Raw genomic sequence first — 46,540 nt, forward strand, 5'->3', positions numbered from 1 at the left:
TGTAGCATAGTGAGCATTGTTCTGATTATGGTCACCTCTCCGGCGCGGGCCGCGCAACGCTATGAAGAAACCCCTGTCGAGTCTCGATCTTAACCTGCTGCTGTGCCTGCAGCTCTTAACCCAGGAGCTCAGCGTCACCCGCACGGCGAAGCGGATGAACGTTTCGCCGTCGGCGGTGAGTAAATCGCTGGCTAAACTGCGCGTCTGGTTTGACGATCCGCTGTTTGTCAAAACGCCTCTGGGACTGTCACCCACGCCGCTGATGAGCAGTATGGAGCAGGATCTGGCGGACTGGATGCAGATGGGTAATCAGATCCTCGATAAGCCTCATCATACCATGCCGAGCGGGTTAAAGTTTGAGCTGGCGGCAGAGTCGCCGCTGCTGATGATCCTGCTGAATACGCTTTCGCAGCGGATCTACCAGCGCTATCCGCAGGCGCTGATCCGCCTGCGTAACTGGGATTATGATTCGCTGGATGCGATTATTCGCGGTGAAGTCGACATCGGTTTTTGCGGCCGGGAAACCCATCCTCGCTCCCGTGAACAGCTCAGCCTGCTGCCCTGGTATATCGATTTTGAAATCCTGTTTACCGATCTCCCGCAGGTATGGCTGCGCGCCGATCATCCCGCGCTGAACGAAGAGTGGGATCTGGACACTTTCCTGCGTTATCCGCATATCAATATCTGTTGGGAACAAAGCGATACCTGGGCGCTGGATGATGTTCTGCACGATCTGGGGCATAAACGCACCGTGGCGTTGACCGTTCCGGGTTTTGAGCAGTCGCTGTTTATGGCGGCCCAGCCTCATCATACGATGTTGGCCACCGCCCCGCGCTATTGCCAGCGTTACAATCAACAGCACCATCTGCCGCTGGTTTCACTCCCGTTGCCGCTGGAGCCGTCCCAGCTGGAGAAAATACGCGTCCCCTTCACCCTCCTGTGGCATAAGCGCAACAGCTACAATCCGAAGATCGTCTGGCTGCGAGAAACGCTCAGGCAGCTCTATGTGGAACCGCTCTAGCGTTGGATTAGCCCGTCTTGCGCAATAAATTGTAAAATTTATGCAATTTATTGCGCAAGGAGTGATTTCCGCATTAAAACCTGGCAATTCTGAGCGATAATATAATTCGCAATTTTTATCATTGACCATTAATCACGGAGCGACGAATGGCAACGCATTTTGCAAGAGGGATACTCAACACCCGGGAACCGCTATCTACACGCCTGTCAGCGGCCTGTCATCAATCCGCCAGCCGCCTGCCTGAGTACCGACAAAGCCGCTATCGCGCATCACGGTCACTCCTCGCAGAACTCCTCTTTATGCTGTATGGCATCAGCGAACTTCCTGAAATTATTGACGAAGAGAATGGAAAACCCGCTTTCCGCGACGAAAATCTCCCGCGTTTTTCCATCTCCTATGCCGGGAATATTGTCGGCGTCGCGTTATCCACCGAAGGTGATTGCGGCCTGGATATGGAATTACCGCACGCCTCCCGTAGTTTACATGCCTCGCCCGACGCCGACCGCTACGTCTTTAACAGTAATGAGCGGGTATGGATTAGCAACCAGCACGATCCCGATGAAGCGCGCGCTCAGCTTGACGCACTCCGCAAAAGCGTCATGAAACTGACCGGTGAAAACGCCGTTAACCTCCAGCTTCTTCCGGGCTCCGGACGATTACGGACAAGCGGGACGCAGTCAATCGAAGCGGTGTGCGATGCCGAAACGGTGCTGGTCTGGTCCATCGCCGCCAGTCCGGATATCGGCCAGCTGAAAGTCTGGGAATATAATGGTAAAGAGGGCTGGCGTAGCCTGCCCGACGCGCAGGCTCGCGCCAAAGAGCCGTCCGCCCGGCTGATGCGTTTCACTCATTTACCGGTAGAAAAAGCCTTCTCCCTCAACTGACCGGATAACCCGGCCATCATGATGCAAAGGAGCAATCATGTCTGATACGTTGAAAGTTGTTACGTTACTCGGAAGTCTGCGCAAAGGCTCTTTTAATGCCATGGTCGCGCGTACCCTCCCCGGCATCGCGCCCGCAGGAATGGCGGTTTCCGCGTTACCGTCCATTGGCGATATTCCTCTCTATGATGCCGACGTCCAGCAGGAAGAGGGATTTCCACAAAGCGTTCAGGATATCGCTCAGCAAATTCGCGAGGCTGATGGTGTGGTTATCGTTACGCCGGAATATAACTACTCGGTGCCCGGCGGCCTGAAAAACGCCATCGACTGGCTGTCTCGCCTGCCGGAACAGCCGCTATCCGGTAAGCCGGTACTGATTCAAACCAGTTCAATGGGCGCGATTGGCGGCGCGCGCTGTCAGTATCATTTGCGTCAGATTCTGGTATTCCTCGACGCCATGGTGATGAATAAGCCCGAATTTATGGGCGGCGTGATTCAGAACAAAGTGGATCCGCAGGAGGGGAAAGTCGTCGATCAGGGCACGCTCGATCATCTGAGCGGACAGCTTAGCGCTTTTGCCGAATATATTCAGCGGGTTAAAGCCTGACAGACGCCGTCACACTTGCCAGAACGGCTGAGTGTGACGGCGCGGGTATTAATGCACGTCAATAAATACAATTTTCAGCACAAACAGCAGCGAAACCACAATCACGCATGGGCTGAGGTCGCGCAGTCGACCGGTACCGATCTTCATTACGCAGTAAGAGATAAAGCCTAAGGCAATACCTTCCGTAATGGAGAAGCTAAACGGCATCATCACGGCGGTAATAAATGCCGGTACTGATTCGGTTAAATCATCCCACTTCACGCGCGCCAGGCTGGAGGTCATCAGGACGCCAACGTAAATCAGAGCGCCGGCTGCGGCATAGGCCGGGACCATACCCGCCAGCGGCGACAGGAAGATCACCAGCAGGAACAAGAGACCAACGACCACGGCGGTTAAGCCGGTACGTCCGCCTACGGAAACGCCCGAGGAAGATTCAATATAGGCGGTTACGGAAGAGGTGCCGATAAAGGAGCCCGCAACGGACGAGACGCTATCGACAAACAGCGCCTGCTTCATCCGCGGGAACTTGCCCTGCGCATCGGCCAGACCGGCTTTATCGGTCACGCCGATCAGGGTGCCGGAGGAGTCGAACAGGTTCACCAGCATAAACGAGAAGATCACGCCCGCCAGGCCGAGATTCAGCGAGCCTGCCAGGTCAACATGCCCAATGACCGTCGTGACGCTCGGCGGCATGGATACGATGCCGGTGTAGTGAACGTCGCCCAGCAGCCAGCCCAGCAGCGTGGTAACCACGATAGAAACCAGCACCGCGGCGTGGATGTTGCGGGAAGCCAGAATCGCAATAATAAAGAAGCCAAGAATGCCCAGCAGTACGCTGTGGGACGTCAGGTTGCCGATGCTCACCAGGGTTTCCGGGTTGGCGACGATCACGCCGGCGTTCTTCAGGCCCATCATACCGATGAACAGGCCAATACCGCTGGTGATACCGATACGCAGGCTAACCGGGATATTGGCGATCATCCAGTAGCGTACGCGGAAAATCGTCAACAGTAGCAGGCCAACCGCCCCCCAGAAAATCGCGCCCATCCCGACCTGCCACGGCAGGCCCATTGCCTGTACCACGACAAACGCAAAGAAGGCGTTCAGTCCCATCGCCGGCGCCAGGGCCACCGGAAGGTTAGCGAACAGGCCCATCATGATGCTGCCGAACGCGGCGATCAGACAGGTTGTGACGAACACGGCGCTGGTATCCATACCCGCCACGCCGAGGATCTGTGGGTTAACAAAAACGATGTACACCATTGTCAGAAAAGTGGTGAAACCTGCAATCGCTTCGGTGCGTGCCGTCGTGCCGTGTTCACGTAGTTTGAACACGCGCTCCAGCAGACCCGGGCCAGATGACTGGCTGGTTTGTTGTTGACTCATTATCGGTTTCCGAACAAAGGAGGGAAAATTCGTCGCTATCCTATACCAAAATGCGACAATAAGGGCGGTTGTGAGATACTTTTTTTCATCGATTTTGCTTATACGGCAACGATTGCGTCTCACTAATCAGCAAGACGAAAACGTTAACTTATTAAAATGGAAACGACATGACCCAACCAGAAGCAGTATTTTTCGACTGTGACGGCACGCTGGTCGACAGCGAGGTGATCTGCTCCCGCGCCTACGTTCACATGTTCAGGGAATTCGGCATTACGCTGGATTTAGACGAGATTTTTAAGCGCTTCAAAGGCGTCAAGCTGTACGAGATTATCGACACCATTAACGCGGAGTACGGCGTTAATCTGGACAAGGCGACCCTTGAGCCGGTGTACCGCGATGAAGTCGCGCGCCTGTTTGATACTGAACTGGAAGTCATTTCTGGCGCACAGGCGCTGCTGGACGCGGTCAACGTGCCGATGTGCGTGGTCTCCAACGGCCCGGTGAGCAAAATGCAGCACTCTCTCGGTAAAACCGCAATGCTGCACCATTTCCCGGAGCGTCTGTACAGTGGCTACGATATCCAGCGCTGGAAGCCCGATCCGGCCCTGATGCTGCATGCCGCAAAAGCGATGAACGTTAACGTCGAGAACTGCATTCTTGTCGACGACTCCAGCGCAGGCGCGCAGTCGGGGATCGCCGCCGGCATGGAAGTGTTCTACTTCTGCGCCGATCCGCATAATAAGCCGATCGAACATCCGAAGGTGACGACGTTTACCCGCCTGGAAGAGCTACCTGAGCTATGGCAGGCGCGCGGCTGGAATATAACGCGATAAACCTGGAGCGTAGCGCTATCAGGGCGCGTCCCGCCTGCGCTACGCTGAAAGTGGATTACGGTTGACTCAATTCCGCAGCTGCCGCTTTATCAGCCACAATCACCAGGGAAGGATGTAATTTCAACACCGAAGCCGGAACCCGCTCGCTGACTTCGCCTTCAATCACCTGCCTTAGCGCCTGCGCTTTTGCCGCGCCGCTGACGATAAGCAGCAGGTTTTTCGCCGCCATGACGCTTTTTGGCCCCATCGTGACGTAGCTATCCGGCACCGCAGAGAAGTCGCCGCCCATCTCGCCGTGAGCGACAAGATCCACCATATCGCCGACGATAGGGACTTCCACCGTCGCATCGTGGAAGCGCGTGGTATTCGGCAAATTACCGCAAAAATGGCCGTCAGCGCCGAGGCCCATCACTATCAGATCGAGGCCCCCTTCGTCCTGTAACCGCTGGTCGTGATGCCTGAAGTTTTCATGGCTGAGCGGGTGGATATTCTCTTCAGGGATTTGCGCGGGGGTGAAAAACAGGCTGCGCAGATTAGAAATGGTCACGCCTTCACGATCCTGTCCGCGGAACGGAATCTCGTCAAAGTTGTAATAATGGACCTGAGAATAGAACGATTTACCTTTAACCGCGTCCGTCAGATGTTCATACATTTTCTTCGGCGTACTTCCTGCCGTTACCGCCAGGTTCACCCTGCGCGGCGCGGTGATGTAGCCCAGAACGTGATGGCTGGCGACCAGGCTCATCTCGGCATAATCTTCCGTCACGATTAATTTCATATTGTCTCCCTCAAGGTATTGAAGATAAGGAGCCAGCGAACTGGCTCCTTCATGTTATTTGAACAACTTCTGTACAAATTCGGCGTAGGCGGGACGCCAGACGTCCATTTCATGGTTCAGGCCCGGATACTCATGGTAATCAAAGTTGATTTTCTGCTTCTCCAGATCCGCTTTCAGCCCGGCGATATCCTTGCCGGTAACCACGTCTTTCTCGCCCACGACGACGGTAAAGTTACGCAGCTGCTTGTTGATCGTCTGTGGGTTGTGTAGCTGCGCCTCGACGCCGGCATCCGGTACCGTGGTTGTCGTTACGCCGCTGAACGTCGCCAGCCAGCCGAAGCTCTCCAGATGGTTCATTCCGGAGACCAGCGCCTGATAACCGCCCTGCGACAGCCCGGCAAGCGCCCGGCCGTCCGCGTCTTTACGCACGTTAAAGCGCGCATCAATCAGCGGAATAATATCGTTCATCAGCTCTTTATCAGCCGCTTTCGCATTCAGCGGATAGAAGGTTTTACGCCGCTCCTGCGGCGGGAAGTTTTCCGCAACCGCGTCAGGAATATCGGTTTCGGTATCCGGCACCACCACCAGCATGGGCTTGATTTTGCCTTCCGCCAGCAGGTTATCCATGATTTGCGGAATACGGCCCTGGTCGATGGCCGACAGTCCGCTGTCGCCAAAACCGTGATAGAAATAGAGCACCGGCAGCGGTTCGCCGGTACCGGTATAGCCTGGCGGCGTCCACACGTAGACGCGACGCTCAGCGTTCAGCGCCTTTGAATGATAGGTCAGGGTTCGTAGCTCGCCGTGAGCGACCGCGCGATCGTCAAGAATGCTGCCGGGGACCAGGATCAGGCTGGTATTCACCTGACGCTGTGGCTTCTGATAGCGGCTACCGGTATCGACGGAACGGAATCCGTCGACATCAAAATAGTATTCGTAGAGATTGGGAGCCAGCGCATCGCTTTTCCATGTCCAGACCCCCTGCTCATCTTTACTCATATCATGCGAGACAAAGGTATCCGGCGTTGCCCCCGTTACCACGGACACCCGTTTTGCATCCGGGGCAAACAGGCGGAAGGTGATACTCTTATCGGCGTTAACCTGGGTAATATACTGGCTGACCGGGATCGCCGCGCTCGGCGTGGCCGGAAACGGCGCGGCATGAGCGGTAAACGCCGCGCCCGCCAGCGCCAGAGCGAAGTAAATAGCATGTCGTTTCATCGTTAATCCTCTTTAGAATTTTGTCCTGACCGTTGCCAGCCTTACCACCAGATTTCAGCCTGAGCGCCAACGGCAAACTGATCGTTCTTACCATCTTCAAAAATGCTGCTGGTATTGCTGTTAGCCGCCTTATCCAGGTCGATATCCTTCGCTTTAATATAAGTCGCATAGAAACGAATTTCCGGGCGGGAGGTCAGCATACTGGTATTCACTTTAAAGGTATGGAACAGGGTAGTTTTGTAGCCGGATTCGTTATATTTCTTGCCGGTACTATCTTTGTTCTGCTGCTTGAAATAGCCCAATTCAACGCCGGTCTGATTATATTTATCCCAGATCCAGGCCGGGCGCACGACGGCGCGAAGAGACTCAAAATCGGAGTGCGCGCCGGTCTCGTAGCTGTAGACATCATTACCAAAGGAGTAAACGATGGCGTTCGCCATAATGATGTCATCACTCAAATAGGTTTCCCCCTGCGAGGTCAAGCGAACGGCGGTGCCGTTGGTATGATCGCCATAGTATCTGCCGTTGAATGTGGTATACGGGCTGGATCCCGCGTAGCGCGAGAAGCTGCTGGCGATGGAGTTATTTGCCAGCAGGAAGGAAAATTCGTTAAATCCGCCGTTATCAAATTTCTGCGTTAACGACGTCCCCGCCATCCAGGTATCTTTCCATTCATAATATCCATTATTACATTCATTATATTTCTCGGATGAGCTCTGATTTGCCGCGACATACCGGCCGCTGACCATCAATGACGCCTTATCCCAAAGCGGGATCTCTTTATAACGAATATCAATAGTATTGGTGTTAATTTGCTGGCTTTTGGTCAACGTACGGTTGTAGTCATCAACATCCTCGCGCACCAGCGCGATATCAAATTTACCCGCGCCCACTTTCCAGTTTTCAAGGCCAACGCCGGCTGCGGCATCGGTTCTTTGCGTTTTCCAGTCCAGCATCTGGATTTCAATTTTCGGCGCACCGTGCTTACCCACCCAGAAATCCGCTTCCGGCGCGAATGGCAGGAAACCTTTGGTGTTGACGTACATATCAGAGAACTGCATATAGTTCTCGCCGCCAGCGTTATCGCCAAACCAGCCGGAGGAATACTGCTGCCCGACGTTGCCGTCAAGCATCACGATCGCATCAACCCGCTTATTGCCTTCCTGATAGACCCGCTGCTTAAGTTGTAAATCAAACCAGCCCGAATATTCATTACCAAAGCGACCCAGCGAGCCAATCGCCCAGGACTTAGGTGAACCATGGGATGCGGTCCCCCAGCCGGAACGGTAATAGCCGTTATAGCTGAAGCCAATTTCATCCTTCACAAACTTGCTGAAATCCTTCATTGTCATCGAACTATAAATGGACTCGCCGTTAGCCGCGGGCTGTTCGTTTTTCACCAGAACCGCTGCCGGTTTTGCAGCGCCGCCGGCCGGTGCGGGTGCGCTGACAACCTGCGCGGACGCACTCTGCTCAGGTGCGCCAGGCTGCGTACTGGCAACCCAGAGTCGATTTCTGGCCTTCTCTTCATCTTGATATTTTTTTAGTTCGCTCTGCGTATCCTTAAGCGCCTTCTCCAGAAGCTCAAGACGCTGTTCAACGGTTAGCGATTCCGCCATAGCATGGGTTGTATAAGCGAGCGGCGCCATAATAAGTATGGCCGAGGTAATCAGATTTCTTTTAAACATAAGTTCCCTTTATATAAAAACAGGTGCAACTGAATATCGCGATAAAATGTCAACTAACGCGAAGGCGTATTTTTATTTTTCTATCGAATAAAGCTTGTTACCGAAAAGGTGCTTCCCCTTAAGGAAAAAAGAACGTTATTAAAACCAGCACTATTATTTATTCGGTTAATACCATCCTGGTTTACCCACAAACAGCCTTGCATCAAATCAAAAAAAAACCTGAAGCAATCCCCCTGCAGAAAACAGAGGAGGCTTGCTTCAGGTTTTGCCCGCGCAGCGGTAACAATCCCTTTCATCGGCTAATGGCGGATTATCTGGCAAAAAAAAACCTGACATCACCAGGTTAACGGTGATGTCAGGTTTTGCCTGCTTGCGCAGTAACAATCCAGAGTTTTATTCGAGCCTTGCCGCAACAAGTCACCCGATTAATGTACCGCATTGTTACGCTATTAAAATCAAACCACAATTGATGAAATTATTATTTGTGACGACAATCGCACCAATTTTGTTAATTAAAAACAGGAGTAACATTAATCATAACTAATTCTGATAAATCCTTTATCAGAATTAGTCTCTGTGATTTATTACTCTTTAGGATCTTTCCCGGCCAGCAGTTTATCCAGCTCGTCGCCGCCAACGTGACGGAAATCCTGACCTTTGACGAAGTAGAAAATATATTCGCAGATGTTCTGACAACGGTCGCCGATACGCTCAATCGAGCGGGCGCAGAACAGGGCTGTCAGGACGCTTGGAATGGTGCGCGAATCTTCCATCATATAGGTCATCAGCTGGCGCACGATGCCTTCATATTCCTGGTCGACTTTCTTATCTTCGCGATAAATACGCACCGCTTCATCAAGGTCCATACGCGCAAAGGCGTCCAGCACATCATGCAGCATCTGCACGGTGTGGCGCCCCAGCGATTCCAGGCTCACCAGCAGCGGCTGATGCTGCTGGGAAAATTTTTCCAGCGCGGTACGGCAGATTTTATCCGCGACGTCGCCGATGCGTTCCAGCTCGGCGATGGTTTTGATAATCGCCATCACCAGACGCAGGTCGCTGGCGGTCGGCTGACGCTTGGCGATGATGCGCACGCAGGCCTCATCGATCGCCACTTCCATCATATTGACCTGCTTGTCGCCGTCAATAACGCGCTTTGCCAGTTCGCTGTCCTGGTTATGCATCGCGGTGATCGCATCAGAAAGCTGCTGCTCCACCAGCCCACCCATGGTCATGACCTGGGTGCGGATGTACTCCAGTTCAGCATTGAACTGGCCGGAAATATGTTTGTTAAGATTTAGGTTATCCATAGTATCTCCTGATTGCCCAATAGGTTAGAGCCTGGTAGCAGAAGGGCAATCAACCGTAGCGGCCAGTAATATAATCTTCAGTTTGCTTCTTAGCGGGCTTGGTAAACAGATCGTCCGTGTTGCTGAATTCAATCAGCTCGCCAAGATACATAAATGCCGTATGGTCGGAGCAACGCGCGGCCTGCTGCATGTTGTGGGTCACGATAACGACGGTGTAATCCTGTTTCAGTTCAGTGATCAGCTCTTCAATACGCCCGGTAGAGATCGGGTCCAGCGCCGAGCAGGGCTCATCCAGCAGCAGAACTTCCGGACGAATAGCGATACCGCGCGCGATGCACAGACGCTGCTGCTGGCCACCGGAGAGAGAATATCCGCTCTGATGCAGTTTATCTTTGGTTTCATTCCACAATGCGGCTTTGGTCAATGCCCACTGCACGCGCTCATCCATATCCGTGCGGGAAAGCTTCTCAAACAGGCGCACGCCAAAGGCGATGTTGTCATAAATCGACATCGGGAACGGCGTCGGCTTCTGGAACACCATCCCCACTTTGGCGCGCAGCAGGGCGATATCCTGGGTGTTGGTCAGAATATTATCGCCATCGAGCAGAATTTCGCCTTCCGCACGCTGCTCCGGGTACAGCTCAAACATTTTGTTGAACGTACGCAGCAGCGTGGATTTACCGCAGCCTGACGGTCCGATAAACGCCGTAACCTGGTTTTTGGTAATATCCAGGTTGATGTTTTTCAGGGCATGGAATTTTCCGTAGTAGAAATTCAGGTTACGAACTGAAAGTTTACCCGGGGTCGCATTCACCATACTCATCTCGTTCTTTTCCTCATTCGGCGCCGCGTTTCGCCGCGCCGCAAAAATTAACCGTGTTTATTCTTCGCGAAAACAACGCGCGCCAGAATGTTCAGCAGCAATACGCACAGGGTGATAATCAAGACCCCGGCCCATGCCAGTTGCTGCCACTCCGCAAAGGGACTCATGGCAAATTTGAAAATCGTCACCGGCAGGTTAGCAATCGGCTGCATCATATCGGTGCTCCAGAACTGGTTGGAGAGCGCGGTAAACAGCAGCGGCGCCGTTTCCCCGGCGATACGGGCGATGGCCAGCAGAATACCGGTCATAATGCCCGATACCGATGCTTTCAGGGTGATCGCAGAGATCATGCGCCACTTCGGCGTACCCAACGCATATGCCGCCTCACGCAGGCTGTCCGGAACCAGCTTCAGCATGTTTTCAGTGGTACGAATAACGATAGGTACCTGCAGCAGCGCCAGCGCAATCACGCCCGCCCAGCCGGAAAAGTGCTGCATCTGCGCAACGACGATGGTGTAAACAAACAGACCGACGACAATCGACGGCGCGGAAAGCAGGATATCGTTAATAAAACGAATCACTTCGGCCAGCAAGGATTTACGGCCATATTCCGCCAGATAAATCCCCGCCAGAATCCCCAGCGGGGTACCGATAACCGTCGACCAGAGGATCAGCAATCCGCTGCCCGCCAGGGCGTTTGCCAGACCACCGCCCGCCGTATTTGGCGGCGGCGTCATTTCAGTAAACAGCGCCAGGCTCATGCCGTCGATGCCGCGGGTGACGGTGGACATCAGGATCCAGATCAGCCAGAACAGACCAAACGCCATGGTCGCCATCGATAGCGTCAGGGCGAGACGGTTTTTCATGCGGCGTTTTGCCTGCATTTTGCGACGGGATTCCGCCAGCTCCGCGGTGGTTTGTAATTCAATCGTCGCCATTAGCGAGCCCCCTCATTCTTAGCCAGGCGCATGATCATAAACTTCGATGCGGCCAGAACAATAAAGGTGATAACGAACAGAATCAGGCCCAGCTCCATCAATGCGGCAACGTGCAGTCCGGTTTCCGCTTCGGCAAACTCATTCGCCAGCGCGGAGGTAATGCTGTTGCCCGGCATATATAACGAAGCGCTATCAAGCTGGTAGGTGTTGCCGATAATAAAGGTCACCGCCATGGTTTCCCCCAGCGCGCGCCCCAGACCGAGCATTACCCCGCCAATCACGCCGTTTTTGGTGAAAGGCAGAACGATACGCCAGATAACTTCCCACGTTGTGCAGCCGATACCGTAGGCGGACTCTTTCATCATCACCGGCGTCTGTTCAAAGACGTCACGCATAACGGCCGCGATGTAAGGAATGATCATGATGGCCAGAATCACGCCCGCCGCCAGAATACCGATACCAAATGCCGGGCCCGCAAAGAGCGCGCCAACGAACGGAATGGTCGACAGAACGTTGCCAACCGGCTCCTGAAAATAGGTCGCAAACAGCGGGGCGAAAATAAACAGGCCCCACATGCCGTAAACGATACTGGGGATCGCGGCCAGCAGCTCAATAGCGATACCCAGCGGACGCTTCAGCCAGGCGGGTGACAGTTCCGTCAGGAACAGCGCGATACCGAAGCTCACCGGTACGGCGATCAGCAGCGCGATAAATGAGGTGACCAGCGTCCCGTAAATGGGTACCAGGGCGCCGAAAATCTGGTTCGGTGCATCCCACTCTTTGGTCCACAGAAAGGCAAAGCCAAATTTCTCAATGCTTGGCCAGGACGAGATGATAAGGGAGACGATGATGCCGCCAAGCATCAATAGCACAATCAGCGCCGCCAGTTTTACCAGCACGCTGAAAATTATGTCACCCTTTTTCCCCGGAGGGTTAAATGCCGGCTTGGTTGCAGCCATAAGTTACTCTTCAGTTTCGGGCCAGAAAAAATCGTAGTTTACTGATCTTTCTGGCAAAGGTAATGCCATACCCTAAATAATTCGAGCTGCAGGCAGGCAGCTGGCTTGTGGATCCCCGGGAACATAGATGGGCTATGTGACCGGGGTGAACAAGCGCTGCCAACGCACCTGTAGCTCGAAGGCTGACGGGTATTAGTACAGCGCTTTACCGCTGCTGTCCTTTACGTTGGTCTTCCATGCCGCGCGAACTTGCTCAACCACGCTTTCCGGCAGGGTGGCATAATCCAGCGCGTTGGCTTCTTTACCGCCGTTTTTATACGCCCAGTCGAAGAACTTCAGCACTTCGGCGGTCTGCTCTGGCTTGTTGGAAGCCTTGTGAACCAGAATGAACGTGGTTGAAGTGATCGGCCATGCGTTGTCGCCTTTCTGATTCGTCAGATCCTGTGCAAAGGATTTGCTCCAGTCGATTTCTTTCGCCGCGTTAGCGAAGTTATCTTCAGTCGGGCTCACCGGCTTGCCATCGGCGGACAGCAGTTTGGTGTAAGCGAGGTTGTTCTGTTTTGCATAGGCATATTCTACGTAGCCGATAGAGCCCGGCAGACGCTGAACGAACGCGGCGATGCCGTCGTTGCCTTTACCGCCCAGACCGGTCGGCCAGTTAACGGTTGAGCCCGCGCCGATTTTAGATTTCCACTCTTCGTTCACCTTCGCCAGATAGCTGGTGAAAACGAAGGAAGTACCGGAACCATCGGCACGACGAACCACCGCGATGTTCTGAGAAGGCAGCTTCATGCCCGGGTTGAGCTTAGCAATCGCCGCGTCATCCCATTTTTTGATTTTGCCCAGGTAGATATCACCCAGCGTTTTACCGTCAAGCACCAGCTCACCGGATTTCACGCCAGGCAGGTTAATTGCCAGCACTACGCCGCCGATAACGGTCGGGAACTGGAACAGACCTTCCTGAGCCAGCTTGTCATCAGCAAGAGGGGCATCAGAAGCACCGAAGTCTACGGTGTTGGCCGTAATTTGTTTTACGCCGCCAGAGGAGCCGATACCCTGGTAATTGACTTTATTACCCGTTTCCTTGTTATAGGTATCTGCCCATTTGGCATACACCGGCGCGGGGAAAGTTGCACCTGCGCCAGTCAGGCTTGCTGCTGCAAAAACAGAGAAAGCGCTCATCGATAAGGTCGCGGCGACAACTGTTGCGACGGTGGTACGCATAACGTTCATAATGTCTCCTGCTGGATTCGTAAACCATTGTTTCGAAGCTATGGTGAGCAAAATAGGACAAACAGGTGACAGTAAAATGTACGAATTATTACAGTTTTATGACAAGCAAAAAGACGGGAATTTACGTTAAATAAAAACAATACAAATCATATTGTTACTATGGTTAATGATAGAAAGATTAGCGGAAAATTTTATTTTTATGACAGCGAAAAAGCGTCTCAAAAATGACAGGCTGTCATAAAGCGGGTGGGATCTCGCCGTTCACCGCAAATAAAAAGGGCCGCCGGACGGCAGCCCTTTCAACGCTGTAAAATCGTTATTCCACGGTAACGGATTTCGCCAGGTTACGCGGCTGGTCAACGTCAGTCCCTTTGATCAGCGCGACGTGATACGCCAGCAGCTGCAGCGGTACGGTATAGAAAATTGGCGCGATCGCCTCTTCAACATGGGGCATCTCAATGATGTGCATATTGTCGCTGCCGGTGAAACCCGCATCGCCGTCAGCAAAAACGTACAGCTGGCCGCCGCGAGCGCGAACCTCTTCAATGTTGGATTTCAATTTTTCCAGCAGTTCGTTGTTCGGCGCGACCACCACCACCGGCATTTCAGCGTCAATCAGCGCCAGCGGACCATGCTTCAGCTCGCCGGCAGCATAGGCTTCCGCATGAATATAGGAGATCTCTTTCAGCTTCAGCGCCCCTTCCAGGGCAATGGGATACTGATCGCCGCGGCCAAGGAACAGCGCGTGGTGTTTGTCAGAGAAGTTCTCAGCCAGCGCCTCAATACGCTTGTCCTGCGAAAGCACCTGCTCAATGCGGCTCGGCAGCGCCTGCAGGCCATGCACGATATCATGTTCAATCGACGCATCCTGGCCTTTGAGACGCGCCAGTTTCGCCACCAGCATCAGCAGAACGGTCAGCTGCGTCGTGAAGGCTTTAGTCGAGGCGACGCCAATTTCCGTCCCGGCGTTGGTCATCATCGCCAGATCGGACTCACGCACCAGGGATGATCCAGGCACGTTACAAATCGCCAGCGACCCCAGATAGCCCAGCTCTTTCGACAGGCGCAGGCCGGCGAGGGTGTCCGCCGTCTCGCCGGACTGAGAGAGGGTGATCATCAGGCTGTTGCGACGTACGGCCGATTTGCGATAGCGGAACTCGGAGGCGATTTCAACATCGCACGGCACCCCTGCCAGCGACTCAAACCAGTAGCGGGACACCATACCTGAGTTGTAGGAGGTGCCGCAGGCGATGATCTGAATATGCTCGACCTTAGACAGCAGCTCGTTAGCCTGCGGGCCCAGCTCGCTTAAATCAACCTCGCCGTGGCTAATGCGCCCGGAGAGGGTATTTTTGATGGCGTTCGGCTGCTCGTAGATCTCTTTCTGCATATAGTGACGATAGATACCTTTATCGCCCGCGTCGTACTGCAGACTGGATTCAATATCCGGGCGCTGCACTTCGGCGCCGGATTTATCAAAGAGAGTCACGGAACGGCGGGTGACTTCCGCAATATCGCCCTCTTCGAGGAAGATAAAGCGGCGGGTAACCGGCAGCAGCGCCAGCTGATCGGAGGCAATGAAGTTTTCCCCCATCCCCAGGCCAATCACCAGCGGGCTTCCTGAACGAGCGGCCAGCAGCGTACCCGGATCGCGGGAATCCATGATCACGGTACCGTAAGCGCCGCGCAGCTGCGGGATAGTCCGCAGAACCGCATCACGCAGAGTACCGCCCTGTTCCAGCTCCCAGTGAACCAGGTGCGCAATAACCTCCGTGTCAGTCTCGGAGGCGAAAACGTAGCCCCTCGACTGCAACAGCTCGCGCAGCGGCTCATGGTTTTCGATGATCCCGTTATGCACCACCACAATATGGTCAGAAACATGCGGATGCGCGTTACCTTCAGACGGTTCGCCGTGCGTCGCCCAGCGGGTATGGGCAATCCCGGTACCGCCGTGCAACGGATGTTCTTCCAGCGCCTGGGCCAGCATCTGTACTTTCCCGAGACGGCGAACGCGGTTCATATGACCTTCGTTATCGACGACGGCCAGACCGGCGGAGTCATAACCGCGGTATTCCAGACGACGTAAACCTTCGAGAAGGATTTCAGCAATATCACGCTGCGCGACTGCGCCAACAATTCCACACATAGTTTTTAATTCCGATTTTGGCTGTATGCCATACGTTGTCGGTCAACCTGTTTACCCGTATTTTCGGGCGCCCCGAGCCTTGTAGAGAGTGGGGTTATTTTTATGGGTACTGCCGTGGGGGGAGGATTATTTTATCCCCTCACCCCGCTCTTTCCCCCGAAAAGGGCGAAAGAGAAATAGCGTTACTTTTTCTTCACCGGGCGCTGCCAGCCCTGTTTATGAACCTGCGGCACGCGGCTTAACACTAATTCATTATCGGCAACGTTACGCGTTACCGTTGTTCCTGCGGCAATGGTGACCCCCTTGCCGACGGTCACCGGAGCGACCAGCTGGCTGTCTGAGCCAACAAACACGTCATCGCCGATCACTGTTTTATGCTTATTTGCGCCATCATAGTTACAGGTGATGGTGCCCGCGCCGATATTCACGTTATCACCTATCTCGGCGTCTCCGAGATAGGAGAGATGCCCGGCCTTCGTGCCTTTACCCAGACGCGCCTTTTTAATTTCGACAAAGTTGCCGACGTGCGCGCCTTCGAGAAGCTCCGCGCCAGGGCGCAACCGTGCGAACGGCCCAATGGTACAGGCGGCCTCAAGATGAGCATCCTCTACCACGGTATAGGGGCTGATCTCGCAATCATCACCAATGGTGCTGTTCTTGATGACGCAGCCGGTGCCAATCTTTACCCGATCCCCCAGTACCACGTCACCTTCGAAGATAACGTTAGTATCAATTTCGACATCGCGCCCGTGTTTCAGCACGCCGCGCAGATCAAAACGCGCCGGATCGCGCAGCATAACGCCCGCGAGCAGCAGTTCTTCAGCCTTTTCAGACTGCCAGACGCGCTCAAGACGAGAGAGCTGCAGGCGGTTATTCACGCCTTCCACTTCGCTTAGACGCTGAGGATGAACAGCGGCAATTTCACGACCTTCTTCATAGGCCATGGCGATAATATCGGTGATGTAGTATTCACCCTGAACGTTGTTGTTGGTGAGCTTAGCCAGCCAGCGTTTAAGATCCGCGCCATTGGCGACCAGAATCCCGGTATTAATTTCCTGAATCCGGCGCTGCTCGTCGCTGGCGTCTTTATGCTCGACAATGCCCGTCACCGCTCCGTTATCGCGCGTAATGCGGCCGTAGCCGGTCGGATCGTCAAGCTTCACCGTCAACAGACCGATGCCGCCCTGCGGTTTCGCTTCCCGCAGACGCTTCAATGTTTCGACGGAAATGAGCGGCACGTCGCCGTACAGCATCAGGATATCTTCATCATCGCTGAAGAAGGGCGCCGCCTGCTGCATGGCGTGGCCGGTACCTAGCTGTTCGGCCTGCAGGACCCAGTTGAGGTTGTCTTCGTGCAGCGTCTGGCGAAGCAGATCGCCGCCGTGTCCATACACCAGATGTACGGCGGAAGCGCCTAATTCTTTAGCTGCATCAATAACATGCTGCACCATTGGCTTCCCGGCCAGCGAATGCAACACCTTAGGAAGATCGGAATACATGCGGGTACCTTTGCCAGCGGCAAGAATAACCACGCTCATCGGACTGTTTGACATACGCATCCTGACTGCTGTTGGAACGAAAAGTAAAAGCCTTTCACGTTGAAATATCTACATATTTTTCATCATGAAACGAGACGAAGATAAAACGCACAAGCGTAACGCTATACACCATTTTAGGTGGGTATTTTTAGTCAGCGCAAACCCGTTTAGCGCAAAAAAAGCATTTTAATGAGTGGCAATGCCGGCTATCCCTCTGCTTTTGCTGTTTTTTTGGCGGGTAAATAAAGAAAAGTCATAAAATAAAACACAGTTTTAATATTCATTAATTGTGACGTGATAAATAGAAACGCCATTTCATTTTCCTGATAATGCCGGTTAATAATTACCCAGGAGAAAAGAATGAATAACAAAATACCTTTGGCATTAACCCTTTGCAGTACGATGATCGCGCTACCGCTGCAGGCCAACGAAGGTCATCAGTGGCGGGCAATCGCCTTTGGGCAATCTACCGACAGCAATTTTTCCTCGAATGTTCTGCCGGAAAAAATTGGCGTCAACGATGTCACCATCGCCGGAAAAAAACTGACGCCGCAGGACGTCGCCGACCTCAGCCAGCCCATTACCATCGAGAGCCGGGGAGGTAAAATAGCCAATTCTCACGACGGACTGACCTTCTTTTACACCCGGCTACCGACCAGCCAGAATTTTATCCTGCAGGCTACGGTGACCGTCAATCAGTTTGGCCCGGAAAATGGCGCGCGTCCTGCGGCACAGGAAGGAGCAGGACTACTGGTGCGCGATGTAATAGGAGTTCCGCGTCAACAGCCGCTGAAGGTCGGTTACGAAGAGTTTCCGGCGGCATCCAATATGGTGATGAACGCCATTATGACGCAGGATAAAAAAGATGGCTCACATATCAAATTGCAGGCTATCAGCCGGGAAGGGATAACCCAACCGTGGGGCAATGCGGGCGCATCAATAAAGCGTCAGAGCTATAAAGAGAAAATCGATATCCAGCAAACGCCGACGTTCCAGCTCAGACTGGAACGCACCAACGACGGGTTTATTACCTCATGGGCAGCAACGGGCAGCGAGGAATGGGTGAGCCAGCAGGTTCCGCACGCCGATCTGGTTGCCCGGCAGGATAAAGAACATTACTACGTCGGCTTCTTCGCCTCACGTAATGCAAAAATCACCGTCAGCAACGCCTCGCTCACCACCTCAGCGGCACATACGGTTCCCTCCGCGCCGTATGTCGCTAAAGGCTGGCCGCCGGTTATGCAAATTGCTTCGGGAACAGTAAGCCAGAGCAAAGCTTACATCCTACAGGCGCGCACCAACAGCGATGGGCGCATCACCGTTCGTCAGGATGAAGTGGTGATCGGGCAGGATAAAACCGTGAAGGCCGGGGAAATGTTTACCCAGCCTGCCGTACTGAAAGATAAAAGCACGTTCGAAATCCGCTTCACCCCGGCCACCGGCGCTGAAACGCTGACCCAGACGCTGACGGTTGAACAGAGTCCCCATGTGACAGGCAATACGCTCTACGCCGCGCCAGAGGGACAACCTCAGGCAAAAGGGACGGCGGACTCGCCGCTGGATTTCGCCTCCGCTATCAAACTCGTCCCGCCCGGCGGGCAAATTGTATTAGCCGCCGGAGATTACCCGCAAACGACCATTCCTGTCAGCGCCAGCGGCCTGAAGGACAAAATCAAAACGCTAAAAGCCGACGGAAAAGCGGTGATTCACGGGCTGCTGCTGGATGCCAGCTACTGGCATATCGATGGGATTGAGATTACGGACAAGAGCCTGCGCGTACAGGGCAGCCATAACCTGATCGAGAACGTCACCGCGTATCGTAACGATGATACCGGCATTCAAATTTCCTCTCCGGCGGATGTTGGACGCCCGCTGTGGGCCAGCTTTAACCGGGTAGTGAATTCTGAATCCTTTAGTAACGAGGATCCGGGCAAAATTAACGCCGACGGCTTCGCGGTGAAAATGCGCGTAGGAGAGGGTAACCGGCTGGAGGGCTGTTACTCGCACGATAATATCGACGACGGTTTCGACCTGTTTAATAAAATTGAGGACGGTGCAAACGGCGTTGTGGCGATCGAGAACTCTATTGCCCGCAATAATACCAGTAACGGGTTTAAGCTCGGTGGGGAAGGGCAGCCGGTCGCCCACGAGGTACGTAACAGCATCGCCATCGATAACCATCTGGACGGTTTTACCGACAACTTTAACCCCGGCAAGCTGGTGGTGGTTAACAACGTCGCGGTAGATAACCAGCGCTTTAACTACCTGTTCCGCCCGAGTCCGTACGGTGCGCCGGAAACGCAGGGCACCTTCAGCGAGAACCTTTCCCTGCGCAGCCAGCCTGGGAAATATGACGATGCCGTTGTCGGGAATGTTGACGATAGCAACTATTTTATCCACGGCGGCAGAAGCATCAACGCTCAGGGCAAGCGCATTAACAGCGCCGATTATCAGACGCTGGCGCTGCCGGACCCACTGACGCGTGAGGCCGACGGCAGCTTCAACACCGGTAACTTCCTCAGCCGCAACTAACCCGCTATACGTGAAAAACATAAAGGTCGCCCTGGGGCGACCTTTTCACTTTCTGTCTGTTTCACACCGCATGTGTTGTCGTTTTAGTTAGCGGTACAGCGCAAAAACAGTCTGGAAAGTTGACTTCTTAGTGGTTGAACGTACCGAAGGTTACGTTCATAGCACTGAAGAAAGCGACGATTTTATTAAGCAGTTTCATGATCTCTTCCTGGATAGCGATTACGTTTTTGATGAATTTTTTTGTGACTCACATCACAAAAACAAGTCTACGCTTCATCTTTTAAACGATCAACAAAAATGAGACACGCATCACAAATTTTTAAACCCGCTTTTTAGTTTTGCTTTTTCTGAAACGAAGCCATAAAAAAAGCCAGCCTGGAAACCAGACTGGCTTTTAGCGTTCAAGCCGGTGTTACATCGCTTTTTTGGTCAACTCGATAACGCGCAGTTTAGCGATCGCTTTGGCCAGTTCCGCAGACGCCTGAGCGTAGTCCACGTCACCATGAGAGCTCTTAATGTGCTCTTCAGCCTTACGTTTCGCTTCCAGGGCTCGCGCTTCGTCGAGATCCTGGCCACGAATTGCCGTATCAGCCAGAACGGTCGTGCTACCCGGCTGCACTTCAAGAATGCCGCCTGACAGGTAGATAAATTCTTCGTGACCGTGCTGCTTAACGATGCGAATCATACCAGGCTTAATGGCGGTGAGCAGCGGCGCGTGCCCCGGGTAAATACCCAGTTCACCTTCGCTACCCGTTACCTGGATTTTCTCGACCAGACCAGAGAACATTTGTTTCTCTGCGCTGACGACGTCCAGGTGGTAAGTCATTGCCATATCACCCTCCGATTAAGGCGTTAAAGTTTTTTGGCTTTTTCCACGGCTTCGTCGATAGAACCGACCATGTAGAACGCCTGCTCCGGCAGGTGATCGTATTCGCCTTCCATGATGCCTTTAAAGCCACGGATGGTGTCTTTCAGGGAGACGTATTTGCCCGGAGAACCGGTAAATACTTCTGCCACGAAGAACGGCTGGGACAGGAAGCGCTGAATCTTACGCGCGCGAGCTACCACCAGTTTATCTTCTTCAGACAGTTCATCCATACCCAGGATGGCGATGATGTCTTTCAGTTCCTGATAACGCTGCAGGATGGACTGAACGCCACGAGCGGTGTCGTAGTGCTCCTGACCAACAACCAGCGGATCCAGCTGACGGCTGGTGGAGTCCAGCGGGTCAACTGCCGGATAGATACCCAGAGAAGCGATCTGACGGCTCAGTACCACGGTTGCGTCAAGGTGCGCAAAGGTGGTGGCTGGAGACGGGTCAGTCAAGTCATCCGCGGGTACGTATACCGCCTGTACGGAAGTGATAGAGCCGGTTTTGGTGGAGGTGATACGTTCCTGCAGAACGCCCATCTCTTCCGCCAGAGTCGGCTGGTAACCTACCGCTGAAGGCATACGGCCCAGCAGTGCGGATACTTCAGTACCGGCCAGGGTGTAACGATAGATGTTATCGACGAACAGCAGAACGTCACGACCTTCGTCACGGAACTTCTCAGCCATGGTCAGGCCGGTCAGCGCAACGCGCAGACGGTTTCCCGGCGGCTCGTTCATCTGGCCATACACCAGGGATACTTTATCGATAACGTTGGAGTCGGTCATTTCGTGGTAGAAGTCGTTACCCTCACGAGTACGTTCACCTACGCCCGCAAACACGGAGTAACCGGAGTGCTCGATCGCGATGTTACGGATCAGCTCCATCATGTTTACGGTTTTACCTACACCCGCACCACCGAACAGACCAACTTTACCGCCCTTCGCAAACGGACACATCAGGTCGATAACTTTGATGCCGGTTTCCAGCAGTTCCTGAGAGTTTGACAACTCTTCGTAGGAAGGTGCTGCGCGGTGGATAGCCCAACGCTCTTCTTCACCGATGTCGCCTTTCATGTCTACCGGTTGGCCCAGTACGTTCATGATACGACCCAGCGTTGCTTTACCTACCGGGACTTCGATCGGATGCTCGAGGTCTTTTACTTCCAGACCGCGACGCAGACCGTCGGAAGAACCCATGGCGATGGTACGAACAATACCGCCGCCGAGCTGCTGCTGAACTTCCAGCACCAGATTCTCACTACCATTTTGTACCTCAAGAGCCTCGTACACGCGCGGTACGGCATCCTGAGGGAATTCGACGTCGACCACGGCGCCGATTACCTGGACAATTTTTCCAGTAGCCATCTTGAATCCTCTACGAATTAACCTGGTTATACCGCGGATGCTCCACCGACGATCTCGGTGAGTTCCTGAGTAATGCTGGCCTGACGAGCTTTGTTGTATACCAACTGCAGCTCTTTAATCAGGCTGCCGCCATTGTCGGTCGCGGCTTTCATCGCCACCATACGTGCGGCCTGCTCGCTGGCCAGGTTTTCTACCACGCCCTGATAAACCTGAGATTCCACATAACGGCGCAGCAGGGTATCCAGCAGCGCTTTCGGATCGGGTTCATACAGGTAATCCCAGGATTTACGCTTCAACTCACCATCTTCTGAAGCCGGTAACGGCAGCAGCTGAGTGATGGTTGGAACCTGAGACATGGTGTTAATAAATTTGTTGCTGACAATATACAGCTTGTCCAGACGGCCTTCATCGTAGGCCTGCAACATCACTTTTACCGGACCAATCAGTTCGGACAGGGATGGGTTATCCCCCATACCCGTCACCTGGGCGACGACATTACCGCTAACGGAATTAAAGAACGACACGCCCTTGGAGCCGATCATTGCGAGTTCGCACTGAACGCCTTTATCGGACCATGCTTTCATTTCCGCCAGCAGCTTTTTGAACAGGTTAATGTTCAAGCCACCGCACAGACCACGGTCGGTAGACACCACCAGGTAGCCCACGCGTTTAACGTCGCGTTCTTCCAGGTAAGGGTGCTTATATTCCAGATTACCGTTCGCAAGGTGACCGATCACTTTGCGCATCGTATCTGCATAAGGACGGCTGGCCGCCATACGCTCCTGCGATTTACGCATTTTGGAAGCGGCGACCATTTCCATCGCTTTAGTGATCTTTTGCGTGTTCTGGACGCTTGCGATCTTACTACGTATCTCTTTTGCGCCGGCCATGAGCTTCTCCTCAATGCCTTGCGGCCTGCCCTAGAGCAAGCCGCCAGACTTTACCAGGATTGGGTTGCTTTGAAGGAATCGAGGATGCCTTTCAGCTTGCCTTCGATTTCGTCGTTATAGCCACCGGACTGGTTGATCTCTTGCATCAACGGAGCGTGATCACGGTCGACGTAAGCCAGCAGAGCGGCTTCAAAGCTACCGATTTTCGACAGCTCGACATCCGCCAGATAACCACGTTCTGCCGCGAACAGAACCAGAGACTGCTGCGCAACGGACATCGGCGCATACTGTTTCTGTTTCAGCAGTTCGGTCACTTTCTGACCGTGGTCCAGCTGCTTACGGGTTGCATCATCAAGGTCAGAGGCAAACTGGGAGAACGCCGCCAGTTCGCGATACTGTGCCAGAGCGGTACGAATACCACCGGACAGTTTCTTCATGATCTTGGTCTGAGCTGCACCACCAACACGGGATACGGAGATACCCGGGTTAACCGCAGGACGAATACCGGAGTTAAACAGGTTGGTTTCCAGGAAGATCTGACCATCGGTAATGGAAATTACGTTGGTCGGAACGAACGCAGAAACGTCACCCGCCTGGGTTTCGATAATCGGCAGCGCAGTCAGAGAACCGGTTTTACCCTTCACTTCACCTTTGGTGAAAGCTTCAACGTATTCGACGTTAACACGTGCAGCACGCTCCAGCAGACGAGAGTGGAGGTAGAATACGTCGCCCGGGAATGCTTCACGTCCAGGCGGACGGCGGAGCAGCAGGGAGATCTGACGATAAGCAACGGCCTGTTTAGACAGGTCATCATAAATGATCAGCGCATCTTCACCGCGGTCGCGGAAGTATTCACCCATTGCACAACCGGCGTACGGCGCCAGGTATTGCAGTGCGGCAGATTCAGATGCGGTTGCAACCACAACGATGGTGTTAGCCAGCGCGCCGTGTTCTTCCAGTTTACGTACCACGTTAGAAATCGTGGACGCTTTCTGGCCGATGGCTACGTAGACGCACTTGATGCCGGAATCACGTTGGTTGATGATGGCGTCAATAGCCAGCGCGGTTTTACCGGTCTGACGGTCGCCGATGATCAGTTCACGCTGTCCACGACCGATTGGGATCATGGCATCAACGGATTTATAACCGGTCTGCACCGGCTGATCGACGGACTGACGTTCGATTACGCCCGGCGCGATAGCTTCAACGGCGGAGAAGCCGTCGTGCTCCAGCGGACCTTTACCATCAATCGGTGCACCCAGGGTGTTAACCACACGTCCCAGCAGGCCGCGGCCAACCGGAACTTCAAGGATACGGCCAGTACATTTAACCTTCATACCTTCGGCGAGGTCAGCGTACGGACCCATCACAACTGCACCTACGGAGTCGCGCTCCAGGTTCAGTGCGATAGCGTAACGGTTACCCGGCAGAGCGATCATCTCACCCTGCATACAATCGGCCAGGCCGTGAATGCGGATAACACCGTCACTTACAGAAACGATAGTACCTTCGTTATGAGCCTCGCTCACAACATTGAACTGAGCAATGCGCTGCTTGATCAGTTCGCTGATTTCGGTGGAATTCAGTTGCATGCTCCAGTCCCCTTAAGACTGCAAGACGTCTGCAAGGCGTTCAAGACGGCCGCGTACGCTACCATCAATGACCATATCACCCGAACGGATGATTACGCCTGCCATTACAGACTTATCGATTTTGCAATTCAGCTTAACTTTGCGTGACAGACGTTTTTCCATCGCGGCGGTAATTTTCGCAAGCTGTTCGTCACTCATTTGAGCGGCAGAAATAACTTCTACCTCTGCGGTTGCCTCACTGGCAGCGCGCAGGTGAATGAACTGCTCGAGAACATCAGGGAGCGCTTTCAGACGACCATTTTCAGCCATCACCCGGATCAGGTTTTGACCATTTTCGTCCAGTTGCTCACCACAAACCGCGATAAACACATCAGAGAGCGTTTCCGGCGCCAGTGCGCCAGAGAGTAGCTCTGCCATTTCTTCGTTTTTAGTCACTTCAGCAACAAACGCCAGCATATCCTGCCAGCGTTCAACGCTGTTGTGTTCGACGGCAAAGTCAAAAGCTGCTTTGGCGTAGGGGCGAGCTACCGTTACAAATTCAGACATCAGCCCCTCCCTCCTTACAGTTCAGCGACAAGTTTATCCACGATGTCGCTGTTAGCAGCTTCATCCACGGAACGTTCGATGATCTTCTCGGCGCCAGCAACAGCCAGGATAGCAACCTGCTTACGCAGCTCCTCACGGGCACGTTTACGTTCGGCATCGATTTCAGCCTGCGCCTGTGCGACGATTTTGGTGCGTTCCTGTTCTGCTTCCGCTTTTGCTTCATCCAGGATCTGAGAGCGACGCTTGTTCGCCTGCTCGATGATTACCTGGGCTTCCGCTTTCGCTTTTTTCAGCTGGTCGGTCGCGTTGGCCTGTGCAAGGTCCAAATCTTTCTTAGCGCGTTCTGCAGAAGCTAAACCGTCAGAAATTTCTTTCTGGCGCTTTTCGATGGCAGCCATTAAAGGCGGCCATACATACTTCATGCAGAACCATACGAAGATAACAAACGCGATGGCCTGGCCGAGGATTGTTGCGTTCATGTTCACAGCACAATACCTCTTAAAAAATAACTCTGTGGCTTAGGTTTCTTTCGAACAACTTACTACGCGACGGCGAACATCACGTACAGACCCAGACCTACAGCGATCATCGGGATAGCATCCACCAGACCCATAACGATAAAGAACTGAGTACGCAGCAGAGGAATCAGATCCGGTTGACGCGCTGCGCCTTCCAGGAATTTACCCCCGAGGATGCCGATACCGATCGCAGCACCGATTGCCGCCAGACCCATCATCACAGCGGCAGCCATGTACAGCAGATCCATATTCAGGTTTTCCATGACAGTCTCCAGTTTGTTTCAGTTAAAACGTAGTATGTTGGTAAAAATCAATGCTCTTCAGATGCCATCGACAGATAGACGATCGTCAGAACCATGAAGATGAAGGCTTGCAGCGTAATAATCAGGATGTGGAAAATGGCCCATGGCACATTCAGAATCCACTGTGACCACCACGGCAACAGGCCAGCAATCAGAATGAAAATCAGCTCACCGGCATACATGTTGCCGAACAGTCGCAGACCCAGTGATACAGGTTTTGACAGCAGGCTTACCCCTTCAAGGATTAAGTTGACAGGAATGAACGCCCAGTGATTGAACGGCTGCAGGGTCAGTTCTTTAACGAACCCGCCCACGCCTTTCATTTTGATGCTGTAGAAAAGAATCAGGATAAATACGCCAAGCGCCATCGACAGAGTGATGTTAACGTCAGCTGACGGCACCACGCGCAGAGCAGGCAGACCGAGAACGTGTTCGCCGATCCAAGGGATAAAGTCGATAGGCAGCAGATCCATCAGGTTCATCAGGAATACCCAGACGAACACGGTGAGGGCCAGCGGAGCAATGACCTTGCTCTTGCCGTGATACATATCTTTGACGCTGCCATGGACGAAGCCGATGATCATCTCAATGAAGGTCTGGAATTTACCAGGTACGCCGGTTGTCGCCTTTTTAGCCACGCTGCGGAACATAAACAGGAATAACAGACCGAGCACCACTGAGAAAAACATGGAGTCAATGTTGAGCGTCCAGAAGGTGGCCGGGGGGTTGTGCGGATCCACCAGCGAGAATGTACGCAGGTCCAGCTGAAGGTTGTTCAGATGGTGGCCTATGTAATCCTGCGGCGTCATATTTTCTGAAGCCATGATGCCTTTTACCCTTTGTTGTTAATTACAGCTGGCGCCAGAACTTGTACCACCAGCACCAAAACCCACGTCACTATCAGCGGCAAAAATACCACTTTCAAAACCGCCAGCGCCACCGCCAGAAAGGCGAAGGTCAGCAACACCTTGAAGGCTTCACCAATGGCGAAGGACCAGGCCACTCGGCCTTTAGCTGGTGTATGCGCCTGATGACGCCAGGCAAAAATCATAAATATCATGTTTGGCAAAAGAACCGCCAAACCTCCACTCACCGCGGAGATGCCCCAGAAAGGGTCTTTGAGGCTGAACAGCAGTCCACTTGCTATTACTGCCAGTAACTGAATAAACAGAAGCTTACGAGCAACGTTTCGACTCAAGAGCGACACTGACATCACGTTTTTACTCCTGCTCCCTTCGAGGTATGTCGCGTGTCGTATAAAACGTCCTTTAAGACGAAGAGTCAAGCATCAAAAAGCGGACAAATTATACGGTGACGCCTCGTGATTTCAAACAATAAGTAGCAAAATAGTGAATAAATGTTTAATTATTTTCCGACAGACAACTTTTCATGCATTTCACCGATCTGTGAGCCGTCATGCAAAACTGCAAATACCGCGAAAAATCGGCAATTAAAGCGTGCATCAGATCACATAATAAACATTTTTCGCGAAATCGAATTAATTCTGTACATAAAACTCAATTTTTTATCCGTTTGATATTCAACATAAAAACCAGGTATTCTTTCTAAAACAATCCCATATACAATAAAAACCTTTTATTGACATTCATAATAAAAATTTAACATCAGTATGAAGTGCAAGCAGCGAGATTTTTAGCGTACTGATATTTTCAATGTTGACTATTCTGTTGGTAAAGCAACAGGGCCAAGTTAACGGAAAGAAAACCCCTGGTAACCCCAGGGTTAAAGACAGTCCGATAATACCCTGCCGTGACTTTTATTTTTGTAACATCCACGGACCGTGTTTTTTTCACATTTTTTGATAAAAATTAAATCATTTTTGGCTGAATCACCACAAGGTGACGCTCCCCTTCCAGCTGAGGCACATGCAGTTCGACAACTTCCTTAATGACGACCCCTTCCGGCAGATTTGCCATTTCATCTTCCTGCGCTAAGCCCTTGAGCGCATAAAAGTGACCGTTCTCTGCAGGTAAATGATGGCACCAGCTCACCATGTCATTCAGCGACGCAAATGCGCGGCTAATCACGCCGTCAAACGGCGGCTCTGCCGGGAACTCTTCCACACGGCTTTGTACCGGGGTGACGTTATCCAGTTTGAGCTCATGCTGGACTTGCCGAAGGAAACGTACTCGCTTGCCCAGACTGTCCAGCAGGGTGAAGTGGGATTCAGGACGCACGATAGCCAGCGGGATCCCCGGCAGCCCAGGCCCCGTACCGACATCGATAAAACGCGTTCCTTTAAGGTATGGCGCAACAACAATGCTGTCGAGGATGTGGCGTACCAGCATCTCGTCAGGATCGCGAACCGAGGTCAGGTTATAGGCCTTATTCCACTTATCCAGCATGCCAACGTAGGCGACAAGCTGGTTTTTCTGGTGATCGGTAAGTGAAATACCTGCTTCATCAAGCAGACGAGAAAGTTTGTTGAGCACGATCGTTACCTGTTTAAAAACAATGAGCCCGGAGGCGATACGCTTACCGGGCTGAGAAATTGACCTGACGGATATCTGATGCGCTATTCGCCCATGTATCGTTCAGTGGAATATCAGGCGCTACGGCGCAGCATTCCCTGCTTTTTTAACCACACCAGCAAAATCGAGATTGCCGCAGGCGTAATGCCGGAAATACGCGATGCCTGCCCTATCGAAGACGGCTTATGGTCGTTCAACTTGGCAATGACCTCGTTCGACAGCCCATTCACCTGGCGATAATCAAGCGTAGCAGGCAGCAACGTGTTCTCGTTGCGCTGTTGTTTCTCGATTTCATCCTGCTGGCGCGCGATGTAGCCTTCGTATTTTACCTGAATTTCGACCTGTTCAGCCGCTTGCTTGTCCTCAAGACCCGGCGAGAACGGCGTCATCTGCACCAGCTGTTCGTAGGTCATTTCCGGACGACGGAGCAAATCTTCACCGTTAGCTTCACGGGACAAAGGCGCCGTCAGTCGAGCATTCACTTCCGCAGCGCTTTCCGCCAGCGGATTAACCCAGCTGGTTTTCAGACGCTGACGTTCACGTTCAATGCTCTCAAGCTTCTCGTTGAAACGCGCCCAGCGTTCGTCATCCACCAGACCCAGTTCACGACCTTGTTCGGTCAGGCGCAGATCGGCGTTGTCTTCACGCAGCATCAGGCGGTATTCCGCACGAGAGGTAAACATGCGGTACGGTTCTTTGGTACCGAGAGTACACAGATCGTCCACCAGGACGCCAAGGTAAGCCTGAGAGCGGCCAGGCGCCCACCCCTCTTTCTCGGCGGAGAAACGAGCGGCGTTCAGGCCTGCCAGCAGGCCCTGAGCGGCGGCTTCTTCATAACCGGTGGTGCCGTTAATCTGGCCGGCAAAGAACAGACCATGAATAAATTTGCTTTCCAGCGTCGGTTTCAGGTCGCGCGGGTCAAAGAAATCGTACTCAATAGCGTAGCCAGGGCGAACGATTTTTGCATTTTCCATCCCCTGCATTGAGCGGACGATTTGCATCTGGACATCGAACGGCAGGCTGGTGGAGATGCCATTTGGATAAATTTCGTTGGACGTCAGGCCTTCCGGTTCAAGGAAAATTTGATGCTGGTTACGATCGGCAAAGCGCATGACCTTGTCTTCGATCGAAGGACAGTAGCGGGGACCGATCCCTTCAATCACGCCGGCATACATCGGGCTGCGATCGAGGTTATTACGGATCACGTCATGCGTTTTCTCGTTGGTATGCGTGACGTAGCACGGCACCTGACGCGGATGCTGCGAAGCATCTCCCATAAACGAGAAGACCGGCATCGGATTATCGCCGTGCTGCTGTGCCAGAACGCTGAAATCAATCGTCCTCGCGTCGATACGCGGCGGGGTACCGGTTTTCAGGCGGCTGACGCGCAGCGGCAGTTCACGCAAGCGGCGGGACAGCGGGATCGACGGAGGATCGCCTGCACGACCGCCGCTGTAGTTATCCAGACCGATATGGATCTTACCGTCGAGAAAGGTTCCGACGGTCAGTACCACCGCTTTGGCGCGGAATTTAAGCCCCATCTGGGTGACGGCGCCAACAACACGATCGTTTTCGACAATCAGATCTTCCACCGCCTGCTGGAAGATCATTAAATTAGGCTGGTTTTCCAGCGCGGTACGTACGGCCTGCCGGTACAGCACACGGTCAGCCTGAGCGCGAGTCGCCCGTACGGCAGGGCCTTTGCTGGCGTTTAGTATCCTAAACTGGATGCCGGCGTGGTCAATTGCCTTCGCCATCAGGCCGCCAAGCGCATCCACTTCTTTTACCAGGTGTCCTTTCCCAATGCCGCCAATCGCCGGGTTGCAGCTCATCTGCCCCAGCGTGTCGATATTGTGTGTCAAAAGCAGAGTCTGTTGACCCATTCGCGCTGCGGCCATCGCGGCCTCAGTGCCTGCATGACCCCCGCCAATGATGATGACGTCAAAAGGATCCTGATAAAACATGGTGGTATGCCTCGCATAAAGCGGTTTGAAAATAGAGTGAAGCCCGGGCCGTGGATTCTACTCAACTTTAGCCTTTCGAGAAAGCGCCGGGATCCTGAGTATTAAAAAGAAGATCTTTTATTTAGAGATCTGTTTTATTGTGATCTCTTATTAGGATCGGCTTGTCTTGTGGATAAGTCAGATCCGCGATTTAAGATCAAACGCTTAAGAAGGATCGCTTTCTGTGAATGATCGGTGATCCTGGTCCGTATAAGCTGGGATCAAAATGAAGGGTTATACACAGCACAAAAATCAGTCAAGGGTTATACTTTGGATAACTACCGGTTGATCCAAGCTTTTAAGCATAGTTATCCACAGAAGAAAGTATGATCTTTACAATTCTCAGAGCAAGTTTTTCCAGGATCCCAGCCAAATCTCGGCCGGATCTTCCGGAATTTCATGTTCGAGAACGTTAATTTTTAGCGTTTCACCGATCTGTTTTGCCCCGCAGGCGTTGAGCGCCGTCTCGAGCTTATCAATTGCTCCGCAGAAGGTATCGTATTCACGGCTACCGATGCCGACTGCGCCAAAACGGACCGCAGAGAGGTCGACCTGCTTCTCCTGAAGCGCTTCATAGAAAGGCAGAAGATTATCGGGAATGTCCCCGGCGCCATGCGTCGAAGAGATAACCAGCCAGATCCCTTCCGCCTGCAGATCGTCGATCAGCGGGCCGTGCTGAATAGTCGTGCTGTGCCCAGCCTCTTCCAGCTTTTCCGCCAGATGTTCTGATACATATTCTGCGCTACCCAGCGTACTACCGCTGATAAGAGTTATCTCTGCCATGATCGCCCGCTCCACTATTCAGAGTGGCGTATTGTACGCTGTGAGCGAGCTGGGATCTACCTGTGGAAAAATGTGGGATTAAAAAGCTCGATCACGGGCGGATGGTACGCATAATCGGGTTTTGCAGGACGATCAGCGTTTCAGTGGACTGAATTTCATCAATTGTTTGGATCTTGTTGATAAGTACATGCTGGAGCGCATCAATCGATCGGCACATCACCTTTATAAAGATGCTGTAGTGTCCGGTGGTGTAATAGGCTTCAGTAACCTCATCCAGGCTGTTTAGCCTGGCCAGCGCGGAGGGGTAGTCTTTCGCGCTCTTCAGAATGATGCCGATAAAACATCCCACATCGTAACCCAGCTGCTTGGGGCTGACGTCGATGCGTGCGCCGGTAATAATTCCGGCCTGCTTCATTTTCTCTACCCGCACGTGAATGGTCCCCGGGCTGACGCCAAACTGTTTTGCCAGTTCAGCATAGGCGGTGCGCGCGTTGGCCATTAAGGCCTCAAGAATGCCGCGGTCCAGATTGTCGATCTGATAATTTTCCATAGGTTTTTCTTATGAAGTTTGACGAATATTTCTATTTTAGCCTCAAATTTTAATGAATCAAAATCGATGCAGGCTTTTTGTTGTTGGATTATTGAATTGCAGCGCTGTTTTGTTGCTTAATCAATGGCAACAGGACGCAGGAGTTATAAAAAATGAAAACCGCATACATCGCAAAACAACGCCAGATTAGTTTCGTTAAGTCACATTTTTCCCGCCAGCTTGAAGAGAAGCTCGGCCTGATCGAAGTCCAGGCGCCGATCTTAAGCCGCGTGGGCGATGGGACCCAGGATAACCTCTCTGGTTGCGAAAAAGCGGTTCAGGTTAAAGTGAAAACACTGCCAGACGCCCAGTTCGAAGTGGTTCATTCACTGGCGAAGTGGAAGCGTCAAACCTTGGGACAACACGACTTCAACGCGGGCGAAGGGCTGTACACGCACATGAAGGCCCTTCGCCCCGATGAAGACCGATTAACTCCCATCCATTCCGTTTACGTTGACCAGTGGGACTGGGAGCGCGTAATGGGTGATGGAGAGCGCCACTGCGGCACGCTGAAAGCAACCGTTGAAGCGATCTATGCCGGGATCAAAGCGACCGAAGACGCCGTCAGTAAAGAATTTGGCCTCACGCCTTTCTTGCCGGAGACGATCCAGTTTGTTCACAGCCAGGAGCTTTTAAGCCGCTATCCGGATCTTGATGCCAAGGGCCGCGAGCGGGCGATCGCGAAAGAGCTGGGCGCGGTATTCCTGATCGGTATCGGCGGCAAGCTTTCCGATGGCCAGCGTCACGACGTTCGCGCGCCGGATTACGATGACTGGAGCACGCCTGCCGCTGAAGGCTATGCCGGTCTGAACGGTGATATTCTGGTGTGGAACCCGGTGCTTGAAGATGCATTCGAGCTCTCTTCAATGGGGATCCGCGTGGATGCCGACGCGCTGAAGCGTCAGCTCGCGATGACCGGCGACGAAGATCGCCTGCAGCTGGAATGGCACCAGGCGCTGCTGCGCGGAGAGATGCCGCAGACGATTGGCGGCGGCATTGGCCAGTCTCGCCTGACGATGCTGCTGCTGCAGCTTGAGCATATCGGCCAGGTGCAGTGCGGCGTGTGGCCAACCCAGGTTCGTCAAAGCGTTGCTGCGCTTCTTTAATCAGTGATTAACGCCGCCAGCGTCTCAGCAGGCGGCTACGCAACCCGGTATCAAAGCGCCAGATATGATCGAATACGCGCATAATGCCGGGCTTGCCGTGTACCGACATCGCCACCGCATGAAAACGATGTTGATGTTTATGCTGTAGCTCTCCCACCTTATTGATCACCTCATCCGGCAAGCGCTGGGCGATAAAATCAGAAATCACCACCGCATCCGCATCGACCCACTGCGGATTCTGCATACGCTCAATCACCGCCCGGAAGCAGCTGGCCAGATCGGTGCCGCCGCGAAAGCGCTGGCTCAAGAAACGAATCGCCTGTTCCAGCCCCTGCGGGCCGGTGAGTTCGTAGTGCACCACTTCGCTGGAAAACAGCATAATGAAGCAGCGGCGGTTATCCGCCAGAGCGACCCGCATCAGCGCCAGACAAAACGCCTTGGCGCACTGTTCATTGAAACCGCCCATTGAGCCGGAAGTATCGACGCAGACGATAAACGGCCCGCGCGGCTGTTCATCAACGTCCTGGCGCGTTACCGGCCGTTCGGTGATCTTTTCCTTCCACGCATCGCCGTGTAGTCGATAGGTCAGCAGCTGCTTTTCAACCAGCTTGCGGTAGAACTCAAACTCCAGCTCGGTGATGCCGAGGGTAGCCAGCTCAGGCGGCAGCAGACGTAGAATATCGTCGCTCTGCTGAAGACCGTCGACCTGCTCCGGTACGGTAGCCGGTTCGCGCACCAGGCTGCGGAAGGTCTCCATCGGCGCATCTTTTTTCGGCACCGCTTTCGCTTCACGCGAGCGCCCCAGCTGTTCGGCGAGCTGCATGAGTTCAGGTTGTTGGCTTAAAAAGTCCCCGTAGCGAACGATCAGCTGGTAATCGCCTCGCTTCAGCTCTCCGGCGCTCATGTCCCACAGGTGTCCCGCCGCATTATCATTTTCCACCAGCACGGGCTCGAGCTGGCCGCTGAGGGTCATGCGCTCCTGAACTTCGCTCAGCAGCTGATCGCGCTCTTCATCCAGCAGCTGCTGATTAAGAGAGGTTGCCTGCACCACCAGGCTCAGACGCCAGCGCTGAAGGAATAACGTGTGCAGCGCCGGCGTAAAGGTGCTGTTGTTGTCCACCAGCTGCTGCGCCTGGCTGGCAAAAGGGGAGTGCAGCTTATGCAGCTGGCTCAGAATTTGCGGCAGCTGGACGATAAACTGCGAGGTGGAAAGCCGCTGTGATTGCTGATAGCACTGAACTTCCGCATCCAGCTCGGGCGGGACGTTGGTCTCTTTTAGTCGCGATCTGACCGCTTCCCGCCAGCGAGGAATGTCGGCGGCGATAATATTTTTGAGCCGCGGAAATTTTTCAAAGAATACCGCGAGTTGAGGCGCTGCCAGCAGGGCCAGCAGCATCTCATCGATCATGCCCTCTTCGCCGACTGCCAGCATGACATTCAGTATGTCCAGCGTCATGACTGGCGGGCCTGTTTAATCTGCGTTCCCACGTCCTGCAGGCTGGCTTCAATGCGCCCCAGCCACTCGCCGGGAATAAACAGACATTTCTGCTGTTCGCTGAAGCGGTTATGTTGCTGATGCCATTCGTCGTCCAGCGCCTCCAGCTGTTGCCTGATTTCTGCCGGCATATTTTCCCGTGATTCGCTACCGGGCAGGGAGAGTCGCGACCCCTGCAGGCTCACATCGCGCACGACCAGATGCTGGCTGGTATCGACATCCATATTCAGCTGCTGGGCAAAACCAATGCCGTTGAGCTTGCCGCGGATCTCACCCCCTTTCTCCAGCCAGTGAGCAAGCTCTTCACGAACAAACGTAATATGAATCACTTCCAGGTCGTGCAGTTTTAGCGGCTGCTGGAGAAGCAGCGTTAGCGTGGGGTCCTGCACTTCAGCAGGCAGTTCATAATGAGGTTTACGGCTGAACATCCCGCCGAGACGGGTGACTTTTAGCGCGGTCTTATCGCTTTGCTGCTGTTGAAGCTGAATGCGCCGTTGAATAATCGACCCGAGGCGGGTGAGCATCGCCTGCTGCTGCCAGGCGTGGCTGGTCATTAAGGTCTCAATCTGCACGGACATCAGATTCATCGTCTCAATATTGTGCCACAGGCAATCCTTCAGCAGGATCAGGTCTATTGGCGCAATGGTGTCGCGGCCGCTGAAAAAGGCGCTGGCCTGCAGCAGACGAATGGCTTTTTTCCAGCGACGATCTGAGACGTAAGGCGCGTTTGGCAACGTATCCAGCTGCTGGCGCAGCTGGAAAATCAGTTCAAATACGCTGTCCGGTAGCTTCACGCTGCCGATATCCTGCTGCCATTGCAGAAATTCCTCGTCGCTGACCTGCAAACTCGCCGGGACAGGATTACTGTTCTCGTCCTGCTGGCTTATCAGCATTGAGCGGAAGTTCGTTTTATCCTGTACCTTATCCAGCCATAGGCGAATAAGCATACGATCGTATAAGGCTTCCAGACTGTTGTCTGCCTCCGGGAGCTCGTTCGACGCCGCCACCAGCAGGCGCATGGGGATCTTCTCTTCGGTCGCCCCGTTGCGGAAATGGCGTTCGTTTATCGCCGTCAGCAGCGTATTGAGAATCGCCGGGCCCGCTTTCCAGATCTCATCGAGAAAAACAATTTCAGCTTCCGGAAGATAGCCGGCGGTCAAACGTTCGTAGCGCCCTTCATCTTTCAGCGCCTGAATGGAGAGTGGGCCAAAGACCTCTTCCGGCGTGGAGAAACGAGTCATCAGGTATTCAAATGCGCGAGCCTGCTGGAAGGCGAACTTGAGGCGACGGGCAATCAGGCTTTTGGCGATCCCCGGCGGGCCCAGCAGAAAAACGCTCTCGCCGCTGAGGGCGGCAAGCAGGCAAAGGCGTATTGCGTGGCTGCGTTCGAAGAGTCCTTTTTCCAGCGCGGCGCTGAGCCGGGAAATTCTTTCTGCCAGTAAATGTGATTGAGCCATAATAGAGTTGCGTGCTTTTTAGAATGTCGTTGTTAGGTCGAGTATAGATGTTTGATTAGGGGTGGTAATAGCCTGAAGAATCGATTTATTTTCTTTGAGTCAGGTTAAGATGATGTCAGTTAGGGGTACGATTCAGCAAATAATCGTGCATACTGTGCGCTTTTTGTGGGCCAAGGGACTAGGCACACATTTGTTTTATAAACGAAAAGACTAGTCTATGAGCACTGATAATAAGCAATCGCTGCCGGCAATAACGCTGGCGGCAATCGGCGTGGTATACGGCGATATCGGCACCAGTCCACTGTATACACTTCGTGAATGTCTGTCAGGTCAGTTTGGCTTTGGCGTTGAGCGTGATGCTGTTTTTGGCTTCCTGTCGCTCATTTTTTGGCTATTAATTCTTACCGTTTCACTCAAATACATCACCTTCGTGATGCGGGCAGATAACGCCGGTGAAGGCGGGATCCTGACGTTAATGTCGCTGGCGGGGCGAAACACCTCCGCGCGCGCCACGTCCATCCTGGTGATCCTTGGGCTTATCGGCGGCAGCTTCTTTTATGGCGAGGTGGTCATTACCCCTGCCATCTCGGTGATGTCGGCGATAGAAGGTCTGGAAATTATCGCTCCGGACCTGGATACCTGGGTTGTGCCCATATCCATCATTGTCCTGACGCTGCTATTTGCCATTCAAAAGCACGGTACCAGCATGGTGGGTAAGCTGTTCGCGCCGATTATGCTGATCTGGTTCCTGCTGCTGGCGGTACTGGGCGCGCGCAGTATTTTCGCTAACCCTGAAGTGCTGCAGGCGTTGAACCCTTACTGGGCGGTTCATTTCTTCCTCGAATATAAAACCGTCTCGTTTGTGGCGCTGGGGGCGGTGGTGCTGTCGATTACCGGCGTGGAAGCGCTGTATGCCGACATGGGGCATTTCGGCAAATTGCCGATTCGCCTGGCCTGGTTTTCGGTCGTGCTGCCTTCGCTGGTACTGAACTACTTTGGTCAGGGGGCGCTGCTGCTTAAACATCCGGAAGCGATTAAAAACCCGTTCTTTCTGCTGGCGCCGGAGTGGGCGCTGATCCCAATGCTGATCATTGCCGCCCTGGCGACGGTTATCGCTTCCCAGGCGGTTATCTCCGGCGTCTTCTCTCTGACTCGCCAGGCCGTGCGTCTGGGGTACCTGTCGCCGATGCGTATTATTCACACCTCGGAAATGGAGTCCGGGCAGATTTACATCCCGTTTATCAACTGGCTGCTCTATATCTCGGTGGTCATCGTTATTGTTAATTTTGAGCACTCCTCGAATCTGGCGGCGGCATACGGTATTGCGGTGACGGGAACGATGGTGCTGACCACCATTCTGTTCACGACGGTGGCGCGGCAAAACTGGCACTGGAATAAGTTTATTGTGGCGCTGCTGCTGGTTGCCTTTATGTGCATTGATATCCCGCTCTTCTCCGCGAACCTCGATAAAATCGTCTCCGGCGGCTGGCTGCCTCTGACCCTCGGTCTGGTGATGTTTACCATCATGACCACCTGGAAAAGCGAGCGTTTCCGCCTTCTGCGTCGGATGCATGAGCACGGTAATTCTCTGGAGGCGATGATCTCTTCTCTTGAAAAATCGCCGCCGGTTCGCGTGCCGGGTACCGCTGTTTATATGTCCCGTGCGCTGAACGTGATTCCTTTCGCGCTGTTGCACAACCTGAAGCATAACAAGGTGCTGCACGAGCGGGTTATTTTGCTCACGCTGCGTACCGAAGACGCGCCGTACGTACATAACGTTCGTCGCGTGCAGATTGAACAGATATCGCCGTCGTTCTGGCGCGTCGTTGCCAGCTACGGCTGGCGCGAAACGCCGAACGTCGAAGAGGTTTTCCACCGCTGCGGGCTGGAAGGCCTGAGCTGCCGGATGATGGAGACCTCCTTCTTTATGTCGCATGAGTCGTTGATCATCGGCAAGCGGCCGTGGTATCTGCGCCTGCGCGGCAAGCTGTATCTGCTGCTGCAGCGCAACGCCCTGCGGGCGCCGGACCAGTTCGAAATCCCGCCTAACCGGGTTATTGAGCTCGGCACCCAGGTTGAGATCTGATTCGCTAAGGCCCTTCTTGATGAAGGGCTTTTTTGTTTTATCTGCTCGCTTCAGACTTATCTCGCTGCTGCGTTGCGAAACGTTTCGATGATGATCACAATTCTCACATCTGGTGATGGTTTTCTGTTCTCTTATTGCTAATACTTATACCAGCGAAACGTTTCGCTAATGGAGCAAAAGAGAAAATGAAAAAAGGTACCGTCCTCAATGCTGATATCTCGTCGGTCATCTCCCGTCTGGGGCATACCGATACGCTGGTTGTTTGCGACGCTGGTTTACCGGTTCCCCGCAGCAGCACGCGTATTGATATGGCGTTAACCCACGGGGTTCCCTCCTTTATGCAGGTTCTGGAGGTGGTGACGAGCGAAATGCAGGTTGAAGCGGCTATCCTGGCGGAAGAGATTAAAACCCTTAATCCGCAGCTCCATGCGACGTTGCTCACTCACCTTGAGCAGCTGCAGCAGCACCAGGGAAACACCATTGAAATTCGTTACACCAGTCATGAGCAGTTTAAAAAAGAAACCGCAGACAGTCAGGCGGTGATTCGCAGCGGGGAGTGTTCCCCGTATGCGAACGTTATTCTCTGTGCCGGCGTGACGTTCTGAGGTCGCCGATATGGAAGCCTTATTGCAACTAAAAGGGATCGATAAAGCGTTCCCTGGCGTCAAGGCGCTCTCCGGCGCCTCGCTAAATGTCTATCCAGGCCGCGTGATGGCGCTGGTCGGGGAGAACGGTGCCGGCAAGTCCACCATGATGAAGGTGCTGACCGGTATCTACTCCCGCGATGCCGGTTCGCTGCTGTGGTTGGGGAAAGATACCACCTTCAACGGACCTAAATCTTCTCAGGAAGCCGGAATCGGCATCATTCACCAGGAACTCAACCTGATCCCCCAGCTGACGATCGCCGAGAATATTTTCCTCGGTCGTGAGTTTGTGAATCGCTTTGGCAAAATTGACTGGAAAACGATGTATGCCGAAGCTGACAAGCTATTGGCAAAGCTGAACTTACGCTTCAACAGCCAAAAGCTGGTGGGCGATTTGTCGATCGGCGATCAGCAGATGGTCGAGATCGCTAAGGTGCTGAGCTTTGAGTCGAAGGTCATCATTATGGATGAACCCACCGACGCGCTAACCGACACCGAGACCGAATCCCTGTTCCGCGTGATCCGCGAACTGAAATCGCAGGGGCGCGGTATTGTCTATATCTCTCACCGTATGAAAGAGATCTTCGAGATTTGCGATGACGTCACGGTCTTCCGCGATGGGCAGTTTATCGCCGAGCGCGAAGTGGCCAGCCTGGATGAAGATCTGCTGATTGAGATGATGGTTGGCCGCAAGCTGGAGGATCAGTATCCGCATCTGGACAAAGCCCCGGGCGCGGTTCGCCTTAAGGTCGACAACCTGTGCGGCTCAGGGGTGGAGAACATCTCCTTTATTCTGCGCCAGGGCGAAATCCTCGGCGTTGCCGGGCTGATGGGCGCCGGACGAACCGAACTGATGAAGGTGCTCTACGGTGCGCTGCCGCGCAGCAGCGGGTCGGTTACCCTGGATGGGCATGAGGTCATTACGCGTTCTCCGCAAGATGGCCTGGCCAACGGCATTGTTTATATCTCCGAAGACCGCAAGCGCGATGGTTTAGTGCTCGGTATGTCGGTTAAAGAGAATATGTCGCTCACCGCGCTGCGTTACTTCAGTCGCGGCGGCGGTAGCCTGAAGCATAAAGATGAACAGCAGGCGGTAGGCGATTTTATCCGCCTGTTTAATGTGAAAACGCCGTCGATGGAGCAGGCTATTGGGCTGCTATCGGGCGGTAACCAGCAGAAGGTGGCGATTGCCCGCGGCTTGATGACCCGTCCGAAGGTGCTGATCCTTGATGAACCGACCCGCGGCGTCGACGTCGGGGCGAAGAAAGAGATCTACCAGCTGATTAACCAGTTTAAAGCCGAAGGCCTGAGCATCATTCTGGTCTCTTCGGAGATGCCGGAAGTGCTGGGCATGAGCGATCGCATCATGGTGATGCATGAAGGGCACCTCGGCGGTGAATTCACACGCGAGCAGGCCACCCAGGAAGTATTGATGGCTGCCGCTGTGGGCAAGCTTAACCGTGTGAATCAGGAGTAAAAAAGATGAATAACCCGGCTGTTTCTGGTCGTCGCTACTTCACAAAAGCGTGGCTGATGGAGCAAAAATCGCTGATTGCCCTGCTGGTGCTGATTGCGATTGTCTCGACCATGAGCCCCAACTTTTTTACCGTAAATAACCTGTTCAATATTCTGCAGCAGACTTCAGTTAACGCCATTATGGCGGTTGGGATGACGCTGGTTATCCTGACTTCGGGCATCGACCTGTCCGTCGGCTCCCTGCTGGCGCTGACCGGCGCGGTGGCGGCTTCCATTGTCGGGATTGAGGTCAACGCGCTGGTGGCGGTGGCCGCTGCGCTGGCGTTAGGTGCGGCAATTGGCGCCGTGACCGGCGTGATCGTGGCGAAAGGGCGCGTACAGGCATTTATCGCCACGCTGGTCATGATGCTGCTGCTGCGCGGCGTGACGATGGTGTATACCAACGGCAGCCCGGTAAACACCGGCTTTACCGACAACGCCGATCTGTTTGGCTGGTTCGGGATTGGCCGTCCGCTGGGGATCCCAACGCCGGTGTGGATTATGGCGATCGTCTTCCTGGCCGCCTGGTACATGCTGCACCATACCCGCCTGGGTCGTTATATCTACGCGCTCGGCGGCAACGAAGCGGCAACGCGTCTTTCCGGCATCAGCGTGAATAAAGTTAAAATCATCGTCTATTCTTTGTGCGGCATGCTGGCCTCGCTGGCCGGCATTATTGAGGTCGCGCGTCTCTCTTCCGCGCAGCCGACGGCGGGCACTGGATATGAACTGGATGCGATTGCGGCGGTGGTGCTCGGCGGTACCAGCCTTGCGGGCGGTAAAGGCCGTATTGTCGGGACGCTGATTGGCGCGTTGATCCTTGGCTTTCTGAACAACGGACTGAATTTATTAGGCGTTTCATCCTATTACCAGATGATCGTGAAAGCGGTGGTTATTTTGCTGGCGGTACTGGTAGATAACAAGAAGCAGTAACTGATAACTCTACAGGACATCTTAACTATGAATATGAAAAAACTGGCGACCCTGGTCTCTGCTGTAGCGTTAAGTGCGACCGTAAGCGCAAACGCGATGGCAAAAGACACTATCGCTCTGGTTATCTCAACCCTTAACAACCCGTTCTTTGTCTCGCTGAAGGATGGCGCGCAAAAAGAAGCGGACAAACTGGGCTATAACCTGGTGGTTCTGGACTCTCAGAATAACCCGGCCAAAGAGCTGGCTAACGTGCAGGATTTAACCGTTCGTGGTACTAAACTGCTGCTGATCAACCCAACGGATTCCGATGCGGTGGGTAACGCCGTGAAGCTGGCTAACCAGGCGAAAATTCCGGTTATCACCCTCGACCGTCAGGCGTCAAAAGGCGACGTGGTGAGCCATATCGCGTCTGATAACGTGCTGGGCGGTAAGATGGCCGGTGACTATATCGCGAAGAAAGTCGGTGAAAGCGCGAAGATCATTGAACTACAGGGCATTGCCGGGACGTCCGCGGCGCGCGAGCGTGGCGAAGGTTTCCAGCAGGCCGTTGCTGCGCATAAGTTTAACGTTCTGGCCAGCCAGCCGGCAGATTTTGACCGTACCAAGGGCCTGAACGTCATGCAGAACCTGCTGACGGCGCATCCTGATGTACAGGCCGTATTCGCCCAAAACGATGAAATGGCGCTGGGCGCGCTGCGTGCCCTGCAAACGGCAGGCAAATCTGATGTGATGGTTGTTGGATTTGACGGCACTCCGGATGGCGAAAAAGCGGTAAATAGTGGCAAACTGGCAGCGACCATCGCCCAGTTACCGGAGCAGATCGGCGTGAAAGGCGTTGAGACAGCCGATAAAGTGCTGAAGGGCGAAAAAGTGGAAACCAGCTATCCGGTTGAGTTGAAACTGGTCATTAAGCAATAATGTGCGATTCGGATCGGCGACGGTCCGAGGGACAACATAATAAAGAAAAGCAGGGCATGCGCCACCGGATTCCGGTGGCGCGCTTTCCGGGAATATTGATTATGAAAACCGCAGGCAAACTTGTCGTCCTTGGCAGTATCAACGCCGATCACATCCTGAATCTTGACGCCTTCCCAACGCCGGGTGAAACCGTTACCGGTCATCACTATCAGGTCGCTTTTGGCGGTAAGGGCGCAAACCAGGCGGTTGCTGCCGGACGCAGCGGAGCTAATATCGCCTTTATCGCCTGTACCGGCGATGACGATATTGGCGAACGCGTTCGTCGTCAGCTGGAAAGCGATAATATCGACGTCGCGCCGGTCAGGGCCGTTGCCGGAGAATCAACCGGCGTGGCGCTGATTTTTGTTAACGCTGAAGGTGAGAATACTATCGGTATTCATGCTGGCGCTAACGCCGCGCTCAGCGTGGCTCAGGTTGATGCGGAAAAAGAGCGTATTGCCGGCGCGCAGGCGCTGCTGATGCAGCTGGAATCGCCGCTGGAAAGCGTACTGGCCGCGGCGAAAATCGCTCACCAGAATCAAACCTCAGTTATCCTCAATCCGGCGCCGGCACGTGAACTGCCCGATGAACTGCTCACACTGGTGGATATCATTACCCCTAACGAGACCGAAGCGGAAAAGCTCACCGGCGTTCGCGTAGAAAGCGACGATGATGCGGCAAAAGCCGCCAAAGTGCTCCATGATAAAGGTATTGGTACGGTGATCATTACGCTTGGCAGCCGTGGCGTATGGGCCAGCAGCGAAGGTGAAGGTCGTCGGGTTCCCGGTTTTAAAGTGCAGGTGGTTGATACCATCGCCGCTGGCGATACCTTTAATGGTGCGCTGGTCACCGCGCTGCTTGAAGGTAGCGAACTGGCGCAGGCGATTCGTTTTGCCCATGCCGCCGCCGCTATCGCCGTCACCCGCAAAGGGGCTCAGCCCTCCGTGCCCTGGCGAAAAGAAATAGACGAATTTTTACGTCAACAGGGGTAACGATTGGCTACCATGAAGGATGTAGCCCGCATTGCGGGCGTTTCCACTTCGACGGTTTCTCATGTCATCAACAAAGATCGTTTCGTTAGCGAAGCTATTACCGCTAAAGTCGACGCCGCGATTAAGAGCCTGAACTACGCGCCGTCTGCGCTGGCGCGCAGCCTCAAATTAAATCAAACCCGCACCATAGGCATGCTCATTACCGCCAGTACCAATCCGTTTTACTCGGAGCTGGTGCGCGGCGTGGAGCGCAGCTGCTTTGAACGGGGTTATAGCCTTGTGCTGTGTAATACCGAAGGCGATGAACAGCGGATGAACCGTAATCTGGAGACGCTGATGCAAAAGCGCGTCGATGGTTTACTGCTGCTGTGCACTGAAACGCATCAACCTTCGCCGGAGATTATGCAGCGCTACCCTTCTGTACCGACGGTGATGATGGACTGGGCGCCGTTCGACGGCGATAGCGATCTGATTCAGGATAACTCTCTACTGGGCGGCGATATGGCGACGCAGTATCTGATCGACCAGGGCTATACGCGGATTGCCTGTATTGCGGGTCCGCTGGATAAAACTCCTGCCCGACTGCGCCTGGAGGGATATCAGGAAGCGATGGCCCGAGCCGGACTCACGGTACCTGAAGGATATGTGATTAGCAGCGATTTTGAGTTTGGCGGCGGTTTCAGCGCCATGCAGAAGCTGCTCATGCTGCCAGCGCTGCCGCAGGCGGTGTTTATCGGTAACGATGCGATGGCGGTAGGCGCCTATCAGGCCCTTTATCAGAGCGGTCTGCGTATCCCACAGGATATGGCGCTGGTAGGCTATGACGACATTGAACTGGCGCGCTATATGACGCCGCCGTTAACCACAATTCATCAACCGAAAGATGAACTGGGCGAGCTGGCCATCGATGTGCTGATTCACCGTATGGCCGACCCGGGACAAAAACAGCAGCGCGTACAGTTAACCCCCGAGCTGGTGGTTCGCGGCTCAGCCTAACGCTTGTGCCGCTCCTTAATCAGGTTGCGGCCATCTTTTGCTCTTAATAAGGTAAATACCAGCGCCGATACCACGGTGATAACCCCCATGGTAATAAAGGTGTAGTGAAACTGCTCGATGGTATTTGCGCTATCGAATCCTTCATAAAACCGCAGCACCGCCGCGCTAACGGCGACCCCGAGACTGATCGATAGCTGCTGCGTCACGGCCAACATGCTGTTGCCGCTGCTGGCGTTTTCATCGGTTAAATCGGCGAGCGTGATGGTGTTCATGGAGGTGAACTGGGTGGACATTGCCATTCCCAGAATGAAGAGCGGCAGCAGCAGCATCCAGATCGACATATCCGGCGATTGCAGCGAAAACTGAGCGATCATCAGGCCAATAAATATCGTGACCCCAACCAGCGTTTTACGGTAACCAAACCAGCGAAGAATCTGGGTGACGGTTGATTTCGCAATAATCGAACCGATAGCCGTAGGCGCTATCATGCAGCCAGCAATAATCGCCGGATAACCGAAGCCAACCTGTAACATCAGCGGCATCAGGAACGGAACGCAACCGGTACCCAGGCGCGTGGCCAGGTTGCCCGCAATCCCGACAGAGAAAGTATGCGTCTTAAATAAAGAAAGCGAAATGAGCGGCGTGGGATGGCGGCGAGCGTGACGAATATAGGCCCACAGTAAAACGATGCTCAGGGCGATTACCGCCAGAGCCATCCATGTGGCGACAATTTTCTCGCCAAACAGCTCGATTCCGCTGGAAAACAGAACCAGGCTCAGGCCAAACAGGATAAAACCGAGCGTGTCGAAGCGGCGCCGTGGCGTGGTGAAATCCGGCATATACTTGCGGGCATACACGATCCCGATAATACCGATGGGAATATTAATCAGGAAAATCCAGTGCCAGCTGGCCCAGGTCACCAGTACGCCGCCGAGCACGGGACCGAGGATAGGGCCGACCAGTCCAGGCATCGTGACGAAGTTGAGCACCGGCAGCAGTTCGCTGCGCGGATAGGCGCGCAGTAGCGCCAGCCTGGCTACCGGCATCATCATGGCCCCGCCGATGCCCTGAATGACGCGGAAGATAACCAGTTCCATCAGGGAGTTGGAAAGCGCGCAGGCCAGGGAACCGAGGGTAAACAGGCTGACGGCGATGATAAACACTTTTCGCGTGCCGAAGCGGTCGGCCAGCCAACCGCTGACCGGGATAAGCATGGCCACCGTCAGCGTATAGCTGATAATGGCCGACTGCATCGCTAGCGGTGAACGGTTGAGACTATGAGCGATAGCGGGAAGGGCTGTATTCAGAATGGTGGCGTCGAGCGCCTGCATAAAAAAAGCCATCGCTGCGATCCATGGCAGCCCGGCCATACTGCGGGCTTTCTTTTTGGTCATTCGATACCTTTGCTATTTGTCGGAATGGTTGGGAGCGCTCAACAACGCCTGGCAGGTGCTCAGCGCCCGCAAGCCGTCGCTATCCAGAATGGCATCAACGATTGCCTGGTGCAGATCCAGTTTCACCACTTCATTCTGCGTAATCGACGTGAAGTAGGTGTGATAGACAGAATGAAATAAAGAAGCGAAAGAGATCAGGAAAGGGTTGCCGCTCATTTCATATATATGTTCATGCCAGGCCATATCGACTTCAATCCAGCGTTCGCGCTGAAAGTTCCTCTTCAGCTCAACCATCTCCTCCATCAAAGCGTTGAGCTGGGCTTTTTGCTCCGGCGTCCCTGAGGTTGACGCCAGAAAACAGGCTTGAGGTTCCAGACTGCCGCGCATCACGAGGAAATGGCTGACAACATCGGAGAAGTTATCTTCTGTTAACCACCAGGCCAGGAGTTCTTTATCGAGAAAGTTCCAGCTGCTGCGTGGCATCACCCGCGTTCCGATGCGCGGTCGTGGTAAAAGCATGCCTTTTGCCGCTAGCGTCTTCACCGCTTCACGCACGGCGGTGCGGCTCACGCCAAACTGCTCGCCCAGTTCCATCTCGCCTGGAAGGATACTTTCTGGCTGATATTCACCGATCAAAATTTTTTGAGCCAGCTTCTCCGCTAATACCCAGGAGATATTCTTTTGTGCCGCCAACTGCTGTGCGCTTAAAGACATACGTGCCGTTCCTTTCTCTTTTTTACCTTACCAGTATGCCATCTGGCGGCTTACTTCGTTGGTTAAAACGGCAAAACGTCGGTTTTTTGCTACATTACGCGCCGTAATGATGAAAAAAGAGGCGGTTAAAAAGTTTTTTGCATTTAGCCCTTGTCACTTCGGAATAACTCCCTATAATGCGCCTCCACTGACACGGAACAACGGCTTACAGCCCGCCGGGTCAGCGGGATTCAGCGATGAATACCGGCAGAGAAAAGCGAAATTAAACGCTTGACTCTGAATGAGGAAAGCGTAATATACGCCACCTCGCAACGGTGAGCGAAAGCCGCGTTGCACTGCTCTTTAACAATTTATCAGACAATCTGTGTGGGCACTCAAAGTGACATGGATTCTTAACGTCGCAAGAC

The 46,540-nt window shown here is 53.7% G+C and carries 42 protein-coding genes (1 of these 42 running past the window's edge); 14 read left to right on the forward strand and 28 right to left on the reverse strand.

The genetic code is table 11. The annotated features are described in order from the left end of the window. The 4 genes from FQK12_RS09510 to FQK12_RS09525 form a co-directional block, all read left to right on the forward strand. A protein-coding gene (locus FQK12_RS09510) for an MFS transporter (protein ID WP_014227337.1) crosses the window boundary here: on the forward strand, nucleotides 1-93 show its end. Its footprint begins 1,092 nt before the window's first position; 93 of the gene's 1,185 nt are visible here — the last part of the coding sequence; the start codon falls outside the window, past its left edge; its stop codon occupies nucleotides 91-93. Further along, a complete protein-coding gene (yidZ, locus tag FQK12_RS09515; protein WP_014227338.1) occupies nucleotides 62-1,021 on the forward strand; it encodes an HTH-type transcriptional regulator YidZ in 960 nt (319 codons plus the stop codon). The genes FQK12_RS09510 and yidZ overlap by 32 nt, the downstream gene beginning before the upstream one ends. Before the next feature lie 146 nt (nucleotides 1,022-1,167). Continuing rightward, nucleotides 1,168-1,905, forward strand: coding sequence for a 4'-phosphopantetheinyl transferase family protein (locus tag FQK12_RS09520; RefSeq protein WP_014227339.1), 738 nt, complete (start codon nucleotides 1,168-1,170; stop codon nucleotides 1,903-1,905). Nucleotides 1,906-1,942: 37 nt separating this feature from the next. Beyond that, the gene (locus FQK12_RS09525; RefSeq protein ID WP_014227340.1) at nucleotides 1,943-2,509 is read left to right on the forward strand and encodes an NADPH-dependent FMN reductase; all 567 of its coding nucleotides are present in this window, start codon (nucleotides 1,943-1,945) and stop codon (nucleotides 2,507-2,509) included. Nucleotides 2,510-2,557: 48 nt separating this feature from the next. On the opposite strand, the gene FQK12_RS09530 is transcribed toward FQK12_RS09525, so the two are convergent. Next, nucleotides 2,558-3,895, reverse strand: a complete 1,338-nt coding sequence (locus tag FQK12_RS09530; protein WP_014227341.1) for an NCS2 family permease — start codon at nucleotides 3,893-3,895, stop codon at nucleotides 2,558-2,560. Between the two features lie 167 nt (nucleotides 3,896-4,062). Between FQK12_RS09530 and yieH the strand changes: the two genes are divergently transcribed. Continuing rightward, on the forward strand, nucleotides 4,063-4,728 hold the full coding sequence (gene yieH, locus FQK12_RS09540; RefSeq protein ID WP_014227342.1) for a 6-phosphogluconate phosphatase: 666 nt from the start codon (nucleotides 4,063-4,065) through the stop codon (nucleotides 4,726-4,728). Between the two features lie 55 nt (nucleotides 4,729-4,783). On the opposite strand, the gene FQK12_RS09545 is transcribed toward yieH, so the two are convergent. The 10 genes from FQK12_RS09545 to glmU form a co-directional block, all read right to left on the reverse strand. Then, on the reverse strand, nucleotides 4,784-5,506 hold the full coding sequence (locus FQK12_RS09545) for a glucosamine-6-phosphate deaminase (RefSeq protein WP_014227343.1): 723 nt from the start codon (nucleotides 5,504-5,506) through the stop codon (nucleotides 4,784-4,786). 54 nt (nucleotides 5,507-5,560) lie between these two features. Further along, complete coding sequence (locus tag FQK12_RS09550; protein ID WP_014227344.1) at nucleotides 5,561-6,727, reverse strand: alpha/beta hydrolase-fold protein; 1,167 nt, start codon at nucleotides 6,725-6,727, stop codon at nucleotides 5,561-5,563. A 41-nt stretch (nucleotides 6,728-6,768) separates the two neighbouring features. Continuing rightward, on the reverse strand, nucleotides 6,769-8,415 hold the full coding sequence (locus tag FQK12_RS09555) for a carbohydrate porin (RefSeq protein ID WP_014227345.1): 1,647 nt from the start codon (nucleotides 8,413-8,415) through the stop codon (nucleotides 6,769-6,771). Between the two features lie 584 nt (nucleotides 8,416-8,999). After that, entirely contained in the window at nucleotides 9,000-9,725 is a 726-nt protein-coding gene (gene phoU / locus FQK12_RS09560; RefSeq protein ID WP_004107251.1) for a phosphate signaling complex protein PhoU, read from the reverse strand. Nucleotides 9,726-9,774: 49 nt separating this feature from the next. Next, entirely contained in the window at nucleotides 9,775-10,548 is a 774-nt protein-coding gene (gene pstB, locus FQK12_RS09565) for a phosphate ABC transporter ATP-binding protein PstB (protein WP_004855746.1), read from the reverse strand. 47 nt (nucleotides 10,549-10,595) lie between these two features. Then, nucleotides 10,596-11,486: a phosphate ABC transporter permease PstA gene (gene pstA, locus FQK12_RS09570; RefSeq protein ID WP_004855748.1), complete on the reverse strand. Its 891-nt coding sequence runs from the start codon at nucleotides 11,484-11,486 to the stop codon at nucleotides 10,596-10,598. After that, the gene (gene pstC, locus FQK12_RS09575) at nucleotides 11,486-12,445 is read right to left on the reverse strand and encodes a phosphate ABC transporter permease PstC (RefSeq protein WP_004107261.1); all 960 of its coding nucleotides are present in this window, start codon (nucleotides 12,443-12,445) and stop codon (nucleotides 11,486-11,488) included. Before pstC ends, pstA begins: the two co-directional genes overlap by 1 nt. 192 nt (nucleotides 12,446-12,637) lie before the next feature. Further along, nucleotides 12,638-13,678, reverse strand: a complete 1,041-nt coding sequence (pstS, locus tag FQK12_RS09580; RefSeq protein WP_004127017.1) for a phosphate ABC transporter substrate-binding protein PstS — start codon at nucleotides 13,676-13,678, stop codon at nucleotides 12,638-12,640. Between the two features lie 316 nt (nucleotides 13,679-13,994). Next, on the reverse strand, nucleotides 13,995-15,824 hold the full coding sequence (gene glmS / locus FQK12_RS09585; protein WP_014227346.1) for a glutamine--fructose-6-phosphate transaminase (isomerizing): 1,830 nt from the start codon (nucleotides 15,822-15,824) through the stop codon (nucleotides 13,995-13,997). Nucleotides 15,825-16,006: 182 nt separating this feature from the next. Beyond that, nucleotides 16,007-17,377 carry a bifunctional UDP-N-acetylglucosamine diphosphorylase/glucosamine-1-phosphate N-acetyltransferase GlmU gene (gene glmU, locus FQK12_RS09590; protein WP_014227347.1) on the reverse strand — a complete coding sequence of 457 codons (1,371 nt, stop codon included), beginning with the start codon at nucleotides 17,375-17,377 and terminating at the stop codon, nucleotides 16,007-16,009. Nucleotides 17,378-17,722: 345 nt separating this feature from the next. Between glmU and FQK12_RS09595 the strand changes: the two genes are divergently transcribed. Beyond that, nucleotides 17,723-19,894, forward strand: a complete 2,172-nt coding sequence (locus FQK12_RS09595; protein WP_014227349.1) for a right-handed parallel beta-helix repeat-containing protein — start codon at nucleotides 17,723-17,725, stop codon at nucleotides 19,892-19,894. Nucleotides 19,895-20,306: 412 nt separating this feature from the next. On the opposite strand, the gene FQK12_RS09600 is transcribed toward FQK12_RS09595, so the two are convergent. The 13 genes from FQK12_RS09600 to asnC form a co-directional block, all read right to left on the reverse strand. Further along, a complete protein-coding gene (locus FQK12_RS09600; RefSeq protein WP_004107274.1) occupies nucleotides 20,307-20,726 on the reverse strand; it encodes a F0F1 ATP synthase subunit epsilon in 420 nt (139 codons plus the stop codon). 20 nt (nucleotides 20,727-20,746) lie between these two features. Then, on the reverse strand, nucleotides 20,747-22,129 hold the full coding sequence (gene atpD, locus FQK12_RS09605; protein WP_004107276.1) for a F0F1 ATP synthase subunit beta: 1,383 nt from the start codon (nucleotides 22,127-22,129) through the stop codon (nucleotides 20,747-20,749). A 26-nt stretch (nucleotides 22,130-22,155) separates the two neighbouring features. Further along, nucleotides 22,156-23,019, reverse strand: coding sequence for a F0F1 ATP synthase subunit gamma (gene atpG / locus FQK12_RS09610; protein WP_004107278.1), 864 nt, complete (start codon nucleotides 23,017-23,019; stop codon nucleotides 22,156-22,158). 50 nt (nucleotides 23,020-23,069) lie between these two features. Then, nucleotides 23,070-24,611 (reverse strand): F0F1 ATP synthase subunit alpha, encoded by a 1,542-nt coding sequence (gene atpA / locus FQK12_RS09615; RefSeq protein ID WP_004127029.1) that lies wholly within the window; start codon nucleotides 24,609-24,611, stop codon nucleotides 23,070-23,072. A 12-nt stretch (nucleotides 24,612-24,623) separates the two neighbouring features. After that, the gene (gene atpH, locus FQK12_RS09620; RefSeq protein WP_004855764.1) at nucleotides 24,624-25,157 is read right to left on the reverse strand and encodes a F0F1 ATP synthase subunit delta; all 534 of its coding nucleotides are present in this window, start codon (nucleotides 25,155-25,157) and stop codon (nucleotides 24,624-24,626) included. Between the two features lie 14 nt (nucleotides 25,158-25,171). Continuing rightward, nucleotides 25,172-25,642 (reverse strand): F0F1 ATP synthase subunit B, encoded by a 471-nt coding sequence (gene atpF / locus FQK12_RS09625; RefSeq protein ID WP_004107293.1) that lies wholly within the window; start codon nucleotides 25,640-25,642, stop codon nucleotides 25,172-25,174. Nucleotides 25,643-25,698: 56 nt separating this feature from the next. Further along, a complete protein-coding gene (atpE, locus tag FQK12_RS09630; protein ID WP_000429386.1) occupies nucleotides 25,699-25,938 on the reverse strand; it encodes a F0F1 ATP synthase subunit C in 240 nt (79 codons plus the stop codon). Nucleotides 25,939-25,985: 47 nt separating this feature from the next. Continuing rightward, nucleotides 25,986-26,801 (reverse strand): F0F1 ATP synthase subunit A, encoded by an 816-nt coding sequence (gene atpB / locus FQK12_RS09635; RefSeq protein ID WP_004127037.1) that lies wholly within the window; start codon nucleotides 26,799-26,801, stop codon nucleotides 25,986-25,988. Nucleotides 26,802-26,809: 8 nt separating this feature from the next. Continuing rightward, nucleotides 26,810-27,190: a F0F1 ATP synthase subunit I gene (gene atpI, locus FQK12_RS09640; protein ID WP_004127040.1), complete on the reverse strand. Its 381-nt coding sequence runs from the start codon at nucleotides 27,188-27,190 to the stop codon at nucleotides 26,810-26,812. Between the two features lie 616 nt (nucleotides 27,191-27,806). Further along, the gene (gene rsmG / locus FQK12_RS09645) at nucleotides 27,807-28,430 is read right to left on the reverse strand and encodes a 16S rRNA (guanine(527)-N(7))-methyltransferase RsmG (protein ID WP_004855770.1); all 624 of its coding nucleotides are present in this window, start codon (nucleotides 28,428-28,430) and stop codon (nucleotides 27,807-27,809) included. Between the two features lie 113 nt (nucleotides 28,431-28,543). Then, nucleotides 28,544-30,433 (reverse strand): tRNA uridine-5-carboxymethylaminomethyl(34) synthesis enzyme MnmG, encoded by a 1,890-nt coding sequence (gene mnmG, locus FQK12_RS09650; protein ID WP_004855773.1) that lies wholly within the window; start codon nucleotides 30,431-30,433, stop codon nucleotides 28,544-28,546. A gap of 381 nt (nucleotides 30,434-30,814) precedes the next feature. After that, complete coding sequence (gene mioC / locus FQK12_RS09655; RefSeq protein ID WP_009653317.1) at nucleotides 30,815-31,255, reverse strand: FMN-binding protein MioC; 441 nt, start codon at nucleotides 31,253-31,255, stop codon at nucleotides 30,815-30,817. A gap of 91 nt (nucleotides 31,256-31,346) precedes the next feature. After that, nucleotides 31,347-31,805 carry a transcriptional regulator AsnC gene (asnC, locus tag FQK12_RS09660; RefSeq protein ID WP_004107306.1) on the reverse strand — a complete coding sequence of 153 codons (459 nt, stop codon included), beginning with the start codon at nucleotides 31,803-31,805 and terminating at the stop codon, nucleotides 31,347-31,349. Nucleotides 31,806-31,957: 152 nt separating this feature from the next. On the opposite strand from asnC, the gene asnA reads away from it, so the two are divergent. Next, nucleotides 31,958-32,950: an aspartate--ammonia ligase gene (asnA, locus tag FQK12_RS09665; protein ID WP_014227352.1), complete on the forward strand. Its 993-nt coding sequence runs from the start codon at nucleotides 31,958-31,960 to the stop codon at nucleotides 32,948-32,950. A 7-nt stretch (nucleotides 32,951-32,957) separates the two neighbouring features. Here asnA and viaA read toward each other — a convergent pair whose 3' ends face one another. Together viaA and ravA are read right to left on the reverse strand one after the other, a co-directional pair. Next, complete coding sequence (gene viaA, locus FQK12_RS09670; protein ID WP_014227353.1) at nucleotides 32,958-34,406, reverse strand: ATPase RavA stimulator ViaA; 1,449 nt, start codon at nucleotides 34,404-34,406, stop codon at nucleotides 32,958-32,960. Then, the gene (ravA, locus tag FQK12_RS09675) at nucleotides 34,403-35,902 is read right to left on the reverse strand and encodes an ATPase RavA (protein ID WP_014227354.1); all 1,500 of its coding nucleotides are present in this window, start codon (nucleotides 35,900-35,902) and stop codon (nucleotides 34,403-34,405) included. Before ravA ends, viaA begins: the two co-directional genes overlap by 4 nt. 217 nt (nucleotides 35,903-36,119) lie before the next feature. On the opposite strand from ravA, the gene kup reads away from it, so the two are divergent. From kup to rbsR, 7 genes are all read left to right on the forward strand, one after another. Further along, nucleotides 36,120-37,988, forward strand: a complete 1,869-nt coding sequence (gene kup / locus FQK12_RS09680) for a low affinity potassium transporter Kup (protein ID WP_014227355.1) — start codon at nucleotides 36,120-36,122, stop codon at nucleotides 37,986-37,988. A 185-nt stretch (nucleotides 37,989-38,173) separates the two neighbouring features. After that, nucleotides 38,174-38,593: a D-ribose pyranase gene (gene rbsD, locus FQK12_RS09685; RefSeq protein ID WP_014227356.1), complete on the forward strand. Its 420-nt coding sequence runs from the start codon at nucleotides 38,174-38,176 to the stop codon at nucleotides 38,591-38,593. 10 nt (nucleotides 38,594-38,603) lie between these two features. Then, on the forward strand, nucleotides 38,604-40,109 hold the full coding sequence (gene rbsA, locus FQK12_RS09690; protein ID WP_014227357.1) for a ribose ABC transporter ATP-binding protein RbsA: 1,506 nt from the start codon (nucleotides 38,604-38,606) through the stop codon (nucleotides 40,107-40,109). Between the two features lie 5 nt (nucleotides 40,110-40,114). Further along, on the forward strand, nucleotides 40,115-41,080 hold the full coding sequence (gene rbsC, locus FQK12_RS09695) for a ribose ABC transporter permease (protein WP_004855792.1): 966 nt from the start codon (nucleotides 40,115-40,117) through the stop codon (nucleotides 41,078-41,080). Nucleotides 41,081-41,107: 27 nt separating this feature from the next. Further along, on the forward strand, nucleotides 41,108-41,998 hold the full coding sequence (gene rbsB / locus FQK12_RS09700) for a ribose ABC transporter substrate-binding protein RbsB (RefSeq protein WP_004855794.1): 891 nt from the start codon (nucleotides 41,108-41,110) through the stop codon (nucleotides 41,996-41,998). A 98-nt stretch (nucleotides 41,999-42,096) separates the two neighbouring features. Then, nucleotides 42,097-43,029 carry a ribokinase gene (rbsK, locus tag FQK12_RS09705; protein ID WP_162097184.1) on the forward strand — a complete coding sequence of 311 codons (933 nt, stop codon included), beginning with the start codon at nucleotides 42,097-42,099 and terminating at the stop codon, nucleotides 43,027-43,029. A 3-nt stretch (nucleotides 43,030-43,032) separates the two neighbouring features. Next, nucleotides 43,033-44,025: a ribose operon transcriptional repressor RbsR gene (rbsR, locus tag FQK12_RS09710; protein ID WP_014227359.1), complete on the forward strand. Its 993-nt coding sequence runs from the start codon at nucleotides 43,033-43,035 to the stop codon at nucleotides 44,023-44,025. On the opposite strand, the gene mdtD is transcribed toward rbsR, so the two are convergent. Beyond that, on the reverse strand, nucleotides 44,022-45,419 hold the full coding sequence (gene mdtD, locus FQK12_RS09715; protein WP_014227360.1) for a multidrug transporter subunit MdtD: 1,398 nt from the start codon (nucleotides 45,417-45,419) through the stop codon (nucleotides 44,022-44,024). The genes rbsR and mdtD overlap by 4 nt on opposite strands. A 12-nt stretch (nucleotides 45,420-45,431) precedes the next feature. Continuing rightward, nucleotides 45,432-46,133 (reverse strand): FadR/GntR family transcriptional regulator, encoded by a 702-nt coding sequence (locus FQK12_RS09720; RefSeq protein ID WP_014227361.1) that lies wholly within the window; start codon nucleotides 46,131-46,133, stop codon nucleotides 45,432-45,434. Nucleotides 46,134-46,540 lie beyond the last annotated feature (407 nt).

The organism is Klebsiella sp. ME-303 (genome assembly GCF_007910085.1).
In the GTDB taxonomy this organism is placed as follows: Bacteria; Pseudomonadota; Gammaproteobacteria; order Enterobacterales; family Enterobacteriaceae; genus Klebsiella; species Klebsiella michiganensis.

Coding starts and splice junctions, on each gene's coding strand:
- yidZ (WP_014227338.1), top strand. CDS start 62: ATGAAGAAACCCCTGTCGAGTCTCGATCTTAACCTGCTGCTGTGCCTG.
- FQK12_RS09520 (WP_014227339.1), top strand. CDS start 1,168: ATGGCAACGCATTTTGCAAGAGGGATACTCAACACCCGGGAACCGCTA.
- FQK12_RS09525 (WP_014227340.1), top strand. CDS start 1,943: ATGTCTGATACGTTGAAAGTTGTTACGTTACTCGGAAGTCTGCGCAAA.
- FQK12_RS09530 (WP_014227341.1), bottom strand. CDS start 3,895: ATGAGTCAACAACAAACCAGCCAGTCATCTGGCCCGGGTCTGCTGGAG.
- yieH (WP_014227342.1), top strand. CDS start 4,063: ATGACCCAACCAGAAGCAGTATTTTTCGACTGTGACGGCACGCTGGTC.
- FQK12_RS09545 (WP_014227343.1), bottom strand. CDS start 5,506: ATGAAATTAATCGTGACGGAAGATTATGCCGAGATGAGCCTGGTCGCC.
- FQK12_RS09550 (WP_014227344.1), bottom strand. CDS start 6,727: ATGAAACGACATGCTATTTACTTCGCTCTGGCGCTGGCGGGCGCGGCG.
- FQK12_RS09555 (WP_014227345.1), bottom strand. CDS start 8,415: ATGTTTAAAAGAAATCTGATTACCTCGGCCATACTTATTATGGCGCCG.
- phoU (WP_004107251.1), bottom strand. CDS start 9,725: ATGGATAACCTAAATCTTAACAAACATATTTCCGGCCAGTTCAATGCT.
- pstB (WP_004855746.1), bottom strand. CDS start 10,548: ATGAGTATGGTGAATGCGACCCCGGGTAAACTTTCAGTTCGTAACCTG.
- pstA (WP_004855748.1), bottom strand. CDS start 11,486: ATGGCGACGATTGAATTACAAACCACCGCGGAGCTGGCGGAATCCCGT.
- pstC (WP_004107261.1), bottom strand. CDS start 12,445: ATGGCTGCAACCAAGCCGGCATTTAACCCTCCGGGGAAAAAGGGTGAC.
- pstS (WP_004127017.1), bottom strand. CDS start 13,678: ATGAACGTTATGCGTACCACCGTCGCAACAGTTGTCGCCGCGACCTTA.
- glmS (WP_014227346.1), bottom strand. CDS start 15,824: ATGTGTGGAATTGTTGGCGCAGTCGCGCAGCGTGATATTGCTGAAATC.
- glmU (WP_014227347.1), bottom strand. CDS start 17,377: ATGTCAAACAGTCCGATGAGCGTGGTTATTCTTGCCGCTGGCAAAGGT.
- FQK12_RS09595 (WP_014227349.1), top strand. CDS start 17,723: ATGAATAACAAAATACCTTTGGCATTAACCCTTTGCAGTACGATGATC.
- FQK12_RS09600 (WP_004107274.1), bottom strand. CDS start 20,726: ATGGCAATGACTTACCACCTGGACGTCGTCAGCGCAGAGAAACAAATG.
- atpD (WP_004107276.1), bottom strand. CDS start 22,129: ATGGCTACTGGAAAAATTGTCCAGGTAATCGGCGCCGTGGTCGACGTC.
- atpG (WP_004107278.1), bottom strand. CDS start 23,019: ATGGCCGGCGCAAAAGAGATACGTAGTAAGATCGCAAGCGTCCAGAAC.
- atpA (WP_004127029.1), bottom strand. CDS start 24,611: ATGCAACTGAATTCCACCGAAATCAGCGAACTGATCAAGCAGCGCATT.
- atpH (WP_004855764.1), bottom strand. CDS start 25,157: ATGTCTGAATTTGTAACGGTAGCTCGCCCCTACGCCAAAGCAGCTTTT.
- atpE (WP_000429386.1), bottom strand. CDS start 25,938: ATGGAAAACCTGAATATGGATCTGCTGTACATGGCTGCCGCTGTGATG.
- atpB (WP_004127037.1), bottom strand. CDS start 26,801: ATGGCTTCAGAAAATATGACGCCGCAGGATTACATAGGCCACCATCTG.
- atpI (WP_004127040.1), bottom strand. CDS start 27,190: ATGTCAGTGTCGCTCTTGAGTCGAAACGTTGCTCGTAAGCTTCTGTTT.
- mnmG (WP_004855773.1), bottom strand. CDS start 30,433: ATGTTTTATCAGGATCCTTTTGACGTCATCATCATTGGCGGGGGTCAT.
- mioC (WP_009653317.1), bottom strand. CDS start 31,255: ATGGCAGAGATAACTCTTATCAGCGGTAGTACGCTGGGTAGCGCAGAA.
- asnC (WP_004107306.1), bottom strand. CDS start 31,805: ATGGAAAATTATCAGATCGACAATCTGGACCGCGGCATTCTTGAGGCC.
- asnA (WP_014227352.1), top strand. CDS start 31,958: ATGAAAACCGCATACATCGCAAAACAACGCCAGATTAGTTTCGTTAAG.
- viaA (WP_014227353.1), bottom strand. CDS start 34,406: ATGACGCTGGACATACTGAATGTCATGCTGGCAGTCGGCGAAGAGGGC.
- ravA (WP_014227354.1), bottom strand. CDS start 35,902: ATGGCTCAATCACATTTACTGGCAGAAAGAATTTCCCGGCTCAGCGCC.
- kup (WP_014227355.1), top strand. CDS start 36,120: ATGAGCACTGATAATAAGCAATCGCTGCCGGCAATAACGCTGGCGGCA.
- rbsD (WP_014227356.1), top strand. CDS start 38,174: ATGAAAAAAGGTACCGTCCTCAATGCTGATATCTCGTCGGTCATCTCC.
- rbsA (WP_014227357.1), top strand. CDS start 38,604: ATGGAAGCCTTATTGCAACTAAAAGGGATCGATAAAGCGTTCCCTGGC.
- rbsC (WP_004855792.1), top strand. CDS start 40,115: ATGAATAACCCGGCTGTTTCTGGTCGTCGCTACTTCACAAAAGCGTGG.
- rbsB (WP_004855794.1), top strand. CDS start 41,108: ATGAATATGAAAAAACTGGCGACCCTGGTCTCTGCTGTAGCGTTAAGT.
- mdtD (WP_014227360.1), bottom strand. CDS start 45,419: ATGACCAAAAAGAAAGCCCGCAGTATGGCCGGGCTGCCATGGATCGCA.
- FQK12_RS09720 (WP_014227361.1), bottom strand. CDS start 46,133: ATGTCTTTAAGCGCACAGCAGTTGGCGGCACAAAAGAATATCTCCTGG.